31 protein-coding genes and 1 riboswitch (2 of these 32 running past the window's edge) are annotated in these 57671 nt (G+C 76.4%); of the genes, 13 read left to right on the plus strand and 18 right to left on the minus strand.

The features are described from left to right. Window positions 1–349: the 5' end (the start) of a thiamine pyrophosphate-requiring protein gene (locus tag HCN08_RS20575; protein ID WP_322974582.1), read on the minus strand. The gene continues 1475 nt to the left of window position 1, outside the view; the window shows 349 of its 1824 coding nt (coding positions 1–349); the start codon lies at window positions 347–349; its stop codon lies off the left edge, out of view. 56 nt (window positions 350–405) lie between these two features. Beyond that, the gene (locus HCN08_RS20580; protein WP_167984646.1) at window positions 406–3510 is read right to left on the minus strand and encodes an FAD-binding and (Fe-S)-binding domain-containing protein; all 3105 of its coding nucleotides are present in this window, start codon (window positions 3508–3510) and stop codon (window positions 406–408) included. A 189-nt stretch (window positions 3511–3699) separates the two neighbouring features. Here HCN08_RS20580 and HCN08_RS20585 point away from each other — a divergent pair, with 189 nt between their 5' ends. Then, window positions 3700–4656, plus strand: coding sequence for a TIGR03557 family F420-dependent LLM class oxidoreductase (locus HCN08_RS20585; RefSeq protein WP_167984647.1), 957 nt, complete (start codon window positions 3700–3702; stop codon window positions 4654–4656). Window positions 4657–4702: 46 nt separating this feature from the next. Here HCN08_RS20585 and HCN08_RS20590 read toward each other — a convergent pair whose 3' ends face one another. Both HCN08_RS20590 and HCN08_RS20595 read right to left on the minus strand, forming a co-directional pair. Then, the gene (locus HCN08_RS20590) at window positions 4703–5713 is read right to left on the minus strand and encodes an SDR family oxidoreductase (protein ID WP_167984732.1); all 1011 of its coding nucleotides are present in this window, start codon (window positions 5711–5713) and stop codon (window positions 4703–4705) included. A gap of 80 nt (window positions 5714–5793) precedes the next feature. Continuing rightward, on the minus strand, window positions 5794–6285 hold the full coding sequence (locus tag HCN08_RS20595) for a DUF5709 domain-containing protein (protein WP_167984648.1): 492 nt from the start codon (window positions 6283–6285) through the stop codon (window positions 5794–5796). A 186-nt stretch (window positions 6286–6471) separates the two neighbouring features. Between HCN08_RS20595 and HCN08_RS20600 the strand changes: the two genes are divergently transcribed. The 5 genes from HCN08_RS20600 to HCN08_RS20620 all read left to right on the plus strand — a co-directional run bounded on the left by HCN08_RS20600 (window position 6472) and on the right by HCN08_RS20620 (window position 10807). Then, window positions 6472–7941, plus strand: coding sequence for an aminotransferase class I/II-fold pyridoxal phosphate-dependent enzyme (locus HCN08_RS20600; RefSeq protein WP_167984649.1), 1470 nt, complete (start codon window positions 6472–6474; stop codon window positions 7939–7941). A gap of 69 nt (window positions 7942–8010) precedes the next feature. Further along, entirely contained in the window at window positions 8011–8631 is a 621-nt protein-coding gene (locus HCN08_RS20605; protein WP_167984650.1) for a flavodoxin family protein, read from the plus strand. Between the two features lie 74 nt (window positions 8632–8705). Next, entirely contained in the window at window positions 8706–9434 is a 729-nt protein-coding gene (locus HCN08_RS20610) for a HemK2/MTQ2 family protein methyltransferase (protein ID WP_206319031.1), read from the plus strand. Next, the gene (locus tag HCN08_RS36635) at window positions 9418–9705 is read left to right on the plus strand and encodes a CDGSH iron-sulfur domain-containing protein (RefSeq protein ID WP_167984651.1); all 288 of its coding nucleotides are present in this window, start codon (window positions 9418–9420) and stop codon (window positions 9703–9705) included. Before HCN08_RS20610 ends, HCN08_RS36635 begins: the two co-directional genes overlap by 17 nt. A 70-nt stretch (window positions 9706–9775) precedes the next feature. Next, complete coding sequence (locus HCN08_RS20620) at window positions 9776–10807, plus strand: iron-containing redox enzyme family protein (RefSeq protein WP_167984652.1); 1032 nt, start codon at window positions 9776–9778, stop codon at window positions 10805–10807. Between the two features lie 24 nt (window positions 10808–10831). Here the strand turns inward: HCN08_RS20620 and HCN08_RS20625 are convergent, their stop codons facing one another. Further along, entirely contained in the window at window positions 10832–12139 is a 1308-nt protein-coding gene (locus HCN08_RS20625) for a lysine N(6)-hydroxylase/L-ornithine N(5)-oxygenase family protein (protein ID WP_206319033.1), read from the minus strand. 99 nt (window positions 12140–12238) lie between these two features. Here HCN08_RS20625 and HCN08_RS20630 point away from each other — a divergent pair, with 99 nt between their 5' ends. Then, window positions 12239–13192, plus strand: a complete 954-nt coding sequence (locus HCN08_RS20630; protein WP_167984654.1) for a methionyl-tRNA formyltransferase — start codon at window positions 12239–12241, stop codon at window positions 13190–13192. Between the two features lie 33 nt (window positions 13193–13225). Here the strand turns inward: HCN08_RS20630 and HCN08_RS20635 are convergent, their stop codons facing one another. From HCN08_RS20635 to HCN08_RS20645, 3 genes are all read right to left on the minus strand, one after another. After that, complete coding sequence (locus HCN08_RS20635) at window positions 13226–14104, minus strand: ABC transporter ATP-binding protein (RefSeq protein ID WP_167984655.1); 879 nt, start codon at window positions 14102–14104, stop codon at window positions 13226–13228. Between the two features lie 4 nt (window positions 14105–14108). Further along, window positions 14109–15104 carry a FecCD family ABC transporter permease gene (locus HCN08_RS20640; protein WP_240970287.1) on the minus strand — a complete coding sequence of 332 codons (996 nt, stop codon included), beginning with the start codon at window positions 15102–15104 and terminating at the stop codon, window positions 14109–14111. Window positions 15105–15194: 90 nt separating this feature from the next. Beyond that, entirely contained in the window at window positions 15195–16190 is a 996-nt protein-coding gene (locus tag HCN08_RS20645) for a FecCD family ABC transporter permease (RefSeq protein WP_167984734.1), read from the minus strand. A gap of 307 nt (window positions 16191–16497) precedes the next feature. On the opposite strand from HCN08_RS20645, the gene HCN08_RS20650 reads away from it, so the two are divergent. Next, window positions 16498–38934 (plus strand): non-ribosomal peptide synthase/polyketide synthase, encoded by a 22437-nt coding sequence (locus HCN08_RS20650; protein WP_322974583.1) that lies wholly within the window; start codon window positions 16498–16500, stop codon window positions 38932–38934. Window positions 38935–38998: 64 nt separating this feature from the next. Next, on the plus strand, window positions 38999–39208 hold the full coding sequence (locus tag HCN08_RS20655; protein WP_167984657.1) for an MbtH family protein: 210 nt from the start codon (window positions 38999–39001) through the stop codon (window positions 39206–39208). Between the two features lie 75 nt (window positions 39209–39283). Here the strand turns inward: HCN08_RS20655 and HCN08_RS20660 are convergent, their stop codons facing one another. Genes HCN08_RS20660 through HCN08_RS20690 form a run of 7 tightly spaced genes read right to left on the minus strand, consistent with a single transcriptional unit; the run spans window position 39284 to window position 50297 of the window. Beyond that, window positions 39284–40387, minus strand: coding sequence for an iron-siderophore ABC transporter substrate-binding protein (locus tag HCN08_RS20660; protein ID WP_167984658.1), 1104 nt, complete (start codon window positions 40385–40387; stop codon window positions 39284–39286). 43 nt (window positions 40388–40430) lie between these two features. Continuing rightward, the gene (locus HCN08_RS20665; protein ID WP_167984659.1) at window positions 40431–42335 is read right to left on the minus strand and encodes an ABC transporter ATP-binding protein; all 1905 of its coding nucleotides are present in this window, start codon (window positions 42333–42335) and stop codon (window positions 40431–40433) included. Continuing rightward, on the minus strand, window positions 42332–44044 hold the full coding sequence (locus HCN08_RS20670) for an ABC transporter ATP-binding protein (RefSeq protein ID WP_322974584.1): 1713 nt from the start codon (window positions 44042–44044) through the stop codon (window positions 42332–42334). The genes HCN08_RS20665 and HCN08_RS20670 overlap by 4 nt, the downstream gene beginning before the upstream one ends. A 40-nt stretch (window positions 44045–44084) precedes the next feature. Continuing rightward, a complete protein-coding gene (locus tag HCN08_RS20675; RefSeq protein ID WP_167984660.1) occupies window positions 44085–45332 on the minus strand; it encodes a type III PLP-dependent enzyme in 1248 nt (415 codons plus the stop codon). Beyond that, complete coding sequence (locus HCN08_RS20680) at window positions 45326–47095, minus strand: IucA/IucC family protein (RefSeq protein WP_167984661.1); 1770 nt, start codon at window positions 47093–47095, stop codon at window positions 45326–45328. The genes HCN08_RS20675 and HCN08_RS20680 overlap by 7 nt, the downstream gene beginning before the upstream one ends. Next, window positions 47095–49086 carry an IucA/IucC family protein gene (locus tag HCN08_RS20685; RefSeq protein ID WP_322974586.1) on the minus strand — a complete coding sequence of 664 codons (1992 nt, stop codon included), beginning with the start codon at window positions 49084–49086 and terminating at the stop codon, window positions 47095–47097. Before HCN08_RS20685 ends, HCN08_RS20680 begins: the two co-directional genes overlap by 1 nt. Beyond that, window positions 49083–50297 carry an ATP-grasp domain-containing protein gene (locus tag HCN08_RS20690; protein ID WP_167984662.1) on the minus strand — a complete coding sequence of 405 codons (1215 nt, stop codon included), beginning with the start codon at window positions 50295–50297 and terminating at the stop codon, window positions 49083–49085. The genes HCN08_RS20685 and HCN08_RS20690 overlap by 4 nt, the downstream gene beginning before the upstream one ends. Before the next feature lie 182 nt (window positions 50298–50479). Between HCN08_RS20690 and HCN08_RS20695 the strand changes: the two genes are divergently transcribed. Next, a complete protein-coding gene (locus tag HCN08_RS20695) occupies window positions 50480–51358 on the plus strand; it encodes a (2Fe-2S)-binding protein (protein ID WP_322974587.1) in 879 nt (292 codons plus the stop codon). 29 nt (window positions 51359–51387) lie between these two features. On the opposite strand, the gene HCN08_RS20700 is transcribed toward HCN08_RS20695, so the two are convergent. Genes HCN08_RS20700 through HCN08_RS20710 form a run of 3 tightly spaced genes read right to left on the minus strand, consistent with a single transcriptional unit; the run spans window position 51388 to window position 55341 of the window. Next, window positions 51388–53466 carry an iron ABC transporter permease gene (locus tag HCN08_RS20700; RefSeq protein WP_167984664.1) on the minus strand — a complete coding sequence of 693 codons (2079 nt, stop codon included), beginning with the start codon at window positions 53464–53466 and terminating at the stop codon, window positions 51388–51390. A gap of 4 nt (window positions 53467–53470) precedes the next feature. Next, window positions 53471–54478 carry an ABC transporter substrate-binding protein gene (locus HCN08_RS20705; protein ID WP_167984665.1) on the minus strand — a complete coding sequence of 336 codons (1008 nt, stop codon included), beginning with the start codon at window positions 54476–54478 and terminating at the stop codon, window positions 53471–53473. After that, on the minus strand, window positions 54475–55341 hold the full coding sequence (locus HCN08_RS20710; RefSeq protein ID WP_167984666.1) for an ABC transporter ATP-binding protein: 867 nt from the start codon (window positions 55339–55341) through the stop codon (window positions 54475–54477). The genes HCN08_RS20705 and HCN08_RS20710 overlap by 4 nt, the downstream gene beginning before the upstream one ends. A 161-nt stretch (window positions 55342–55502) precedes the next feature. Between HCN08_RS20710 and HCN08_RS20715 the strand changes: the two genes are divergently transcribed. From HCN08_RS20715 to HCN08_RS20725, 3 genes are all read left to right on the plus strand, one after another. Beyond that, window positions 55503–56198 carry an AAA family ATPase gene (locus HCN08_RS20715; RefSeq protein ID WP_167984667.1) on the plus strand — a complete coding sequence of 232 codons (696 nt, stop codon included), beginning with the start codon at window positions 55503–55505 and terminating at the stop codon, window positions 56196–56198. Window positions 56199–56542: 344 nt separating this feature from the next. After that, window positions 56543–56953, plus strand: a complete 411-nt coding sequence (locus HCN08_RS20720) for an SH3 domain-containing protein (protein WP_167984668.1) — start codon at window positions 56543–56545, stop codon at window positions 56951–56953. A 176-nt stretch (window positions 56954–57129) separates the two neighbouring features. Then, the gene (locus tag HCN08_RS20725) at window positions 57130–57609 is read left to right on the plus strand and encodes an inorganic diphosphatase (RefSeq protein WP_167984669.1); all 480 of its coding nucleotides are present in this window, start codon (window positions 57130–57132) and stop codon (window positions 57607–57609) included. 24 nt (window positions 57610–57633) lie between these two features. Beyond that, window positions 57634–57671, plus strand: a riboswitch (Fluoride riboswitch) (it continues 47 nt past the right edge of the window).

Genomic DNA, 57671 nt, shown 5'->3' on the forward strand with positions numbered 1-57671 from the left:
CCACCTCCTGCTGGTAACTGCCGCCCATGGCGCTGCGGTTGGTCTGCCCGACGATGGCGACGACCGGCACGTGGTCGAGCTTGGCGTCGTACAGGCCGTTGAGCAGGTGGATCGCGCCGGGGCCCGAGGTCGCCGCGCACACCCCGACCTTGCCGGAGAACTTCGCGTAGCCGACCGCCTCGAAGGCGGCCATCTCCTCGTGCCGCGCCTGGACGAAGCGCGGCTTGTTGCCGGCCCGGCCCCACGCGGCGAGCAGGCCGTTGATGCCGTCGCCCGCGTAGCCGAAGACGTGGTCGACGTCCCATTCGCGCAGGCGGTTCAGTACGTAGTCGGACACCTTGATCGACACGGGCAGTTCCTCTCGTCGCGCCGTACGGGGGAGTGGGGGTGACGGACGGCCGCCGCTCAGCGCCGCAGCCGGCGCAGCAGGGCGTACAGCCCGCCCGCGGCCCCGGCGGCGGTCAGCGCCGCGCCGGCGGTGACCAGCCGGGCGGCGGCCGGGCTCGGCGGCCCGGGGCGGTCCACGGCCTTCTCCGGGCGGTCGGCGGGCGCCGGGCCGTCCAGCGCCATCGCCAGCGCCTCGGCCACATGCAGCGCCCGCCGGCCGGTGCCGCCCTGCTCGATCTGGGTGCGGCAGCTGAAGCCGTCGGCGAGCACGAGCGCGTCCGGCGCGGCCTCGCGCACCGCGGGCAGCACGCCCAGCTCGCCGATGGCCAAGGAGAGCTCCTGGTGGCCGCGTTCGAAGCCGAAGTTGCCGGCCAGGCCGCAGCAGCCCGCGTCCAGCACGTCGGCGTCCAGGCCCGCCCGCCGCATCAGCTCGCGGTCGGCGTCGAAGCCGGTGACGGCGTGCTGGTGGCAGTGGGTCTGCACGGTCGCCGCCCGGGTCAGCACCGGCGGCTTCCAGTGCGCGGGCGCCTTGTGCAGCAGCAGCTCGGAGAAGGTCAGGAACTGCCCGGCGAGCCGCCGCACGTCCTGGTCGTCGGGCATCAGCTCGGGCGCGTCGGCCCGGAAGACCGCCGAGCACGACGGCTCCAGGCCCACCACCGGAGTCCCGGCCTCGATCCACGGCCGCAGCACGTCCAGGGTGTGCCGCAGCGTCCGCTTCGCCACGTCCAGCTGCCCGGTGGAGATCCAGGTCAGCCCGCAGCACACGTTCCCCCCGGGCACCGCGACCCGGAAGCCGGCGTCCTCCAGCACCCGCACCGCGGACCTGGCCACCGACGGGTGGAAGTACGTGCTGAACGTGTCCGGCCACAGCACCACCGCCCGCGGGTCGCCCGGCTCCGGCTCGGGCGTGCCGCGCTCGCGCCACCACCGCAGGAACGACTGCCCGGCGAACAGCGGGGCGTCCCGGTCGGCGACCCCCGCCAGGCGCTTGCCGATCCCGGCCAGCCCCGGCGCCCGCAGGCCAGCGTTCACCACCCCCGGCGCGATCTGCGCTGCCCGGGCCCACACCGGCAGCCAGCCCAGCGCGTAGTGCGCGGCCGGCCGCAGCCGCCCCTCGTAGTGGTGCGACAGGAACTCCGCCTTGTACGTGGCCATGTCGACGCCCACCGGGCAGTCCGACTTGCAGCCCTTGCACGCCAGGCACAGGTCCAGGGCGTCCCTGACCTCCGTCGAGCGCCAGCCGCCGGTGACGGGGGAGTCCTCGTGGCCGCCGATCATCTCGAACAGCAGCCGGGCCCGGCCGCGCGTGGAGTGCTCCTCCTCGCCGGTCGCCCGGTAGGAGGGGCACATCACGCCGCCCTCGTGGCTGCGGCAGTTGCCGATGCCGACGCAGCGCAGCACGGCCTGGTTGAAGGAGTGGTCGTCGTCCGGGTAGCCGAAGCGGGCGTCGGAGTCGTCGCGCGGACGCCAGTCGGCGCCCAGCCGCAGATCGCGGTCCGCCGGGTGCGGGGCGACGACCTTGCCCGGGTTCATCCGGTCGGCCGGGTCGAGCAGCGCCTTCAGCTCGCCGAAGGCGCCCACCAGCCGGTCGCCGTACATGGTGCGCAGCAGCTCGCCGCGGGCCTGCCCGTCGCCGTGCTCGCCCGACAGCGAACCGCCGTAGGAGACGACGAGGTCGGCCGCGGCCCGCAGGAAGTCGTGGAAGCGCGCCACGCCCTCGGCGGTACGCAGCCCGAACGGGATCCGGGTGTGGACGCAGCCCTGCCCGAAGTGCCCGTAGAGCGACGGGTGGTCGTAGCCGAACCGCGCGAAGAGCTTCTTGAGCTCGCGCAGGTAGTCGCCGAGCCGGTCCGGCGGGACGGCGGAGTCCTCCCAGCCCTCCCATGTCTCGCGCTCGTCCGGCGGGCGGGCGGTGACACCCAGGCCCGCCTCGCGGGCCTTGAGCATGCGCTGCTCGCGCGCGGTGTCGTCCGACAGCGCCACCGCCGGGTCGTCGCGGTCGCGGCCCAGGGCCCGCAGCAGCTCCTCGGCCTGCCGGTCGGCCGCGGGCCGGTCGTCGCCGGTGAACTGCAGCAGCAGCCAGCTGCCGCCCTCGGGGAAGGCCCGCAGCGACTCCAGATGGCTGCCCTCCTCCCGCATCAGCTGCGCCATGCGGTCGTCCAGCCCCTCCAGCTGGGACGGGCTGCTGTGCTCCAGGATCCGCGGTACGTCGTCGGCGGCGGCGCATATGTCGGGGTAGCCGAGGATCAGCATCGCGTCGGCGGCCGGCACCGGCACCAGCTCCAGCTCGGCGCGCAGCACCGTCACCAGCGTGCCCTCGCTGCCGACCAGGCCGCGGGCGACATGGAAGCCGTTCTCCGGCAGCAGGTCGTCCAGGTTGTAGCCGGACACCCGGCGGGGGATCTTCGGGTAGCCGCGGCGGATGTCGGCCAGATAGCGGTCGCCGATCGCCCGCAGCCCGGTGTACAGCTCGGCCCGCCGGTCGCCCTGCGCGGTGATCGCCTCGTACTCCTGCGGCGAGGTCCGGCCCACCCAGCAGCGCAGCCCGTCGTAGGTCAGGATCTCCAGCCGCCGCACGTTGTCGACGGTCTTGCCGTACGCCTGCGCCGAGGCGCCGCAGGAGTTGTTGCCGATCATGCCGCCGATGGTGCAGTGCGTGTGGGTGGACGGTTTGGGGCCGAACTTCAGCCCGCAGGCGGCCAGTTGGCGGTTCAGCTCGTCCAGCACGATGCCGGGCTCGACGACGCAGGTACGGGCCTCGCGGTCGACGGAGACCAGGCCGTCGCAGTATTTCGTCCAGTCGATCACGACCGCGGTGTTGGTGCACTGCCCGGCCAGGCTCGTGCCGCCGCCGCGGGAGAGCACCGGCGCGCCGAACCGGGCGCACACCGCCACCGCCGCCGCGCCCGCCTCGACGCCGTACGGGACGACGACGCCGATCGGGACCTGCCGGTAGTTGGAGCCGTCCGTGGCGTACGCGCCGCGGCTCCCCGGGTCGAAGCGCACCTCCCCCTCGACCTCGGCGCGCAGCGCCTCCTCCAGCGCCGCGACGTCCAACGCTGCGACGTCCGGCGCACCGGCGTCCGGCGCGGAAGAGGAGGTGAACCGCTCGACAGTGCTCATGCCTGGCCTTCCCGGTTGCGTGGCCCCGCTCCCCGCATCGGGTGCCCGGTCCCCGCCGCCCTATGCCCGCACCCGTGCCCGCCGCGGACGGCCCCGCACCGCCGCCCCGCACCGCCACCGGCCGGGCGCGGGCCACGCATGGGCCCGGCCGGGCCGGGCACCCGCAGGGGAGCACCGAGGGAGGCGCATATGACGCGGTACGGCTATTTCCTGTCCTGCGAGGAGTTCACCCCGCGCGAGCTGCTGGAGCAGGCGCGCATGGCCGAGCAGGCGGGCTTCACGGCACTGGCGGTCTCCGACCACTACCACCCGTGGAACGACCGGCAGGGCCAGAGCGGCTTCGTGTGGGCGGTGATCGGCGCGCTGTCCCAGGTCACCTCGCTGCCGGTGACGACGCTGGTGACCTGCCCCACCGTGCGGATGCACCCCGCGGTCAACGCGCAGGCCGCCGCCACCTCCGCGACCCTCCTCGACGGCGGCTTCCGCTTCGGCATCGGCACCGGCGAGGCCCTCAACGAGCACGTCGTCGGCGGCGCCTGGCCCGACGCACCCGCGCGTATGCAGATGCTGGGGGAGGCCGTCCAGGTCATCCGCAAGCTCTTCACCGGCGAGCGCGTCACCCACCGCGGCCCGCACTACACCGTGGAGAACGCCCGCCTCTACACCCTGCCCGACCAGCCGCCGCCGCTGTACGTGTCCGGTTTCGGACCGCTGTCGGCGGCGCTCGCCGGGCGGATCGGCGACGGCTTCGTGACGATGCAGCCCGACGCCGACCTCGTCGGCAGCTTCCGGCGCGGCGGCGGGGGCGACAAGCCCGTCGTCGGCGGCCTGAAGGTGTGCTGGGACACCGACCGCGACCGCGCGATCGACACCGTGCACCGGCTGTGGCCCAATGAGCAGCTGCCCGGCGAGCTGGCCCAGGTGCTGCCCACCCCCGAGCACATCGAGCAGGCCGCCACCCTGGTCACCCGGGAGATGACCGAGGCCGCCGGCACCTTCGGCGACGACCCGCAGGAGCATGTGAAGGCGATCCGCGCGTACGAGGAGGCGGACTTCGACGAGGTGTACGTCGCCCAGATCGGCCCGGACCAGCGGCAGTTCTTCGACGCCTACCGCACCCAGGTGCTGCCCGCGCTCCAGGGCTGAGCCCCCCCGCGGCCTGCCCGCGCGCCGCCCGCGACCGGCCTGTGCCCTATGACCTGCGCCGTCCCGCGACGGCCACGGCCACCGCGAGGCCCGCGGCGGCCGTGGCCGCGACCACCGCGCCGGTGTGCCGGGCCAGCCGGGTCTGCGGCGAGCGCGGGTGCGACCGGTCGTCGAAGGCGCCGTGCGCCCCGAAGTCCTCGCCGCCGGCGCGGTCCAGCGGCTGCCACAGGTTGTGCGGCCGGCCCGCCGCGGTCGGCTCGGCGGTCTGCTGCGCGTCGTACCCGGTACGTGCCAGGTAGCGGTCCAGCAGCCCGGCCGCGACCCGGTTGCCCAGGATCGTCGCCACCGTGGACGCGCCGACGTAGAACTGCTTGCGCCCCGGGTGCGCCGCCGCGTACACCACGGCACGCGCGGCCACCTCGGGCTGGTAGATCGGCGGCACCGGCTGCGGGTGCCGCGGCAGCCGGGTCAGCACCCACGAGAACTGCGGGGTGTTGACCGCCGGCATCTGCACCACCGTCACACGCACGCCGCTCCCGCGGTGCATCAGCTCGGTGCGCACCGACGAGGTGAAGCCGTTGACGGCGTGCTTGGCCCCGCAGTAGGCCGACTGGAGCGGGATGGACCGCTCCCCGAGCGCGGAGCCGACCTGCACCACCGTGCCCCGGTCGCGCGGGATCATCCGGGCCAGCGCCTCCCGCGTGCCGTTGACGTAGCCCAGGTACGCCACATCGGTGACCCGCTGGAACTCCTCCGGCGCGATGTCGGTGAACTGCGCGAAGACGGAGGTGAAGGCGACGTTCACCCACACCTCCAACGGCCCGAACTCCCGCTCCACCGCGTCGGCGGCGGCCGTGACCGCGCGGTGGTCGCTGACGTCGGTGGGCACCACCAGCGCCTCGCCGCCGAGCTCGCGCACCTCGCGCGCGGCGGCCTCAAGACCGGCGCGGCCCCGGGCGAGCAGCCCGATCCGCGCCCCGCGGCGGGCGAACTCCCGCGCCGTCGCCCGCCCGATGCCGCCGCTGGCACCGGTGACCACCACCGTCCGCCCCGCCATGTCCCGCGCCCGCGACCCCACCGGCTCCACCTCTCGTCCGTCCCGCGCGCCCGGCGCGCCGCCGCCCCGCCCGCGCCCGCTCATTCCCGGTCCGCACCGCCCGCCGGGCCCTCCGGGTCGTCCGTCACATGCACCGCCGCCTCCTCGGCGCCGGCCGCCGCGCCGTCCACCCCGACGTCCTCGGCGACGCCCGCGTCCCGGATCGGCCGGTCCGTGCCCTGGTCGGGTGCGACCAGCCGGCCGGCGCGCTCGTCGCCCGCCTCCGGGTCGAGCGGCTCGCCTTGCGTGTCGGAGGAGTCGCCGATGCCGTCGCCGCCCTCCGGCGCCACGTCCGGGACCTCGCGGGCCAGCCGGTCGTCGAGCCGCTCGCCCTCGCGCTGCTCCTCGGCGGTGGTGCCGGCGTCGTCCACGGCGTACGGCCGCTCGGGGGGCGAGTAGCCCTTGTCGAGCGTGGCGTCGTAGTCGTCCTCGCCGAGCGCGTCCTCCATGTCCAGCGGGGCGGCGTCCGCCTGCTCCTCGTCCTCGTCGCCCTCGGGCTGGTAGACCTCGTCGCCCATCGTCTCGTCACTCATGGCCACGCATTCCCTCCTGTGCCAGAAAGCGGTGTGGCCTGCGGCTGCCCGCTCCGGGCCCGCACATGCATCGCCCGCGCACCCGCCCGCGCCCGGCCGCCATCGCCCGCCCCCGCACCCGCCCGGGTGCCCGCCATCCGGGGAACGCCGGGCGTAGCGCGCCGCCGCCGGGGGCATCCGCCCGCTATGGACCACTCCCAGGCACCCGTACTCGACGCGCTCGCCGCCTACCACGCCGACGGGCAGCTGCCGTTCACCCCGCCCGGGCACAAGCAGGGCCGCGGCGCCGACCCCCGGGTGCGCGAGGTGCTGGGCGAGGCGGTCTTCGCCGCCGACATGCTCGCCGTCGCCGGGCTCGACGACCGGCTCTCGCGCGGCCGGGTGCTGGAGCGCGCCCAGGAGCTGATGGCCGACGCGGTCGGCGCCGAGCACACCTTCTTCTCCACCTGCGGCAGCTCGCTGTCGGTCAAGGCCGCGATGCTGTCGGTCGCCGGGCCGCACGAGAAGCTGCTGGTGGGGCGGGACGCCCACAAGTCGGTGATCGCCGGGCTGATCCTCGCCGGCATCCGCCCCATCTGGGTGGACCCGCAGTGGGACCCCGAGCGGCACCTGGCCCACCCGCCGAGCCCCGGCGCGTTCGCCGCCCGGCTCGCCGAGCACCCCGACGCGCGCGGCGCCCTGGTCACCAGCCCGACCCCGTACGGCACCTGCGCCGACCTCGCGGCCGTCGCCGAGGTGTGCCACGCGCGCGACCTGCCCTGCATCGTCGACGAGGCGTGGGGCGCCCATCTGCCCTTCCACCCCGACCTGCCGGCCTGGGCCATGGACGCCGGCGCGGACGTGTGCGTGACGTCGGTGCACAAGATGGGCTCGGGCCTGGAGCAGGGCTCGGTCTTCCACCTCCAGGGCGGCCGGGTCACCGCCGAGATCCTGGCCTCCCGCGCCGACCTGCTCGGCAGCACCAGCCCCTCGGTGCTGCTCTACGCCGGGATGGACGGCTGGCGGCGGCAGATAGCCCAGCACGGCCGGGAACTCTTCGACCGCGCCCTCGCGCTCGCCCACCGCACCAGGGCCGCGATCGACGGCATCGACGGGATGCACGTCAACGGCCGCGACGACTTCTGCGGGCCCGGCCGCGCCGCCGACATGGACCCGCTCCAGGTCTTCGTCGACCTCACCGGGCTCGGCGTCAGCGGCTACGCCGCCGCCGACCGGCTGCGCGAGCACCACCGCGTCAACCTGCATGTCGCCGACCACCGGCGGATCAGCGCCCAGCTCACCCACGCCGACGACGAGGACACCACCGGGCGGCTGGTCGCGGCGCTGCGCGACCTCGCCGGCCACGCGGCCGACCTGCGGCCGGCGGCCCGGGTCGCCGTGCCCGACCCCGAGGAGCTGCGGCTGGAGCAGGTCGTGCTGCCGCGGGACGCGTTCTTCGGCCGGATCGAGCAGGTGCCCTGCAAGGACGCCGTGGGCCGGATCGCCGCGGAGATGCTCACCCCCTACCCGCCGGGCATCCCGGCCGCGCTGCCCGGCGAGCGGCTGAACGCCGCCGTCGTGGACTACCTGCGCTCGGGCGTCGAGGCCGGCATGTCGGTGCCGGACGCCTCCGACACCTCGGTGCGGACCGTCCGGGTCCTGGTCGAGGGGGACTGACCTGCGGCTTCGGGTCCGCACCCGGTGACCGGCAGGTTTCGTCCGCGGTATCGGGGTTACCCGCGCAGTATGAGCGACGAGGACGAATTGCGGGCTCTTGCCCTGGTATGCACACTGAAGCCGAGCCCCGCCCGCTCCAGCTCGCAGCTGCTGGCCGAGCAGGTGCTCCAGGCGCTGGGCGAGCACCGTGTCACCGGCGAGGTGGTCCGCATCGCCGACCACGACGTCAAGCCCGGCGTGGTGACCGACGCCGGCGACGGCGACGCCTGGCCGCGGATCCGGGCCAGGATGCTCGCCGCCGACATCCTGATCCTGTCCACCCCGATCTGGCTGGGCCACCCGTGCAGCGTCGCCCAGCGCGTCCTGGAACGCCTGGACGCCGAACTGTCCGAGACCGACGACCAGGGCCGGATGGCGACGTCCGGGAAGGTCGCCGCGGTCGCCGTCGTCGGCAACGAGGACGGCGCCCACAAGGTCAGCGCCGACCTCTACCAGGGCCTCAACGACGTCGGCTTCTCGCTGGCGCCGGGCGCCGTCGCCTACTGGGTCGGCGAGGCCATGCACGGCACCGACTACCAGGACCTGGACGCCACCCCCGACCCCGTCGCGACCGCGACGGCCACCCTCGCGGCCAACACCGCGCACCTGGCGCGGGTGCTGCGCGGCGCCCCCTACCCCCCGAGCGGCTGACCACCCGCCGCCGGGCCGGGCCGGACCCGGCGCCGCCGCAGACCCCGCCGCCCGAACCGAGAGGAGCCGCCGTGCTGCGAGGAGCCCCGCCGCGAACCGGCACCGCCGAGTCCGCGCCGCTCGCGCCGCCGCCCCCGCTGGACCGGGTGTGGCGCCTGCCGGGCGTCTACCGGCCGCAGGCCGACACCGCGCTGCTCGCCGCCGCGCTGTGCCGCGAGGTCGTGCCCGGCAGCGACGTGCTCGACGTCGGCACCGGCAGCGGGGCGCTCGCCCTGTACGCGGCCCGGCTCGGCGGCCGGGTCGAGGCCGTGGACGTCTCCTGGCGGGCGCTGGCCGCCGCGCGCCTCAACGCGCTGCGCGCCGGCCACCGCATCGAGGTGCACCGGCGCGACATCTGCCGCCCCGGCGGCCCCGCGGCCGGCCGGGCGTACGACCTGGTGCTGAGCAACCCGCCCTACGTCCCCGCGCCGCCCGCCGGGCGGGCCGGGACGGCGCACCGCGCGGCCCGCGCCTGGGACGCCGGGATCGACGGCCGGCAGGTCGTGGACTCGCTGTGCGCCGCCTCCGCGGAACTGCTGCGCCCCCGGGGCGTGCTGCTGATGGTGCACTCCGGGCTGTGCGGCCCGCAGCGCACCGTGGACCTGCTGACCGGCCTCGGCCTGTCCGCCGGGGTCCACGCCCGCGCCCGGGTGCCGCTCGGCCCGGTGCTGCGCTCCCGGCTGCCCTGGCTGCGGGGCCGCGGCCTGATGGCGCCGGGCGACGACCAGGAGGAGCTGGTGGTGATCCGTGCAGAACGCCCATGAAACCGAGGCCGCCGAGGCCACCGAGGACGCCGCCGGGCCGCGGGCGCAGCCGCCGCGCCGGGTCACTGTCGAGCCCGGCGGGCCCGTCGTCGTGCAGGGGCCGGTCGAGGTCGTCGCGGAGGACGGCACCGTGTCCGTCTCGCGGCGCTTCGCCGTCGCGATCTGCACCTGCCGGCGCAGCGCCACGTACCCCTGGTGCGACACCAGCCACCGCGCCCGTGAACGGCCGGCCGGGCACGGCGGCCCGCAGGAGAAGGACGGCACCAGGTGAGAATTCCCGGGCGGACGGCCCACGCACGGACACCCGCGCCCCACCGGGGCCGGAGGAAGGACGGCACGCGGTGACCGCGACGACCCGGCAACCCGGCAGCCACCCGCACCCCGCGCCGGACCCCGCGGGCCCCGCCCTCCCGGCGCCCCGCGGGCCGCTCTCCCGCGGCGTCCTGCACGCCCTGCGCACCGCCCGCGACGCCGATCCCGCCCTGCGGCAGCACGCGGCCGGCGCGGAACCGTACGGCGACGACCTCCAGCTCGCCCTCTACGTCCTGTACGAGCTGCACTACCGCGGCTTCGCGGGCGTCGCCGACGACCGCGAGTGGGACCCCGGGCTGCTGGCCGTCCGCGCCGCGCTGGAGGACCGCTTCCTGACCGCCCTGCGCCGCGACGTACCCGGCCCGCGCCGCCCCGCCGAGGTCTTCGCCGAACTGCTCGTGGAGCCCGCGGACCACTCGGCCTCGGTCGCCCACCACCTGCAACGGCACGGCGACCTGGAGCAGTTCCGCCAGTACGCCGCACTGCGCTCGCTCTACCACCTCAAGGAGGCCGATCCGCACGCCTGGGTGCTGCCGCGGCTGCACGGCCAGGCGAAGGCGGCGATGGCCGCGATCGAGTACGACGAGTTCGGCGCCGGCCGCGCCGACCAGGTGCACGCCCGGCTCTTCGCCGACCTGATGGCCGACCTCGGCCTGGACACCGCCTACGGCCGCTACCTGGACCGGTCGCCGGCCGAGATGCTGGCCGTGGTCAACCTGATGTCGCTGCTGGGCCTGCACCGCGCCCTGCGCGGCGCCCTCGTCGGCCACTTCGCATGGGTCGAGGTCACCTCCTCGCCCGGCTCCCGCCGGCTCGCGACGGGCCTGCGCAAGGCGGGCGCGGGGCCCGCGGCGCAGCGCTTCTACGACGAGCACGTGGAGGCCGACGCCGTCCACGAGCAGGTCGTACGCCACCAGGTCGTCGACGGCCTGCTGTCCGCCGAGCCCGCCCTGGCCCCGGACGTCGCCTTCGGCGCGGACGCCACGACCTTCCTGGAGGACCGGCTGTCGGCCCGGCTGCTGGACGCCTGGCGGGCCGGACGCTCGGCGCTGCGCTGCTGAGCGGCCGGCCCCGCTGCCGGGCCGTCAGGCCGCCGCCCGGCCGGCCAGCACCGACCGGTGGATCTCCTCGGCCCTGACCGCGACCGTCGACAGCAGCGTGCTGGTCAGCCCGTGGGTGTGCTCGGTGCCGCCCTGGAGGTAGATGCCCGCGGTCACCTCCGGGACCGTCTCGACCCGGTGGTCGCGGCCGACCCGGATCGCGTCCCCGTCGGTGCGCAGGCACAGCTTCGCGGCCTCGCCGAGCAGCGCCGACAGGTCGCGGGGCCGGTAGCCGGTGGCGAGCACCAGCACATCGGCCGCCAGCACCTGCCGCTCGCCGGTGGGCAGGAACTCCACGGTGACGTCGAGGCTGCCGCCCGCGCCCTGCTCGACCGCCCGGATGCGGGAGACGTTCAGGAACCGCAGCCGTTCGCGGCCGGCCACCTTCTGCCGGTAGGCGGTGGCGTACAGCGACTCGATGAGGTCCATGTCGACCACCGAGTAGTTGGTGGAGCGGTGGTAGTCCAGCAGCGACTGCTTGACCTCGGACGGCGCGGAGAAGTACACGTCCACCGCCTCGGGGTCGAAGATGCGGTTGGCGAACGGGCTGTCGTCGGCCGGGGTGTAGCCGTACTTGGTGAAGACCGAGCACACCTCGGCGTCGGGGAAGGTGCGGTGCAGGTAGTCCACCGCCTCCGCCGCGCTCTGCCCGGCGCCGAGCACCACGACCCGCCGCACGGGCGCGCCCTCGGCGGCGAGCGCGGCGGCACGGGGGATCAGCTCGCTGTTGTGCCACACGCGTTCGGCCGGTTCCAGGCCCGGCGGTATGTGCGGCTCCAGGCCCGCGGCCACGCTGATGTTGCGGGCCCGGTGGGTGACGGTCCCTCCGGGGCCGCCGGCCCGCCGGCTCGTGACGTCGAAGCAGCTCACCCGCCCGTCCTCGCCGCGCACCGGGACCACCCCGGTCACCTCGCAGCCGTACGACACCAGGTGCCCGACCCGTGCGGCGGCCCACTCGAAATACTCGTGGAACTCCATCCGCAGCGGGAAGAGCGTCTTCTGGTTCAGGAAGTCGATCAGCCTGCCGCGTTCCCGCAGGAAGCACAGGAAGCTGTAGTCGCTGGTGGGGTTGCGCAGCGTGACGAGGTCCTTGAGAAAGGACACCTGCATCGTCGCGTCGTCGATCAGCATCCCCCGGTGCCAGCCGAAGCCCGGCTGGCGCTCCAGGAAGAGCGCGTCGAGACGGCGGTCTGCCGCGAGCCCCGCGTTGTACTCCTCAACTGCTATGGACAGAGCGAGATTTGACGGGCCGAAGCCGACTCCGAGGATGTCGTGGACGACGTCGGAACCCATGTGCGGTGACTTCACTTCAGTATCGCCTCCCTCAGGCAGGGTCATGCTAGATAAGGTAAGCCTTACCTAGCAATGGAGCCGTTGGAGGGAAGGACTGTCATGAGGGTCGTCATGCTCGGTTACCAGACCTGGGGTCACCGCACGCTGCAGGCGCTGCTGGACTCCGAGCACGAGGTGGTCCTCGTCCTCACCCACCCCAGGAGCGAGCACGCCTACGAGCGGATCTGGGACGACAACGTCGCCGAGCTCGCCACCAAGCACGGTGTCCCGGTCCTGCTGCGCAACCGCCCCGACGACGCCGAGGTGCTGGCCGCCGTGAAGGAGGCGCAGCCGGACATCATCGTGGCCAACAACTGGCGCACCTGGCTGCCGCCCGAGCTGTACGACCTCCCGCCGCACGGCACCCTGAACATCCACGACTCGCTGCTGCCCGCCTACGCCGGCTTCTCCCCGATCATCTGGGCGCTGATCAACGGCGAGGAGCGCGTCGGGGTGACCTCGCACCGGATGACCGAGCGCCTGGACGCCGGCGACATCCTCGTCCAGCGCTCGGTGCCGGTCGGGCCGCACGACACCGCCACCGACCTCTTCCACCGCACCGTGGACCTCATCGCGCCGCTGGTCCACGAGTCGCTGGACCTGATCGCCTCGGGCCGCGACGCCGGGCAGTGGATACCGCAGGACCCGGCCCGTGCCAGCTTCTTCCACAAGCGGGCCGCCGAGGACAGCCGTATCGACTGGACCTGGCCCGCCGAGCGCCTGGAGCGCCTGGTGCGCGCCCAGTCCGACCCCTACCCGAACGCGTACGCCTTCCACCGCGGGGAGCGGCTGCGGATCGTCTCGGCCGCGGTCTCCGAGGGCCGCTACGGCGGCACGCCGGGCCGGATCTTCATCCGCGAGGGCGACGGCGTGGTGGTCGTGGCGGGCGCGCAGGCGTACTCCGGGCGCGGCAAGGGGCTGCTGGTGCGCCGGGTGCGCACCGAGGACGGCGCCGAGCACGCGGCGGCCGACTACTTCCGCACCATGGGCGGGTATCTGACGTCCCGTCCGTGACATCGCGGGGGTCCCGGGCCCGCGGACGCGCCGTCAGCCGGCGTCGGCGGGCCCGCCGGTGTCGCCGTGGTGCCGGCCCAGCGGGATGACCAGCGGGGTGCCGCTGACCGGGTCGGGGACGACCCGGCAGCGCAGGCCGAAGACGTCCTCGACGGTGGCCTCGGTGACCACCTCGGCCGGCGGGCCCTCGGCGACGATCCGGCCGGCCTTCATCGCCACGACGTGGTCGGCGTACCGGCACGCCTGGTTGAGGTCGTGCAGCACCATCACCACCGTGCGGCCCTCGCGCCGGTTGAGGTCGGTGATCAGGTCCAGCACGTCGATCTGGTGGGCGAGGTCGAGATACGTCGTCGGCTCGTCCAGCAGCAGCACCGGGGTGCCCTGCGCGACGGCCATCGCGATCCACGCGCGCTGCCGCTGGCCGCCGGACAGCTCGTCCACCGGCCGGTCCACCAGCTCGGTCATGCTGGTGGCCGCGAGCGCCGCCCGCACCGCCTCCTCGTCGGCCGCCGACCACTGCCGCCACCACGTCTGGTGCGGGGCCCGGCCGCGGCCCACCAGGTCGCCGACCGTCAGCCCCTCGGGCGCCACCGGCGTCTGCGGCAGGATGCCGAGCTTGCGGGCCAGCTCGCGGGTGGGCAGCGAGCGCAGCGCGGCGCCGTCCAGCTCGACCGCGCCGCCGCGCGGGGCGAGCAGCCGGGCCAGGGCGCGCAGCAGCGTCGACTTGCCGCACGCGTTGGCGCCGACCACGGCGGTGATCCGGCCGGTCGGCACCGCGAGGTCCAGGTCCGCCACCACCGTGCGGCCGTCGTAGGCCAGCTGGAGCCCCCGGGCCTCCAGCCGCGGCCCGGTCGGCGGTTTGTGCGGCGCGCCGGCGGCGGGGCGGGGGACGCGGGAGTCGGTGGTCGACATGGGATCAGCCTCCAGAGCCCGCGCGGTTGGCGCGGATGAGCAGCCACAGCAGGACCGGCGCGCCCAGGGCGCCGGTGACGATCCCGACCGGCAGTTCGGTGCCCGGGATCGCCTCGCGTGCCACGAGGTCGGAGCCGAGGACGACGAACGCGCCGGTGAGACCGGAGACGAGCGGCGGCGGCGCCGAGGTGCCGGCCAGCCGCTGGGCGATCTGCGGGGACGCCAGCGCCACGAAGGCCACCGGCCCCGCCGCCGCCGTGCCGAAGGCGACCAGCCCCACCGCCGCCAGCAGCAGGGCGAGCCGCACCGGCTGGACCGGGGTGCCGAGCCCGGCGGCCACGTCGTCGCCGAGCTGGAGCGTGCGCATCCAGCGGCCCATCGCCAGCGTGACCGGCAGCAGCACCGCGAGCGCGACGGCGAGGGAGTCCACCTGGCCCCAGGTGCGGCCGTTGAGGTTGCCGACGAGCCAGCCCATCGCCTCCTGCGCCTCGAAGCGGTTGCCGCGGGCGACGAGGAAGTCGGTGGCGCTGGTGCAGATCCACGACACGCCGATGCCCACCAGGATGATGCGGTAGCCGGTGGCCCCACCCTTCCACGCCAGCGCGTAGACCAGCAGCGCGGTCGCGAGCGCCCCGAGCAGGCCCAGCGTCGACAGGCCGAGGCCCCCCGTCCAGCCGAGGACCAGCGCCGCGACCACCGCCGTCCCGGCGCCCTCGGTGAGCCCGATCATGTCGGGGCTGGCCAGCGGGTTGCGGGTCATGGTCTGGAAGACCGCGCCGGAGACGCCGAAGGCGACGCCGACCAGCAGCCCGGTCAGGGCGCGCGGCAGCCGCAGGTCCCGCACGACTGCCAGGGTGCCCGGGTCGCCCGTGCCGGCCAGGGCCTTGACGACATCGGGGAGCGACACCGGGTAGTCGCCGAGGGCCAGGCCCCAGCAGAACAGCCCGAAGGCGCCGACGGCCACCAGCACACCGGTCAGCACCAGGCGCGGGCGCAGCATCCCGGAGACCGGCGGCACGGCCAGCCGGTAGGGCCGGTCGCGCAGCACCGCGGCACGCCGGAGGCCGGGGGAGGGGGAAAGGGCCACGGGTCACACCTCCGCGAGCTTGCGGCGGCGGACCAGGACGATGAAGAACGGCCCGCCGAGGAAGGCCACCAGCACGCCCGCCTGGATCTCGGTGGGGCGCTCCACCATCCGCCCCAGGATGTCGGCGGACAGCAGCAGCACGGGCGCGAGCGCCGCCGACAGCGGCAGCAGCCAGCGGTGGTCAGGTCCGATCCCGGCGTATCCGGCGAGCACCCGGGCCATGTGCGGGACGACCAGGCCAAGGAAGACCACCGGGCCGATGACGGCGACCGACGCGCCGGTCAGCAGCATGACCGCGGTGACGCCCTGGAGCCGGATGAGCCCGGGCCGCCGCCCCAGCGAGGCGGCCACGTCGTCGCCGAGGGCCAGGCTGTTGAGCATCGGCGCGCAGGTCAGTGCCAGCACGGCGCCGACGGCGAGGAAGGGCGCGACCCGCAGCAGGTCGCCGCCGTCCACGTCGGCCAGCGTGCCGGCCGACCAGAAGCGGTAGCGGTCCAGCGCGTCCTGGTCGGTGAGCACCACGGCGCTGGTCAGCGACGACAGCAGCGAGGTGACGCCCACTCCGGCCAGCGCCAGCTTGACCGGGGTCGCCCCGGACCGGCCGAGCCGCCCGAGCAGGAAGACCAGGACGCTGGCGACCAGGGCCCCGCCGAAGGCGAACCACACATAGCCGTAGAGCGAGGCGACCCCGAAGACCGCCACCGCCAGCACGATCGCGAAGGACGCCCCGGCGCTGACCCCGAGGATGCCGGGATCGGCCAGCGGGTTGCGGGTGAGCGCCTGCATCAGCGCGCCGGACAGGCCCAGCGCCGCCCCCGTGGCCAGGCCGGTGAGCGTGCGCGGCACCCGTACCGACCAGATGACGTTGTCCACCAGGTGGCTCGGCGGACGGCCGAGGACGGAGCGGACGACCTGGTCCAGCGGGATGCTGAGCGCGCCCAGGGCCACGGACAGCAGGGACAGCAGGACGAGGAGGGCGACGACCCCGGTCACCAGCACCGTGGTGCGAAGCCTCTTCCCGGGGGCCACTTGAGCCGCTTGAGCCACGTGCCGGTCTCCCTGCGCGGACGGGCGGGCCGCGCGGGCGGCCCGGACAACAGGTTAGGTGAGCTTAACCTCACTTCCCGGCTCCTGGTGCGGCGCACCCCGTGAGGCCCTTTCAACTAAGGTAACCCTTACCTTAGTATGCGAGCGGTTCTGCGGCTGCGCGGAGCCGTCACCCCACCGCCAACGGGAGGCACGGGCAGCTGTGTCGGGCAACGAGCGTTCTTCCGCACCCTCTTCCGCCCCCTCACCGGCCGCGCCTGTGACGGAGCCGGCCGCGACCGCCGAGGACTACTGGCGGGAGCGGTTCGCCGCACCGGCTCCCGAGGCCCCGCTGCCGCTCGACCACCCGTACCCCGCCCGCCCGTCGGACACGCCACCGCTCGCCGTCCGGACCGCCCCGCCGGCCGCGGACGCCGACGACACCACGCTGCTCGCCGCCTTCGTCGCCCTGCTGCACCGCTACGGCGGCAGCGGCGCCGCACCCGAGGTGACGGTCGCTCACGACGGCCTGCCGCTGCGCGTCGCCGTGGACGGCGGCACACCCTTCGACCGGCTGCGCCGGCAGGTGGCCGAGGCCCGCGCGCAGGCCGCCGCCCACCGGCTGCCGGCCGCCGGCCTGCTGCGGCTGCTCGCCCCCGCGCCCACCCGCGGCGGCGGCCTGCTGTGCAGCACCGGCTTCGGCGCCGCCCCCTGGGACGGCGGCGGCCCGCTGGACCTCGCCCTGTCCGCCGCCGACGGGCACCTGCGGGCCGACTACCGCGCCGACCTGCTCGACCCCGGCACCGTCGACCGCGTCCTCGGCCACTACCGCACCCTCCTCGCCGACGCCCTCGCCCGCCCCGCCACCCCCGTCGCCGACCTGGAACTGCTCGGCGACGACGAGCGGCGGCGCGTCCTGGCCGACTGGAACGACACCGCGCACGACGTGCCCGCGCGCACCTGGCCGCAGATGTTCGCCGACCAGGTCGCCGCCCGCCCGCACGAGGTGGCCCTCGTCCACGGCGACGAGTGCCTGACCTACGCCGAACTGTCCGCCCGCGCCGCCCGGTTGGCGCACGCCCTGGTCGCCCGCGGCGCCGGGCCCGAGACCGTCGTGGCGCTCGCCGTGCCCCGCTCGGCCGACATGATCGTCACCCAGGTGGCCGTCCTGCTGGCCGGCGCCGCGTACCTGCCCGTCGACACCGACTACCCGGCCGACCGCATCGCGTACATGCTCGCCGACGCGGCCCCCGTGTGCCTGGTCACCACCGCGCAGACCGCCCCCGACCTGCCCCCGGGCACCGAAACGCTGGTCCTCGACGACCCCGCGACCCGGGCCGCACTCGCCGCCCTGCCCGACCGCCCGCCCGGCACCGCCCGCGCCCTGACCACCGCGCACGCCGCGTACGTCATCTACACCTCCGGCTCCACCGGCCGCCCCAAGGGCACCGTCCTCACCCACGCCGGCGTCGCCAAGCTCGTCGCGACCCAGCGCGCACGCTTCGGCGTCGGACCGCACAGCAGGGTCCTGCAGTTCGCCTCGCCCAGCTTCGACGTGGCCTTCTGGGACCTGTGCCTCGGCCTGCTCTCCGGCGGCCGGCTCGTCGTCGTGCCCGCCGACCGCCGCTTCCCCGGCGCGCCGCTGGCCGACTACGCCCGCGAGCACGGCGTCACCTTCATGATCCTGCCGCCCGCGCTGCTCGCCGCCCTGCCCGACGACGTCCACCTGCCGCCCACCGCGACCCTGCTGGCCGGCACCGAACGCGTCTCGCCCGAGCTCGTCGGCAGGTACGCGCGCGGCCGGATGATGTTCAACGCCTACGGCCCCACCGAGGCCACCACCAACTCCACCCTCGGCCTGTGCGACCCCGGCACCCCGCCCGGCAGCATCGTCCCCATCGGCGTCCCCGACCCCGGGACCCGGGCGTACGTCCTCGACGAGCGGCTGCGGCCGGTGCCGGCCGGCGTCGTCGGCGAGCTGTACCTGGCCGGCGCCGGCCTGGCCCGCGGCTACCTCGGCCGCCCCGCCCTGACCGCCGAGCGCTTCACCGCCGACCCCTTCGGGGCACCCGGCAGCCGGCTCTACCGCACCGGCGACCTCGTGCGCTGGAAGGCCGACGGGCGGCTGGAGTTCCACGGCCGCGCCGACAGCCAGGTCAAGATCCGCGGCTTCCGCATCGAACCCGGCGAGATCGAGTCCGTACTGCGCTCCCACCCGGCCGTCGACCAGGCCGCGGTCGTCGTCCGCGAGGACCGCCCCGGCGAGCGGCGGCTCGCCGCGTACGTCGTGCCCGCCCTCGACGGCGAGGCCGCCCCCGAGAACGGCGTGGCCGGCTGGAAGGACCTGCACGACCAGCTCTACGCCGCCGCCGGCGCCGAGGACTTCGAGGAGAACCTCGCCGGCTGGAACAGCATGTACGACGGGCTGCCCATCCCGCTGCCCGACATGCGCGAATGGCGCGAGGCCACCCTCGACCGGATCCGCGCCCTGCGGCCCCGCCGCGTCCTGGAGATCGGCGCCGGCAGCGGCCTGCTGCTCAACCGCCTCGCACCGGACTGCGACGCCTACTGGGGCACCGACCTGTCCGCGCAGGCGGTACGCGCCCTGTCCGCGCACGTCGCCGCCGACCCCGCGCTCGCAGCCCGCGTCACCCTGCTGGAGCGGCCCGCGCACGACCTCACGGGCCTGCCCGAGGGCTACTTCGACACGATCGTCGTCAACTCCGTCGTCCAGTACTTCCCCGGCGCCGACTACCTCACCGGCGTCCTGCGCGGCGCCGCCGCCCTGCTGGCACCGGGCGGCGCCCTCTTCGTCGGCGACGTCCGCAACCTGCGGCTGCTGCGCACCCTGAGCGCCGCGATCGAGACGGCCCGCACCCGGGACGAGGGCCCCGAGCCCGCCGCCGGCAAGGACGCGCTGCGCGCCGCCGTGGACCAGGCCGTCGCCTGGGAGGGCGAACTCCTCCTCGACCCCGACTACTTCACCACCCTCGACGGCCTGACCGCCGACATCCGCGTCAAGCGCGGCAGCCACCACAACGAACTGACCCGCTACCGCTACGACGTCGTCCTGCGCCCGGGCACGAGCCCCGCCGCACCCGGCGCCGCACCCGAGACCGAGCCCGAGACCGGGCCGGAGCCCGAGACCGAGACCGAGACCGGGCCGGAGCCCGAGACCGAGACCGCCTGGGCCGACCTCGGCTCGCTCGCCGCGCTGGAGGCACTGCTCGGCGCCGGGCCGCGCCGGCTGCGGGTGACCGGCATCCCCAACGCCCGGCTCGCCCCCGACCTCGCCGCGCTCGCCGCCCTCGGCGACGCCAGCACCACCGCCGCCGGGCCCTACGGCATCGACCCCGAGGCCCTGCACGAGGCCGCCGCCCGGCACGGCCACCAGGCCGCCCTCACCTGGAACGGCGACGCCGACGACGGCAGCCTCGACGCGGTCCTCGCCCCCGCCGGCGACCCGCCGGCCGGCCCCGCCTACCGCCCCGGCGGCGGCCACCCGCCGGCCAACCGCCCGGCGCCGTTCCGCAACACCGGCGCCCTGATGGCGGCGCTGCGCACGCACGCCGCCGCGCACCTGCCCGACTACATGGTCCCGGCCGCCTTCGTGCCCCTGCACCGGCTGCCCGTCACCCCCAGCGGCAAGCTCGACGCCGCCGCGCTGCCCGTACCGGCCCGCGGGGCGGGCAGCACCGGCCGGCCGCCCGGTACCGCACGCGAGCGGCTGCTGTGCGAGCTGTACGCCCGCGCCCTCGGCGTGCCCTCGGTCGGCGCCGACGACGACTTCTTCGCCCTCGGCGGCGACAGCATCCTCGCCGTGCGCTTCCTCGTCCTCGCCCGCCGCGCCGGGCTGGAGCTGACCTCGCGGGACGTCTTCCGGCACCGCACCGCCGCCGAACTCGCCGCCGTCGCCCGGGCCGCCGGCGAGGACACCGCCGGCACCGCGCCCTGGCCCGTGCCCACCGCCGAGGAGGTCGCCGCGCTCGCTGGCGCCGAACCCGCCCTCACCGTCGAGGAGGCGCTGCCGCTCGGCCCGCTCCAGGAGGGCTTCTTCTTCCACGCCCTGGTCGACGGCGCCGAGCACGACGCGTACGTCGTCCAGCAGGTCGTCGAGCTGTCCGGCCCGGTCGACGGCGCCCTGCTGCGCCGGGCCGCCGGGCGACTGCTGGAGCGGCACGCGCCGCTGCGCGCCTGCTTCCGCCAGGCGCCCGGCGGCCGGCCCGTCCAGCTCATCGCGGCCGGCCTCCGGCTGCCCTGGCACGAGGTCGACCTCGCCGCGCAGGACGGCGCCGTCCGCGACACGCTCGCCGCCGCCGTCGCCGACGACGAGCGCTCCCGGCCCTTCGACCTCGCCCGCCCGCCGCTGCTGCGCTGCGCGCTCATCCGGCTCGGCGAGGACCGCAGCCGGCTCGTGCTGACCTTCCACCACATCGTCGCCGACGGCTGGTCCCTGCCCGTCCTGCACCGCGAACTGCTCGCCCTGTACGGCGACAACCCGCCGCCGCTGCCGCCCGTCGCCCCCTACCGCCGCTACCTGCGGCGGATCGCCGGCGCCGACCGGGACGCCGCCCGCGCCGCCTGGCGCACCGCGCTCGCCGGCGTGGACGGGCCGACCCGGCTGGTGGAGTCGCCCGCGACGCCAGGACCGGTCGCACCGGCGCAGATCCGCGTCGAGCTGCCCGCGCGGACGACCGCGCTGCTCGCCGCCCGGGCACGGGAGCGCGGCATCACCCTCGGCACCGTCGTCCAGGGCGCCTGGGGCCTGCTGCTCGGCCGGATGACGGGCCGCCAGGACGTGCTGTTCGGCACCACCGTCGCCGGCCGGGACGCCGCCGTCGAGGGCGTCGAGTCGATGATCGGACTGTTCATCAACACCCTGCCCACCCGGCTGCGCTGGGCACCCGGCGACACCCTCGGCGCCCTGCTGGACCGGCTCCAGCGCGAGCAGGGCGACCTGCTCGACCACCAGCACCTCGGCCTCGCCGAGATCCAGCGGACCGCGGGCCACGCCGGCACCGGCGAGCTCTTCGACACCCTGGTGGTGTTCGAGAACTACCCCGGCGGCTCCGGACCCGCCGGCGTCACCGACCCCACCGGCACCGTCGCCGTCACCGGCCACGCCTTCCACGACGCCGTCCACTACCCGGTGGCGCTCATCGTCACCCCCGGCCGCCGCCTCGACCTGCGGCTGAAGCACCACACCCGGCGGATCGGCGCCGCGGCCGTCCAGGCGCTCGCCGACCGGCTCACCCTCGTCCTGGAGGCGCTGGCCGAACGGCCCGCCGCCCGGGTCGCCGACCTCGACCTGCTCACCGCCGCAGAACGGGCCGCCGTCCACCCGGCGGGGGAGTCCCGCACGGTGCCGGAGACCACGCTGGCCGCCGCCTTCGCCGCGCAGGCCGCGCGCACCCCGGACGCCACCGCCGTGGTCGCCGAGGGCGCGGCCCTCACGTACGCCGAACTCGACGCCCGCGCCGAGGAGCTGGCCGTACGGCTGCGGGCGCGGGGCGCGGGCCGGGAGCGGTTCGTGGCCGTCGCCGTACCGCGGTCGGCGGAGCTGATGGTGGCGCTGCTGGCCGTGCTGCGCACCGGGGCCGGCTATCTGCCGCTGGACCTGGACTACCCCGCCGACCGGCTGGCGTACATGCTCGCCGACTCCGGCGCGACCACCGTCGTCACGACCGCGCGGGCCGCGGGCCGGCTGCCGTCCGCCGCGGGCCTGGACGTCGTGGCCGTCGACGCACCGGAGCCCGCGCCCGTCACGGCAGCCGCACCGGTGACCCCCGCCCGGCCCGGCGACCCCGCCTACCTCATCTACACCTCCGGCTCCACCGGCCGCCCCAAGGGCGTCGTCGTCACCCACCGCGCCATCGCCAACCGGCTCGCGTGGATGCAGGGCGCCTACGAACTCGCGCCCGGCGACCGGGTGCTGCAGAAGACGCCGGCCGGATTCGACGTGAGCGTCTGGGAGTTCTTCTGGGCGCTGCGCGAGGGCGCGACCGTCGTCCTGGCCGCGCCCGACGGCCACCGCGACCCCGGCTACCTCGCCCGGCTGGTCCGGGCCGAGCGCGTCACCGCGATGCACTTCGTGCCGTCCATGCTGGCCGCGTTCCTCGCCTCCGACGAGGTCACCGCCGACCCGTCCTGGGCCGCGAGCCTGCGCCATGTGTTCAGCAGCGGCGAGGCCCTGCCCGGCGACGCGGCCCGCCGCTGGCACGAGCTGACCGGCGTGCCGCTGCACAACCTCTACGGCCCCACCGAGGCCGCCGTCGACGTCACCCACCACACCTACGACGGCCGGCCCGGCGCCACCGTGCCCATCGGCCGGCCCGTGCGGAACACCTCCCTGCGCATCCTCGACGCCTGCCTGCGCCCCGTCCCCGACGGCGTCCCCGGCGAGCTGTACCTGACCGGCGTCCAGCTCGCCCGCGGCTACCACCGCCGCCCGGCGCTGACCGCCGACCGCTTCGTCGCCGACCCGTACGCCACCGCGCCCGGCGCGCGGATGTACCGCACCGGCGACCTCGTCCGCCGCCGCCCGGACGGCACGGTGGACTACCTCGGCCGCACCGACCGGCAGGTCAAGCTGCGCGGCAACCGCATCGAGCCCGGCGAGATCGAGGCCGCCCTCACCCGGCTGCCCGGCGTCGCCCGCGCCGCGGTGCTGGTCCGCGAGGGCCGGCTGGTCGCCTACGTGGTCCCGGCGCCGGGAGCCCCCGCGCACGGCCGCCAGGACGCCGCAGGGGACACCACCGCGCCGCCCGCCGGCCCCGCCGCCCCGGGGATCGACGCCGCCGCCCTGCGTACCGCGCTGGCCGGCGCGCTGCCCGCGCCGCTGGTCCCCGAGGCGTACGTCGTCCTCGACGCCCTCCCGCTCACCCCCAACGGCAAGCTCGACCACGCCGCCCTGCCCGCCCCCGAGACCGCGCACGCGCCCCGCCGCGAGCCCTCGGGCCCGCTGGAGCGGCAGCTCACCGGCATCTTCGCCGCCGTCCTCGGCACCGACGACATCGGACCCGACGACGACTTCTTCGCCCTCGGCGGCGACAGCATCAGCTCCATCGGCGTCGCCAGCCGGGCCCGCGCCGCCGGACTCGACCTCGACCCGCGCGCGGTCTTCACCCACCGCACCCCCGCCGCCCTGGCCGCCCACGCCGGCACCGCCCGCGCCCCGCAGCCCGGGCCGGCCGGCGAGACCGGCACCGGCCTCACCCTCGGCGACGCCGCGCACGCCCGGATCCGCGCGCTCGCCGCACCGGCCGCCGTCACCGAGGTGTGGCCGCTGGCGCCGCTCCAGGAGGGCCTGTTCTTCCACTCCGCCTACGACGCCCACGACCCCGCCGGCCAGGGCGCCGCCCTCGACGTCTACACCGTCCACGAGACCTTCGACGTCACCGCCGGCCTGGACACCGCCCGGCTGCGCGCCGCCGTCGCCACCCTGCTGGCCCGCAACCCCGGCCTGCGCGCCGGCTTCACCAGCGACGGCCTCGACCAGCCCGTGCAGTTCATCACCGAGGCCCCGGCCGTCCCGCTGGACGAGGTGGACCTGTCCCACCTGCCGCCCGCCGAGCAGGACGCGCGGGTGGCCGAGCTGACCCGCGCCGAGCGCGAGCGCCGCTTCGACCTGTCCGCGCCGCCGCTCTTCCGGCTGCTGCTGATGCGGCTCGGCGCCGCCCGCGGCGACCGGCTCGTCATCGGCCGCCACCTGATCCTGTGGGACGGCTGGTCGGCCTGGCTGTTCCTCGACGAGCTCTTCGCCCTCTACGCCTCGGCCGGCGACCCCGCGGCGCTGCCCGAGCCCGGCAGCTACCGCGACTACCTGGCCTGGCTCGCCCGGCAGGACGACACCGCCGCCACCGACGCCTGGCGTACCGCCCTGGCCGGCCTGGACGAGCCCACCCTGCTCGCCCCCGGCGCCGCCGACGGCCTGGCACCGGTCATCCCCGACCAGCTCGACACCCTGCTGGCCGCCGACCTCGGCGACCGGCTGCGGGACGCCGGCCGCGCCCACGGCCTGACCCTCAACACCCTGCTCAGCGCCGCCTGGGCGCTCACGCTGTCCGCCACCACCGGCCGCACCGATGTCGTCTTCGGCACCACCGTCGCCGGCCGGCCCAGCGACGTCCCCGACGTCGAGCACATCATCGGGCTGTTCCTCAACACCGTGCCCACCCGCGTCGTCCTCGACCCGGCAGAACCCGTCCTCGCCCTGCTGCACCGCGTCCAGGACACCCGCCTGGACCTCATGCCGTACGAGCACCTGAGCCTCGGCGTGCTCCAGGCCGACAGCGGCCACCGCCGGCTGTTCGACACCCTCTTCGTGCTGCGCAACAACGACACCGAGGAACGCCTCGCCGCGCTCCACGAGCGGTACGGCGCGACCGCCGTCGCCAACGTCGACGCCACCCACTACCCGGCCAACCTCGTCGTCACCCCCGGCCGGCGGATCACCGTCACCCTCACCCACCGCCCCGACCTCGTCCCGGCCGGCCGCGCCCGGGCCCTGCTCGACCGCTTCACCCTGCTCCTGGACCGCCTCACCGCCGACCTGACCGCCCCGGTCGGCTCCCTCGACCCGCTGCTGCCCGCCGAGCACGCCGCGCTGCGCGAGCAGTGGGCCGGCAGCCGGGTGCCCGCCCCGCGGGACACCGTCGCCGACCTGCTCGCCGCCCAGGCCGCCCGCACCCCGCACACCCGCGCCCTGGTCTGCGGCGACCGCACCATGACGTACGCCGAACTCGACGCGGCCGTGGACCGGCTGGCCCACCTGCTGGCCGCCCGGGGCGCCGGCCCCGAGCAGGTCGTCGCCCTCGGGCTGCCGCGCTCCCCGGAGACCGTCGTCGCCCTCTTCGCCGTGCTGCGCACCGGCGCCGCCTACCTGCCGCTGGAGCTGGACCACCCCGCCGACCGGCTGTCCCTGATGCTCGCCGACGCCCACCCGCTGCTGCTGCTCACCACCACCGCCGTATCCGCGACCCTGGACCCGGCCACCCCCCGCCTGCTGCTCGACGACCCGGCCACCGCCGCGGAACTCGCCGCGCAGCCCGCCGTCCCGCTCGGCCGCCGCTTCAGCCTCGAACACCCCGCGTACGTCATCTACACCTCCGGCTCCACCGGCCGCCCCAAGGGCGTCGTCACCCCCTACCGCGGCCTGACGAACATGCAGCTCAACCACCGCAAGGAGGTCTTCGGCCCGGCCGTCGCCGCGGCCGGCGGGCGCCGGCTGCGCATCGCGCACACCGTGTCCTTCGCCTTCGACATGTCGTGGGAAGAACTGCTGTGGCTCGTCGAGGGCCACGAAGTGCACGTGTGCGACGAGCAGCTGCGCCGGGACGCCGACGCGCTCGTCGCCTACTGCGACCGGCACCTGATCGACGTCGTCAACGTCACGCCCACCTACGCCCGGCTGCTGATCGAGCAGGGCCTGCTCGACGGCCACGTGCCGCCGCTGGTGCTGCTCGGCGGCGAGGCCGTACCGGACACCGTGTGGGCCGCCCTGCGCGACACCGAGGGCACCTACGGCTACAACCTCTACGGGCCCACCGAATACACCATCAACACCCTCGGCGGCGGCACCTTCGACAGCGCCACCCCCACCGTCGGCCGCCCCATCCGCGGCACCCGCGCGTACATCCTGGACGCCTGGCTGCGCCCGGTCCCCGAGGGCGTGCCCGGCGAGCTGTACATCGCCGGCGTGGGCCTGGCCCGCGGCTACCTGGACCGGCCGGGACTCACCGCCGAGCGCTTCGTCGCCGACCCCTTCGGCGCGCCCGGCGAGCGCGCCTACCGCACCGGCGACCTGGTGCGCCGCCGGGCCGACGGCACCATCGACTTCCTCGGCCGCACCGACGACCAGGTCAAGATCCGCGGCCACCGCGTCGAGCCCGGCGAGATCGAGACCGCGCTCAGCCGCCACCCGCTGGTCGCCCAGGCCGCCGTCGTCGTCCGCGGCGACCGCCTGGTCGGCTACGTCGTGCCCGCCCGCGGCGACACCGCGCGGCGCGCCGCCGCCGAGGCCGAGCAGGTCGGCGAATGGCAGGAGATCTACTCCGACGAGTACGAGGAGATCGGCACCGCCCTGTTCACCGAGACCTACGACGGCTGGGACAGCTCCTACGACGGCGCGCCCATCCCCTTCGACCAGATGCACGAATGGCGCGAGGCCACCCTCGCCCGCATCCGCGCGCTGCGGCCCCGCCGCATCCTGGAGATCGGCGTCGGCTCCGGCCTGCTGCTGTCCGGGCTCGCCCCCGGCGCCGAGTCCTACTGGGCACTGGACTTCGCCGCCCCCGTCATCCGCAAGCTCCGCGAGGAACTGCGCCGCGACCCGGAACTGGCCGCCAAGGTCGAACTGCGCTGCCGCCCCGCCGAGGACCTGTCGGGCCTGCCCACCGGCTGGTTCGACACGATCGTGGTCAACTCCGTCGTCCAGTACTTCCCGAGCGTCGACCACCTCACCACCGTGCTGCGCGGCGCCCTGGACCTGCTCGCCCCCGGCGGCGCCCTCTACGTCGGCGACGTCCGCAACCTGCGCCTGGCCCGCACCTTCCACACCGAGATCCAGCAGGCCCGCGGCACCGCCCCCGCCGACCTGGACCAGGCGGTGGACCGGGCGCTGCTGCTGGAGAAGGAACTCCTGGTCGACCCCGACTACTTCGCCACCCTCGGCCACGGCGTGGACCTGCGCACCAAGCGCGCCCGGCACCACAACGAACTGACCCGGCACCGCTACGACGTCGTCCTCTACGCCGGCGAACCCGACCTGCGCCTCGACGACATCCCGGCGGTCGACTGGGACGCCCTCCCCGGCGGCGCGGACCGTACGGCCGAGGCGGTCGCCCCGCTGCTGGCCGGCCTCGCCGCGGGCGCGGCCCTGCGCCTGACCGGCGTCCCCGACGGGCGTACGCGGCCCGGCGGCATCGACCCCGAGGCGCTGCGCGACCTCGCCGCCGGCGCCGGCCTGCACACCCTCACGACCTGGTCGGCCCGCACCGGCAGCTACGACGCCGTCTTCCTCCCGGCCGAACCCCGGCTCACCGGCGGCCTGTTCCGCCCCGGCGGCGGCACACCCCCGTACGCCAACGACCCCACCGTCGCCCGCGAGGCGAGCGCCCTGGTGCGCAGGCTGCGCACCGACCTCGGCCGCGAACTGCCCGACTACATGGTCCCGGCCGCCTTCGTCACCGTCGACGCCCTGCCCATGAACGCCAACGGCAAGCTCGACCTGCGCGCCCTGCCCGACGCCGAGCCCGCCGTCGCCCTCGGCGGCGGACGCGGGCCGCGCACCCCCCGCGAGGAGGTGCTGTGCCGGCTGTTCGCCGAGGTGCTGGGGCTGCCCGCGACCGGCGCCGAGGACGACTTCTTCGACCTCGGCGGCCACTCGCTGCTCGCCACCCGGCTCATCAGCCGCGCCCGCACCGAACTCGGCGCCGAACTCGCCATCCGCGACCTGTTCGAGGCGCCCACCCCGGCACGGCTCGCGCTGCGCGCCGACAACGGCAAGCCCGCCAGGCCCCGGCTCACCGCCGCAGCCGAGCGGCCCGCGACCGTACCGCTGTCGGCCGCGCAGAAGCGGCTGTGGCTGGTGGAGAATCTCAACCCCGGACAGGAGCCCGGCGGCGGGGGAGCGGCGTACAACTTCCCGCTGGTCGTCCGGCTGCGCGGCCCGCTCGACCTTGCCGCGCTGCGCGCCGCGCTCGCCGACCTGACGGCACGCCACGAGTCCCTGCGCACCCTCGTCGCCGAGCACGACGGCGAACCCCGCCAGCACATCCTCCCGGCCGAGCAGGCGCGGCCCGAGGTCACCGTCACCGACTGCGCCGAGCCGGACCTGCCGCACCTTGTCGAGGCCGTCCAGCGCCGGCCCTTCGACCTCGCCCGCGAACTGCCGCTGCGCGCCACGGTCTTCCGCGTCGCCGCCGACGACCACGTCATCGCCCTGGTGCTGCACCACATCACCACCGACGAGTGGTCCGACCGCCCCTTCCTCGCCGACCTCGACACCGCCTACGCCGCCCGCGCCGCCGGGCAGGCACCCCGGTTCGCACCCCTGCCGGTGCAGTACGCCGACTACACCCTGTGGCAGCAGCAGCTGCTCGCCCAGGTCGGCGAGCGGCAACTCGCCCACTGGACCCGCGCGCTGCGCGGCGCGCCGCACGAGCTGGCGCTGCCGCTGGACCGGCCGCGCCCGGCCGACCCCACCGGGCGCGGCGCCGTCGTGCGCCGCGAGGTGCCGCCGGAGACCGGCCGCGCCCTGCGCGAGCTGACCGCCGCGACCGGCACCAGCATGTTCATGCTGCTCCAGGCCGCCACCGCCGCGCTGCTGCACCGCCTCGGCGCCGGCGACGACATCCCCCTCGGCGCGCCCATCGCCGGCCGCACCGACAGCGGCCTGGACGACCTGGTCGGCTTCTTCGTCAACACCCTGGTCCTCCGCACCGACCTGTCCGCCCCCGACGACGGGACCGAGCTGACCTTCCGCGCGCTGCTCGCCCGGGTACGGGAGTTCTCGCTCGCCGCGTTCGAGCACCAGGACATCCCCTTCGAGCGGGTCGTCGAGGCCGTCGCCCCGCCCCGGGTGGCCGGCCGCAACCCGCTCTTCCAGGTCATGCTCGGCTACCACCACCGCCCCGGCGGCGACCCCGGCACCGTCCTGGGCCTGCCCGCGCAGTGGTACGACATGGACACCGGCACCGCCAAGTTCGACCTCGACTTCACCTTCGTCGACGCGTCCGACACCAGCGGGCGCATCACGCTGCTGCTCGAATACGCCACCGACCTCGCCGACCCGCCGACCGCGGCGCTGCTCGCCGAACGGCTCGTGCTGCTGCTGGACCGGGCCGCCCGCACCCCGGACGCGCCGCTCGCGGCCCTGGACGTGCTGACCGACCAGGAGCGGGAGCGGTCCACCGGCGCCTGGAACGCCACCGAGCACCCCGTCGAGACCCGCTCCGTCCCCGAGATCCTGGCCGACACCGCCCGCCGCCACCCCCGCCGCACCGCCCTGGTCACCGGCCCCGACCACGCCCGGCGCCGCACCACCTTCGCCGAACTGCACGCCTGCGCCCTGGAGCTGGCGGCGCTGCTGCGCTCCCGCGGCGCCGGGCCCGGCACAGTCGTCGGCCTCGCGCTGCCCCGCGACGCGATGGTGCCGGCGCTCTTCGGCGTCCTGGCGTCCGGCGCGGCCTACCTGCCGCTGGACCCGGCGCTGCCGCCGGGCCGGCTGGAGTTCATGCTCGGCGACGCGGCACCGGTCTGCGTGCTCACCACCAGCACGCTCGCCGCCCGGCTGCCCGCCACCCCGGGCGTGCCCCGGCTGCTGCTCGACGCGCCCCGCCCGGCCGCCGCCGCGGCCCCGCCCGGCCCCGCGCCGCATCCGCAGCAGGCCGCGTACACGATCTACACCTCCGGCTCCACCGGCCGCCCCAAGGGCGTCACCGGCACGCACCGGGGCCTGAGCAACCTCTACGGCTCCCACCTGCGCGACCTGATCGGGCCCGCCGTCCGCGACACCGGACAGCCGGTGCTACGCGCCCTGCACGCCGCGTCCTTCAGCTTCGACGGCTCGTGGGAGCCGCTGCTGTGGCTGCTGGCCGGGCACGAACTGCACGTCGTGGACGAGCCCACGCTGCTCGACCCGGCCGCGCTGCTCGGCCGCATCGCCGGCTCCGGGCTCGACTTCGTCGACCTGACGCCCACCTACCTGCGCGAGCTGCTGCACCACGGCTTCCTCGACCCGGCCGGGCACGTCCCGGCGGTCCTCGCGGTCGGCGGCGAGGCCACCCCGCCGGCCCTGTGGCAGCGGCTCACCGCGCTGCCGGGCACGGCCGTGCACGACCTGTACGGGCCCACCGAATGCGCGGTCGACGCGTACGGCTGGCACCACGCGCCCGGCGGCGCCGACTGGGCGGCGCCCCTGGACAACATCCGCGCCCACGTCCTCGACGAGCGGCTGCGCCCCTGCCCCACCGGCGTACCCGGCGAGCTCTACCTCGCCGGCGAGGGCCTGGCTCGCGGCTACCTGGGCCGCCCGGCCCTGACCGCCGAGCGCTTCACCGCCGACCCGTACGCCCCCGCGCCCGGCGGCCGGATGTACCGCACCGGCGACCTCGTCCGCCGCCGCCCCGACGGCACGCTCGCCTTCCTGGGCCGGGCGGACGGCCAGGTCAAGCTGCGCGGCTTCCGCATCGAGACCGGCGAGATCGAGTCGGTGCTCACCACCCACCCGGCGGTGTCCGCGGCAGCCGTCCTCGTCCGCGAGGACCACACGGGCGAGCCACACCTGGTCGCATACGTCGTCCCCCGCGCCGAGGGCACCCCGCACACGCCGGAGGGCACGCCCGGCGCGGATGGCGCGAGTGCTCCCCGCGGCGCGGGCGGTACGGACACGGCGGACGGCACGCCCGCCTCGGACGGTGCGGGCGCCCACGACGGTGCGGGCGGTACGGACGCCGCTGGGCGCGTACCCGGCTCGGTCGGTGCGGGCGGTACTCATGCCGCCGGCAGCGTGCCCGGCGCGCATGGTGCGCGCCTCGCGGTCGACCCCGCCGGCCTGCGGGCGCATGTTGCCGCGGCGTTGCCGGACCACATGGTGCCCGCCGCCTTCGTCGTCCTCGACCGGCTGCCGCGCACCGTCAACGGCAAGCTCGACACCGCCGCCCTGCCCGATCCCCAGCCCGGGACGCCGGCGGCGGGAGGCGGTGGGCGGGGGCCGCGCAGTGAGTGGGAGGCCGTGGTGTGCGCGCAGTTCGCCGCCGTGCTCGGGGTCGAGCGGGTCGGGCCCGACGACGACTTCTTCGCGCTCGGCGGTCACTCGCTCGCCGCGATGCGGCTGGTCAGCCGGGTCCGGGGCGCCCTGGGCGCGGGCGCCGCGGCCGAGGTGACGATGCGGGCCGTCTTCGACGCCCCGACGCCGGCCCGGCTCGCCGCCCGGTTGGGCGCGGGCCGCGCAGCCGCCCGGCCCGCGCTCGCACCCGGGCGCCCGCGCCCCGAGCGGCTGCCGCTGTCGTCCGCCCAGCGGCGGCTGTGGCTGCTGCACCAGGTGGAGGGCCCCAGCCCCGCCTACACCCTCCCCTCGCTGTGGCGGCTCACCGGCACACCGGACACCGCCGCGCTCGAAGCCGCCCTGAACGACGTCGTCGCCCGGCACGCCCCGCTGCGTACCGTCTTCCCCGCGGTGGACGGCGTCCCCTACCAGCACGTCCTCGACCCGGAGCAGGCCCGCGTCCCCCTGGCCACCGCCGCGTACGACACCCTCGCTGCCGAGACCGCCCGCCCCTTCGACCTCGGGCGGGACCTGCCGCTGCGGGCGTTCCTCGCCGAGGACCGCGACCGGCCCGGCGAGCACCTGCTGCTCCTGCTGCTGCACCACATCGCCACCGACGAGTGGTCCGACCGGCCGCTGTTCGCCGACCTGTCCACCGCCTACGCCGCCCGCACGAACGGGGCCGCCCCCGACTGGGCGCCGCTGCCGGCGAGTTACGCCGACTACACCCTCTGGCAGCGCGACCTGCTCGCGCAGGACGGCGCCGGCCTGCTCGGGTACTGGACCGGCGCCCTCGCCGGGCTCCCCGCCGAGCTGGCGCTGCCCACCGACCGGCCGCGCCCGGCCGAGTCCAGCGGGCGCGGCGGCACCACCGGCTTCACCGTGCCGCCGACGCTGGAACGCGCGCTGCGGGCCGTCGCCCGTGACCACGGCGTCAGCATGTTCATGCTGCTCCAGGCCGCCACCGCCGCGCTGCTGCACCGCCTCGGCGCCGGCGACGACATCCCGCTCGGCGCCCCGGTGTCGGGCCGCACCGACGAAGCCCTCGAAGACCTCGTCGGATTCTTCGTCAACTCCCTCGTGCTGCGCACCGACCTGTCCGGCGACCCCACCTTCGCCGACCTGCTCGCCCGGGTCCGGGAGACCGACCTGGCCGCGTACGAGCACCAGGACCTGCCCTTCGAGCAGCTGGTCGAAGCCCTCAACCCCGAGCGCTCGCTCGCCCGGCACCCGCTCTTCCAGGTCATGGTCGTCCACCTCGCCGGGCCCGGCGAAGGCCCCGCCCTGCCGGGCCTGACCGCCCGCCGCGAGAGCCTCGGCCAGGACAGCGCCAAGTTCGACCTCAGCTTCGACTTCGTCGAGCAGGGCGACGGCGAGGGCATCCAGGGCTGGATCGAATACAGCGCCGACCTCTTCGACGCGCCCACCGCCGACCTGCTCGCCCGCCGTATGGAAGCCGTGCTGGAGCAGATCGCCGCCGACCCCGCCCGGCCGGTCGGCACCCTGGACATCCTGCGCGACGACGAACGCGCCCGCGTCCTGACCACCTGGAACGCCACCGCCCACCCGGTCCCCGCCACCACCCTGCCGGAGCTCTTCCGCGCCCAGGCGGCCCGCAGTCCCGAGGCCGTCGCCGTCACCTTCGAGGGCAGCTCGCTCACGTACGCCGAACTCGACCGGCGGGTCGAGGCGCTGGCCCGCGCCCTGGCCGCACAGGGCGCGCGGGCCGAGGCCACCGTCGCCGTCGCCCTGCCGCGCTCCCTCGCCCTGGTCGTCGCGCTGCTCGCCGTGCACCGCGCGGGCGCCGGCTACCTGCCGCTGGACACCGACCACCCCGCCGAACGCCTCGCGTACATGCTCGCCGACGCCCGCCCGGTGTGCCTGGTCACCGCCGGGGACGCCACCCTGCCGGACGCCGGCCTGCCCCGGCTCACGGTGGACGCCGGCGGCGCCCCCGACCCGGCCGCCCCGGCGGCCGGCCTGCCCGCCGGGTACGACCCGCGCCACCCGGCGTACGTCATCTACACCTCCGGCTCCACCGGCCGCCCCAAGGGCGTCACCGTGCCGCACGAGGGCATCGCCAACCGGCTGCTGTGGATGCAGGACACCTACCGCATCGGCGCCGGCGACCGCGTCCTGCAGAAGACCCCGGCCGGTTTCGACGTGTCGGTGTGGGAGTTCTTCTGGCCGCTGATCACCGGCGCCGCCCTCGTCCTGGCCCGCCCCGGCGGACACCGCGACCCCGCGTACCTCGCCGCCCTCATCCGCGAGGAAGGCGTGACCACCGCCCACTTCGTGCCCTCGATGCTGCGCGCCTTCCTCGACGAGCCCACCGCCGCCGGATGCACCGGCCTGCGCCAGGTGATGTGCAGCGGCGAGGCACTGCCCGCCCCGCTCGCCGCCCGCTTCCACCGCGTCCTGCCCGGCCCCGGCCTGCACAACCTGTACGGCCCCACCGAGGCGTCCGTCGACGTCACCGCCCACCAGGTGCCCGCCGACCCGGCCGCCGTGCCGATCGGCCGCCCGGTGTGGAACACCCGCGCCTACGTCCTGGACGCCGCCCTGCGCCCGGTCCCGCCGGGCGTGCCCGGCGAGCTGTACCTGTCCGGCGTCCAGCTCGCCCGCGGCTACCTGCGCCGCCCCGCCCTGACCGCCGAGCGCTTCACCGCCGACCCGTACGCCCCCGCGCCCGGAGCGCGGATGTACCGCACCGGGGACCTCGCCCGCTGGACGCCGGACGGGGAGCTGGAATACCTCGGCAGGACCGACGACCAGGTCAAGCTGCGCGGCTTCCGCGTCGAGCCCGGCGAGATCGAGGCCGTGCTCGCCGCGCACCCCGCCGTCGGGCACGCCGCCGTCCTGGTCCGCGACGACCGGCTCGTGGGATACGTCGTCCCGGCCGCCGGCGCCGGCGCCGACCCCGCCGCGCTGCGGGCGCACACCGCCCGCTCGCTGCCCGGCCACATGGTCCCGGCCGCCGTCGTCGTCCTCGACGCGCTGCCGCTCACCCCCAACGGCAAGCTGGACCGCCGCGCCCTGCCCGCCCCGGACTTCGCCGCCGAGGTCACCGCCACCGCGCCGCGCACCCCGCTGGAGGAGACGCTGTGCGCCCTCGTCGCGGACGTCCTGGGCCTGGAACGCGTCGGGGTGGAGGACGACTTCTTCGCCCTCGGCGGCGACAGCATCGTCGCCATGCAGCTGGTCGCCCGGGCCCGCGCCGCCGGGCTCGCGCTCAGCCCGCGGGACGTCTTCCGGCACAAGTCGGCCGCCGGGCTCGCCGCGGTCACCCGCGCCCTCGACGGCACACCGGACGCCGACCCGGACGCCGGCCTCCTCGCCCTCACCGACGCCGAACGCGCCGAGCTGGCGGCGCTCCCCGCCGGCACGGACGTCCTGCCCGTCTCCCCGCTCCAGGCCGGGCTGCTCTTCCACGCCGCCCTCGACTCCGCCGACGACGGCCCCGACGTCTACACCGTCCAGGTCTGCTACGACCTCGAAGGACCGCTCGACGCCGGCCGGCTGCGGGCCGCCGCGCAGGACCTGCTCGACGCCCACGAGAACCTCCGCAGCGGCTTCCGGCACCTGGCCTCCGGCCGCCCCGTCGCCCTCGTGCCCCGCACCGCCGCGCTGCCCTGGCGGCAGCTCGATCTCACCGGCCGGGACGACGCCGAGGACACCTGGGCGCGGCTGCTGCGCCAGGAGCGGCGCCGCTTCGACCCGCAGCGCCCGCCGCTGCTGCGGCTGCTGCTCGCCGCCGTGGGCCCGGGCCGGCACCGCCTGGTGCTCTCCCACCAGCACCTGCTGCTCGACGGCTGGTCCCTGCCGCTGCTCACCGCCGAGCTGTGGGCGCGCTACGAGGGCCGCACCCCGGCCGCGCCCGCGCCCTACCGCGCCCACCTGCGCCGGCTCGCCGCCCTGGACGGCGCCGCCTCCGCCGCCGCGTGGGCCGGCGCGCTCGCCGGGCTCGCCGAGCCCACCCGGCTCGCGCCCGCCGACCCCGACCGGGCCGCCGCCGTCCCGCACACCCGCACCGTGGAGCTGGACCCCGCGGCGACCGCCGACCTGGCGGGATTCGCCCGGCGCCGCGGCGTCACCCTCAACACGCTCGTCCAGGCCGCCTGGGGCGTGCTGCTCGGCCGCCTCACCGGCCGCGACGACGTCGTCTTCGGCGCCACCGTGGCCGGCCGGCCGGCCGAGCTGCCCGGGGCCGAGTCGATGATCGGGCTGTTCATCAACACCGTGCCTGTACGCGTCACGATCGACCCGACCGAGAGCACGGCCGCGCTGCTGGCGCGGCTCCAGGACGAGCAGTCCCGGCTCATCGCCCACCAGCACCTCGGCCTCGCCGACATCCAGCGCGCCGCCGGACTCGGCGAGCTCTTCGACACCCTCGTCGTCTTCGAGTCCTACCCGGTCGCCGAGGACACCGAAGCCGGGACCGGCGACGCGCCCACCGTGACCGTACGCGACCACGAGGACTCCACCCACTACCCGTTCACCTGGGCGGTGGAACCGGGCGAACGGCTGCGGCTGACCGCGGAGTTCCGCCCCGACCTGTTCGAGGCCGCGACCGTCCGGCGGATCACCGCCGCCCTGGCGCACCTGCTCACCTCGATGGCCGCCCACCCCGACCGCCCGGTCGGCCGGCTCGACCTGCTCGCCCCGGCGGACCTGCGCACCGTCCTGGAGACCGGGAACGACACCGCGCCGCCCGGCACCGCAGGGCCGCACACCGTGCCGGCCCTCTTCGCCGCCCAGGCCGCCGCCGCGCCCGGCGCGACCGCCGTCACCGACGGCCGTACCACCTGGAGCTTCGCCGCACTCGACGCCCGCACCGACCGGCTGGCCCGGATCCTCGCCGGGCACGGCGCCGCCCCCGAGCGGATCATCGCGCTCGCCCTGCCCCGCACCGCCGACCACATCGCCGCGATCCTCGCCGTGATGAAGTCCGGCGCCGCCTACCTGCCGCTCGACCCCGACCTGCCGCCGGCCCGGCTGACCGCCATGCTCGCCGACGCCCGCCCGCTGCTGGTGCTCGCCACCCGGGAGACCGCCGCCCACCTGCCGCCCGGCGCCCCGGTGCTGCTGCTGGACGCGCCGGACGCCGGGCTCCCGCAGGCCGACCCCGTCGCCCCCGGCCCCGGCCACCCCGCCTACGTCATCTACACCTCCGGCTCCACCGGCCGCCCCAAGGGCGTCGTCGTCACCCAGGGCGGCCTCGCCAACCTCTTCCACAGCCACCGCGCCGACCTGCACGAGACGGCCCGCCGGATCGCCGGACGGCGGCATCTGCGGGTCGGCCACGCCTGGTCGTTCTCCTTCGACGCCTCCTGGCAGCCCCAGCTGTGGCTGCTCGACGGGCACGCCCTGCACATCGCCGACGACGAGACCCGCCGCGACCCCGAGCTGCTGGCCGCCTTCGTCCGCGACCAGGGCATCGACTTCATCGAGGTCACCCCGTCCCTGCTGTCCCGGATGGCCGACAGCGGCCTGATCGGGCCGGCCGGCGACTGCCCGCTGGCGGTCGTGGGCTTCGGCGGCGAGGCCGTGCCCGAACCCCTGTGGGCGCGGCTCGCCGCGCTGCCCCGCACCGAGGCATTCAACCTCTACGGCCCCACCGAGGCCACCGTCGACGCGCTCGTCGGGCACGTACGCGGCAGCGCCCGCCCGGTCGTCGGGCGCCCCGTCCACCGCTCCCGCGCCTACGTCCTGGACACCGCCCTGCGCCCGGTCCCGCCCGGCGTCACCGGCGAGCTGTACCTGGCGGGCCCGGGCCTGGCCCGCGGCTACCTGGGCCGCCCCGACCTCACCGCCGAGCGCTTCGTCGCCGACCCGTACGCCACCACGCCGGGAGCGCGGATGTACCGCACCGGCGACCTGGCCCGGCGGACCGAGGAGGGCCTGCTGGAATTCGCCGGCCGCGCCGACGACCAGGTCAAGATCCGCGGCTACCGCGTCGAGCTCGCCGAGATCGAGGCCGCGCTGGACACCCACCCGGCGGTCGCCCGCAGTGTCGTCGTCGCCCGCGAGCACCGGCCGGGCCTGCGGCAGCTCGTCGCCTACGCCGTCGTCGCCCCGCCCGACCGGCAGGCGGCCGGCCCCGCCGAGCTGCGCGCCCACGCCGCCGCCACGCTGCCCGACTACATGGTCCCGGCCGCCGTCGTCGTCCTCGACCGGCTGCCGCTGCTGTCCAACGGCAAGCTCGACCGGGCCGCCCTGCCCGCGCCCGACTTCACCGCCGCAGGCGGCGGTCGGGCCCCGGCCGACGACACCGAGCGGGCCCTGCGCGACCTGTTCGCCGACGCGCTCGGCCTGCCCGCCGACGCCCTCGGCGCCGACGACGACTTCTTCGCCTTCGGCGGCGACAGCATCGTCGCGATGCAGCTCGTCGCCCGCGCCCGGGCGGCCGGCTGGAAGGTGACGCCCCGCCAGGTCTTCCAGCACCGCACGGTCGCCGCGCTGGCCGCCGTCGCCCGGCCGCTGGCCGCGGCGGAGCGGCACGCCGTCCACGACGACGGCACCGGGCCCGTTCCGCTCACCCCGATCATGCGCGCCCTGCTGGAACGCGGCGGGCCGCTGGCCGCCTACCACCAGGCCGCGCTCGTCCGCACCCCCGCGGGGCTCACCGAGCCCGGGCTGCTCGCCGTGCTGGCCGCGCTCGCCGCCCGGCACGACATGCTGCGCGCCCGGCTTGTCCGCACGCCCGAACCGGCCCTGCTGGTGCCCCCTGCCGAGGAGGCCGCCGCCACCGGCCGGCTCACCCGGGTGGACGTCGCCGGCATCGTCGCGGACGAGGCCGCGCTGCGCGGCGCCATCGCCCGGCACGCGGAGACCGCCCGCGCCGGCCTCGACCCGGAGGCCGGGGCGATGGTGCGGGCGGTGTGGTTCGACGCCGGGCCGCAGCAGGCAGGACGGCTGCTGCTGCTCGTGCACCACCTGGTGGTCGACGGTGTCTCCTGGCGCGTCCTGCTGCCGGACCTGGCCGCCGCCTGGGCCGCCGTCCGGGCCGGGCGCACGCCCGAACTGCCGCCGGTGGAGATGTCGTTCGCCCGCTGGTCGCGGCTGCTCGGCGCCCGCGCCACCGACCCGGCCACCGAGGACGAGCTGCCGTGGTGGACCGCGACCCTCGCCGAAGGCGCCGGCCTGCCGCTGCCCGGACGCCTCGACCCGGCCGCCGACACCGTCGCCACCACCGGCTACCTGTCCGTCACGCTGCCCGCCGACGTGACAGGGCCGCTGCTGAGCGCCGCCCCCGCCGCCTTCGGGGCCGGCGTCAACGACGTCCTGCTCACCGCGTTCGCCCTCGCCGTCGGCGACTGGCGGGCCCGCACCCTGGGCGCCGCGGCGGCCGGCGGCCCGGTCCTGGCCGACCTGGAGGGCCACGGCCGCGACGAGGACCTGGCCGGCGGCGCCGACCTGTCCCGTACGGTCGGCTGGTTCACCGGCGTCGTGCCGGTACGGCTCGACCCCGGCCCCGCCGCGCGGGACGCGCTCGACGGCGGACCGGCGCTGGACGAGGCGCTGGACCGGATCCGCGGGCACCTCGCCGCGCTGCCCGCCGCCGGCACCGGCCACGGGCTGCTGCGCCACCTCAACCCCGCGACCGGCCCGCGGCTGGCCGCACTGGGCGAGCCGCAGATCGAGTTCAACTACATGGGCCGCTTCGACCACGCCGAGGCCGCCGACTGGTCCTACGCGGCCGAGGAGGACGCCGCCGACCTCGACGCCGACCCCGGCATGCCGATGTCGCACGCCCTGACCCTCAACGCCCTCACCCAGGACCGCCCGGACGGCCCGGAGCTCGCCGCCCACTGGGCGTACGCGACCCGGCTGCTGACCGAGGAGCAGGTCCGCGACCTCGCCGCCACCTGGTTCCGGGCGCTGGAGGCGGTGGTACGGCGGGCCGCCGTACGCCGGCCCGCCGACCGCGACCGGCCGCCGGCCCCGTGACCCGCCCGACCCCGAGACCGCCCGACCGCGTACCCACCCGACACCGGACCGCAAAGGACCCCGCATGAGCAACCCGTTCGAGAACCCCGACGGCGTCTACCGCGTGCTCGTCAACGACGAGGGCCAGTACAGCCTGTGGCCCGACTTCGCCGACGTGCCGGCCGGCTGGACGGTCGTCCACGGACCCGCGGGCCGGCAGGAGTGCCTGGACCACATCGAGACCCACTGGACGGACATGCGGCCCAAGAGCCTCGTCGAGGCCGACGGGTCCTGACCGCGGCACACGACACAGGGGGGCGGGCCCGGTTGCGGGCCCGCCCCCCTGCCGTGCGCCGTCCGGCGGCCGGCCCTACGACGCGGGCACCTTCGTGGCCGGGTCGCCGTCGACCGCCGCGGCCAGCTGCGGCACCAGGTGGTCCAGGACGTAGGGGATGCTCAGCACCGTCGACAGCGACACCGCGTTGCCGTAGTCGCCGGTCTCCTTGATGAAGACCTCCCGGCCCTGCTTGACCACGTTCAGGTCGCCGTAGACCTTGTCGGCGTGCAGCTTGTCCACCGCCGAGGTCAGGTCCGGCACGATCCACACCGCGACGCCCTGGTCGAGCAGGTCCATCCGCTCCTTGCTGATGTTGGCGCCGAACTGGTCGCCGATCACCTTGTCCAGGTCCTTCGGCAGCGTGAGGCCCAGGTCCGACAGCAGCCGCGAGCGCGGGTCCTGGCTGCCGTAGACGAACGTCCCCTCGTACGGCGTCGCCATGACCGCGGTGGCCTTCGCGAAGGCGGGGTTTGCCTGCTTGGCGGCGGTGAACTTCGCCGTCACGCCGGCCACCAGCTTCTGCGCCTCGTCCGTCTTGCCCAGCGCCCTGCCGATCTCCACCGTCTGCTGCTGCCACGGCACGCCGAAGTCGTTGTACTCCTTGGGCTGCGCGACGACCGGGGCGAACTTCGACAGGCTGTCGTACTGCGCCTTCGTCAGCCCGGAGTAGACGGCGAGGATCAGGTCGGGCCGCAGCGCGGCGATCTTCTCCACCTGCGGGCCGGTGCCGGGGTCCTTCAGTACGGTCGGCGCGGGCGCGCCGCCCAGCTTGTCCTGCGCCCACGGGCCGATCGCGCCCTTGTAGCCGCCCAGCCACTCCGTGGTGCCGACCGGCACCGTGCCGAGCGCGAGCACCGCGTCCTGGTCGGTGAGCCCGACGGTCACGATGCGCTTGGGCGCGGACGTGATCGTCGTGCTGCCGTACTTGTGGGCGATCGTGACGGGGAAGGCGCCGGCGGTCGCCGGCGAGGACGCGTCGGCGCCGATGGAAGCCGGCGGCGCCTTGGACGCGTCGTCGTCGGAGCCGGAGGAGCCGCAGGCGACGGCCGTCGTGGTGAGCAGGAGCGCGGAGACCAGCAGCCCGGTCACCCGGGCAAGCCGGGACAGCGGGCGGGAGGCTCTGGCGGTGCGGGGCATCGGGAGATCCTTCTGTGCGGGCGGTGGGCAGAGCGGAAAGAGGTCAGTCGCGGGCGGGTTCGCGGGGAGCGGGTGAGGGGGCGGGCGAGGGTGCGGGTGCGGGGGAGGGGTCCGGTGAGCGGCTGCCCGACCAGGCGTGCCACAGGGCGGCGTAGGCGCCGCCGGCGGCCAGGAGCCGGTCGTGCGTGCCGTCCTCGAGGACCCGGCCGTCGCTCAGCACGACGACGCGGTCCGCGGCGGCGGCCTGGCTGAGCCGGTGGGCGACGACCAGCGCGGTACGGCCGTGCAGCGCGCGCTCGGCCGCCTCGTCCAGCACCCGGGCGCCGGAGCTGCCCGCCTCCGCGGTCGCCTCGTCGAGCACGACGACCGGCGGGTCGGCCAGCAGCAGCCGGGCCAGGGCCAGTTGCTGGGCCCGGTCGGGGGTCAGGGCCCGGCCGCCGCTGCCGACGACGGTGTCCAGGCCCTCCGGCAGGGCCTCCGCCCAGCCGAGCGCGCCCACCGCCGCGAGCGCGTCCCGCAGGTCCTGCTCGCTCGCGTCCGGGCGGGCCAGCCGCAGGTCGTCGGCGAGAGGCCCGGCGAAGACATGGACCTCCTGCGTGACGAGCCCGACCGCGCCGCCGGACTCCTTCGGCGGGGCGCCGCCGACCGCGACCCGGCCGGCCGCCGGCTGGTGCAGCCCGGCGACCAGCTTGGCCAGCGTCGTCTTGCCCGCCCCGGTCGTGCCGACCAGCGCGACCCGCTCCCCGGGCCGTACATGCAGGTCGACGCCGTGCAGCACCGGCCGGCCGGGCACGTACGCGTGCGACACCCCGGACAGCGTCACGGACGCCTCGCCCAGGGCGCGGGCCGCGCCCTGCGCGGGGAGCGGCGGGGCGGGCTCGTCGACCACGCCGACCAGCCGGGCCAGGCCCGCGGTCGCCGACTGGGCGTCGTCCAGCAGCACCAGCGCGGTGTTGACGGGCCCGAACAGGCCGAGGAAGTACAGCGCGGCGGCCGTCGCGGTGCCGACCGAGGCGGCGCCGGAGCGCACCAGCAGGAAGCCGGTGACCAGCACGGAGGCGAGCCCGGCGTACTCGGCGATGTGCAGCCGGCCGTAGAAGCGCAGCACCAGCCGCACCCCGCGCATCGTCAGCTCCACCGCCGCCCGCGAGCTCGCGGTGACCCGGCGGGTGTGCCCGTCCTGCAGCCGGTACGCCCGGACGGTGCGCGCCCCGCCGATGGTGTCCAGCAACTGCTGCTGCTGCGCGCCGGTCGCGATCCGCTCGCGCGCGTACAGCGGTACGGCGTTGGTCATGTACCAGCGGGCGGTGTGCGCCTGCACGGGCACGGCGACCAGCGCGGCGAGCAGGAACCGCCAGTCCAGCAGGGCGAGGGCGCCCAGCGTCAGCACGATCGACAGCCCGGACCGGGTCAGCTCCGGCAGCGCCCCGCGCACGGCGTCGGCCACCCGCGAGACGTCCCGGGTCACCCGCGCGCTCAGATCCCCCGAGCCGGCCTGCTCCAGCCGCTCCAGCGGCAGCGCCAGCGCCCGCTCCACGAACAGCTCCCGCAGCCGCGCGAGCACGGTCTCCCCGAGCCGCGACAGCAGCGACAGCCCCACGGCGGTCATGAGCCCCTGCACGGCCGCGACGCCGGCCAGCCCGACCACCGGCCAGGTCAGCGCGTCGGGCGAGCGGTGCGCGGTGACGACGTCGACGATGTGCCCGAGCAGCGGCTGGGTGAGCAGCCCGACGCCGGTCGCGAGCACCATCGTCGCGAACCCGGCGACCACGAGCCCCCGGTGTGGCCGCACCAGCTGCCGTACGACGGCCCGGGTACGGGCGGGCGTGGCGGTGGGCAGCAGCGCGCGGTCGGCGTCGGGAGCGGCGTCAGGAGCGGTGTCGGGAGCCGTGTGGGGAGTGCCGCCGCCCTGGGGCGGCGGGCCGGCCGGGGTGTCGTACGGCGTCATGCGAGCACCGCCGAGCGGTAGGCCGGGCTGGTGCGGACGAGGTCGGCGTGGGTGCCCTCGGCGGCGACGCGGCCGGCGTCCAGGAGGACGACGCGGTCGGTGACGGCGAGCAGCGCCGGGCTGTTGGTCACCACCAGCGTCGTGCGGCCCCGGCGGAAGTCGCGCAGGCCCGCGGCGATCGCGGCCTCGGTGACCGCGTCCACCGCGGTCGTCGGGTCGTGCACGACCAGCACGGGCGGCCCGGCCCGCAGCGCGCGCGCCAGCAGGACCCGCTGCCGCTGCCCGCCGGACAGATACCGGCCGCCCTCGCCGACGCCGGTCGCCGCGCCGTGCGGCAGCGAGCGCACCACCTCGTCGGCGTGCGCGGCGGCCATGGCACGTACCGTCGGCGCGTCCGCCGCACCGCCCGCGGGCTCCTCCTCCCACGGAGCGACGTTCGCGGCCACCGAGCCGTCGAAGAGCGCCGCGTCGTGCGCGGCCACCAGCACCGCGCCGCGCAGCTGCGCCGGGTCCAGCCGGGGCAGCGGCACACCGTCCAGCTCCACCGAGCCGGACTCCGGGTCGCGTTCGCGGCCCAGGCAGCTGAGCAGGGCCTCGGCGCACGCCGGGTCGGTGACCGCAAGACCGGTGAGCCGCCCGGCGGGCACGTCGAGGTCGAGGCCCGCGAGGGCGTCCAGCCGCACATCGCGCAGCCGCAGCTCACCGCGTACCGGGGACGGCACCTGCTCGTCGCCGCCGGCCACCGCCGGCCCCGTGGCGAGCACCTGGGCGATCCGGCCGGCCGAGGCGCGGCCCTGCGCCAGCTCGGCGTTGACCCACGCGAAGGTCTCCAGCGGCCCCAGCAGGAACAGCGCGAGGCCCACCGCCGACACCAACTGGCCCAGGCTCAGCGACCCGTCCAGCGCCAGCCGGCCGCCGACCAGCGCGATGAGCGCGATGAAGCCGCCGGTCAGCGCCAGGACCAGCCCGGTCTGCCAGGACTGCGCCCGCGCCGCCCGCAGCGTCGCCGCGAGCGAGACCCGGCTGGCCCGGCGGTAGCGCTCGACGGCCGCCTGCTGCGCCCCCAGCCCCTTGAGCACCCGCAGCCCCGCCACCAGGTCGGCGGCGGCCCCCGCGGCCTGCGCCGCCCGGTCCTGCTCGGCCTCGCTGCGCCGCTCCAGCGGCTTGCCCAGCAGATGCCCCAGCCACAGCAGCACCGGCGTGCCGAGCAGCACGATCAGCCCCAGCGGCACGGACATCACCAGCAGCGCCACCGCGCTCACGGTGATGCCCGCAACGGCCCACGCGCCGCTCATCAGCGCCATGGCGACCGCGCCGACGCGCTTGGCGTCCTCCGTCGCCACATTGGCCAGCTCGCCGGGCAGCCGGCCCTCCTCGGCGCCGCCGCGCGCGTCGAGCACCCGGCGCAGCACCGCCAGCCGCAGCGTGTGCGCGCTCTCCTCGGCGGCGCGCTCACCGGCCTTCGCGCCCAGCCGGAAGCTCCACGACAGGCACACGTAGACGACGGCCAGGACCACCAGCCACACCGTCAGCCGCCCGCCGTCCCGGCCGGCCACCGCCTGGTCGACGACGACCCCGACGAGCACCGGGACCAGCGCTTCCCCCAGCTGGTGCACACAGCCGAGCGCGGCGCCGGCGGCGCAGCGCCGCGCCTGCCCGCGCACCGAGCGGACCAGCACGTCCCGCCCCGACAGTTCCCGTGCTCCCACCGGCCACCCTCCACGCGCGGACAACTTAGGGAAGGTTACCCTAAGTTCCGCGCCTGGTGAGCGGGGTCGCGGAACCGTCCGCGGGCAGGAAGTGCACGGCCGGGTGCGGGTGCATCAGGAAGTCGTGGTGCGAGATGTTCCACGCGTACGCGCCCGCCATCGCGAACGCCACCCGGTCCCCGGCGCGCACCCCCGCGACCGGCACACCGCGGGCCAGCACGTCCTTGGGCGTGCACAGCTGCCCCACGAACGTCACCGGCCCGGGACCGGCCGCCGGCCGGGGCCACGGATGCGGCCAGTCCGGCACCGGGAGCACCGCGCAGGGCTGGTCGTGCCCGCGCGTCGCCGGAGTGCGCAGATGGTGGGTGCCGCCGCGCAGCACCGCGAACCGCGCGCCGCGGCTGCCCTTGACGTCCAGCACCTGCGTCACGTACCAGCCGCAGTACGCGGTCAGCGCGCGGCCGGGCTCGATCCGCAGCCGCACCCCGGGCAGGCCGGCGGCGATCCGGGCCAGGGCCGTGCCGTAGCCGGCCCAGTCGAAGCGCGCCCCCGGGTCGCCGTAGTCGACCCGCATGCCGCCGCCGAGGTTCAGCTCCCGCAGCGCGAACCCGTGCCGCCGGGCGAGCGCCGCCGCGGCGCCGGCCACCGCCTCGGCGACGGCGGCCAGTTCGGGCGCGGCCAGACCGCTGGCCAGATGCGCGTGCAGCCCGGCCGGCTCCAGCTGCGGGTGCGCGCCGCCCGTGAGCAGCCGCACGGCGGCATCCGTGTCGCCGGCGTCCATGCCGAAGGGCGTGGGCCCGCCGCCCATGGCCAGCGCGCCGGACGCCAGCAGGCCCGCGGGCACGTCCGGGTCGAACCGCAGCAGCACCCGCACCGGCGCCGGCCGGCCCGCCGACAGGTGGGCCAGGACCCGCAGTTCGTGCAGGCTCTCGACATGGAAGCGGCCGACCCCGGCGTCGAGGGCCGCCGCGATCTCCGCGGGCGTCTTGCCGGGCCCGCCGAAGGCCAGCGGGCGCCCGGGCACCGCCGCGGCCACATGCGCGACCTCACCGCCCGAGGCCACCTCGAAGCCGTCGGCGAAAGGCGCCAGGGCCGCCAGCACCGGCGGCTCGGGGTTGGCCTTGGCGGCGTAGTACAGCTCGACCTCGGGCGGCAGCGCCGCGCGTACCGCCGCCATGTGCTCGGCGAGCCCGGCCAGGTCGTAGACGTAGGCCGGCAGCCCGTCGCCGGGAAGGGCCTCCAGCGCCGCCCGCACCCGCGGCTCCGGCACGGCGAGCGCGGTCACCACGCCGCACCTCCGGACCTGCGCGGACCGCCCGCGCACACCGCCGCCTGCGCCAGCGGCGAGGGCAGGCCGACGTACCCCGCCTGGCGGTCGGCCGTACGGCGCCAGCGGGTGAGCAGGTTGGCCTTCGCGGGCAGCGGCCCGCCCGCGAGCAGCGCGTCCAGCCGCGGATGGCCGCCGTGCCGGTCGCGGTGCGCGGCCACGGCCTGCCGCACGGCCGACCACAGCGCAGGCTCGGCGTCCGGCCTGAGATCGGCGAGCGCGGCCAGCATCTCGCCGATGTTGTTGACGAACAGGCAGTACGCCAGCCGCGCCCAGCCCTGCTCGTCGTCGTACGTCAGCGGCTCGGCGACCCGCGTCGGCAGCGCGGCGAGCGCGTCGGCGTGGTGGCCCGGCAGCAGCTTCGTGCCCTCCAGGTCGCGGAAGAGGACCCGGACGGGCAGCCCGTCGCCGTCCACGCACACCAGGACGTTCTGCAGATGCGGTTCGAGGACCACCCCGTGGTCGGCGTAGGCGGCCAGCACGGGCGGTACGAGCAGCCCGAGGTACGCCCGCCACCAGCGCAGGAGCTCCGCGGTCCCGGCGCCGCGCGGCAGCAGCCGGCCGATCTGCGCCGGGCCGGTCGGGTACTCGTCGGCGACGGCGGCGGCCAGCAGCGCCGTGGCGCCCGGCGGCGTCCGGCCGGCCAGGCCCTCCCGGACGATCACCCCGAAGCCCTCCAGCAGGTCGGTGTCCGGCGCCCCGCCGGGCCCCGGCAGGGCCACGCTGCGGAAGGCCGGCTCCCGCAGGATCGCATGCCCCGGGAAACGTACCGCCAGGTCCGCCGCCACCGGCGCGAGCAGCCGGGTCAGCGCGACGGCGCCCTCCAGCTCGTAGACGGCGTTCTTGCGCAGGCAGTTGGTGATCCGGACGTTGAGGCTGAACTTCAGGAAGCCGTCGCCCGCCGCCGTGCCGCCCGCGCCGCCGTAGAGGGTGCGGACCGACGCGGTCGCCGCGAACCGGGCCGCCGAGACGCCGAGGTCGCGGACGTCGCCGCGCTCCACCGCCGCGCGCAGCGCCGGGTGCCCGCGCAGCATCGCGTACTGCCACGGGTGCACGGGCAGCAGCCGGTACCCGGCGGGCGCCCGCCCGAGCGCGTCCAGCGGCGCGGTCGCCCCCGGCCCGGCCTGCTCCTCCACGACCAGCGCCTCACGCACCGCCAGCAGCCGTACGGGGAAGGCCGCGCCGCTCTCCGGCGCGTACGTCCCCCACGCCCCGGCGTCCACCGCGGCGTCCCGGGCCTTGGGGGCGGGGTGGAAGCGGTGGCCGAAGACCAGGGAGCGCTCCGAGGCCAGGTAGCGGCTGCGCGGGTCGCTGCCGCCGGCCGGCCGGGGCAGCGCCAGCGCGGCGGCGACGCCCTCGTGGCTGGCGGCGACCTGGCCGGGGAACTCGTCGTTGGCCACCCCGGTGAGCGCGCTCAGCGCGGCGCCGACGTGCCCGGCCAGCTCCGCCCAGCCGATCGGCGACCAGCCGCCCGCCTCGTGGCGCAGGACGGGACCGGTGAAGCGGTGCGCCCCCAGGGCCGAGGCGCGCCGTACCGCCACCCGCAGCCGCGTCCCGTCGTGCGGCAGTCTCAGGCCCAGGTGGCCGCCGCCGAGCGCGGCCCATCTGCCGGGCCCGGCGACCTCGCGCAGCAGGCAGTTGAGCAGGGTGTGGGACACCGCGTCGCCGGACGAGGGCAGGCCGTGGCTGCCGGCGGCGGCCGGAGGGACGTACGTCGTGGTCATCACGTCTCGCGCAGAAGGTAGTTGGGGCCGAAGGTGTAGAACTTGTTGATGTCGGAGGCGCCCGAGCGCTGCTTGCTGAGCAGCGTGCCCGCCGTCACCATCGCCTTGACCGGCAGCCGGTCGGCGTCGAGGACCGCGGCCCGCAGCGCCCGCGCCGGGCCGGGGGCGGTCGGCGCCAGCCGGTCCACCGCCTCGGCGAGGCGGTCGCGGACCAGGCCGAGCAGCACGGGCAGCGGGGCGCGGCCGGGCCCGGACAGGGCGTACGCCAGGGCGCCCGCGCACAGGTGCACGGTGATCGTCGTGAACAGCGCCAGCAGTGGCGCGTCGTCCTCGACGGTGATCCGCGGGTCGTCGAAGTCCGCCGGGCCCGGGGCGGCGGGCCCGAGGGTGGCGGCGAGGCGGCGCCGGTGGATGCGCAGCCCGTCGTCGTCCTTGAACAGCAGGCGGAGCCGGGTGGCGCCGCCGTGCTCGTCGAGGAGGAGGGAGACGTTCTGCTGGTGCGACTCCAGAGCGACGCCGTAGCCGAAGAGGGTCACCTGCCAGTCCAGGAGCAGCGTCCAGACGGCGTCGAGCAGCGCGACCGGGTCGCCGCCGAAGTGGCGGGCGGCGACGTGGTCGGCGACCGGGCGGCCGTCGGGCGCGGGGGCGGCGAGCGCCGCGAGCGGCAGGACGGCGCAGCCGTCGAGGCCGGCGGGATACCGGCGCACCAGCACGGCGAGCAGTTCGTGCCCGGCGTGCATCCAGCGCGTCTCGTCGCAGTGCAGCACCCGGCCCCGGAAGCGCGGCTCGCGGGCGGTGACGGCGGCGAGCAGCCGCTGTGCGGCGGCGCCGTCCACGAGGGTGCCCGGCTTGATGCTGCGCCGGTTCAGCCGGCCCAGCGTCGAGGTGGCCAGCGGCAGCTTCAGGTGGGTCCCGGGGTGGGCGCGGGGCGCGACGGTCCGGGTGGACAGGGTCGGCTCGACGGCCAGGTACGGCCGCTCGGCGAGGACGGCGCCGGCGCCCTGCCGTGCCTCCCGCTCCCGCAGCAGCGCGGGCAGCGGCCCGGCGGCGGTCGCGGGGTGGACGGGCAGCGCGACATGGCTGCCGTCCAGCCCGGGGTGCCCGAGGTCGGCGGGCGAGGGCCAGAAGGCGGCGAGCGGGCCCGGCCCGGGCGTCTCGACGGTGACCCGGTCGCGGGGCAGCAGCAGCCAGCGCAGCGCGAAGGAGGGCGCGAACTCCGGGGCGTAACGCTTCAGTTGATCCGCCGTCAGGCCGGGCCGGGCGGCGCCGGTCGGGTAGAGGGGGTGGCCCTGCCGCGCGGCGAGCGTGTCGAAGCCGAGGGAGCCGGCCAGGCCCTGCCAGCGCCCCGGCGCCGGGCCGTACCGCGTGACGAGCCGCGCCACCGTCTCCTCCCGCGTCGCCGCCTGGAGCCGCAGCGCGGCCAGCGCGGCACCGTATTCCCCGGCGAACGCCTCGAAGCCGGGCCGGTCCTCGGCGTCGGCGAACTCGCCGAGTGCGGCGAGCACGTCGGGGCCGTTCACCAGGTCCCGGCCGCGGACGCCGGCCGGCCGCGGCGGCAGGGGGAAGCCGGGGGCGCGCCCGCCGGTCCGGCCGCGCGCAGGGTCCCGGCCGGCAGGGGCGCCGGCCGCCGGGCGCGCCGGTTCGGCCCGCAGCAGGGGGAGCCGGGCGGCGTACGCGCACTGGAAACCGTCGTCCCGCACCGGCAGCAGCAGGTCCACCCGGCCGGGGGAGCACGAGATCCCGGCCGTATCCCGCGGGGCGGGACGCTCCACGGCACCGGGGGAGTGCGCCGCGGCCGGCACGGACACGGACGCGGCCGGCGTACGCGCGGGTGCCCGCAGGCGCAGCCAGCGGCCGTCCCGGCGGTCCTCGGGGATGCTGCGGGTGCGCAGCCCGCAGACATCCTCCCGGAGCAGTGTGCTCAGCACCCGCAGCAGCAGCGCGGCCTCGACCGGGTCGCCCGCCGCGCCCGGCGGCTCGGTCGCCGTCACGCGGTGATCTCCCACGTCCGGGCGGCCACGAAGGCGTCCACGACCCGGTCCACCGTCGCCTGGTCCCGGCCGGTCGCCCGGACGACGCCGAGCAGGTCGCGGTTGGTGTGGTGCACCGGCTGCCGGGTGCCGACCGCCCGCAGCGGCCGGTACGCCAGCCGTACGCCGTCCGTCTCGGCGTCCTCCGGGCCGGGCGCGGCGGTCAGCGTGCCCGCGGTACGGGCGTACGGGTAGGCCAGGACGCCGGCCCGGGCGGGCGCCGGCCACTCGTCCGGCGGTAACGGCTCGCCCAGGTGGACCCGCAGGATCCGCTCGAACAGCGGAACGCCCAGCAGCTCGGCCAGCAGCAGATCGCACTGGTCGCCGATCGCCCGGTAGTTGACCTCGACGACCCGCGCCCGGCCCCGCGAGACCACGAACTCCGTGTGGCACGCGCCGAAGCCGGCCCCGAGCACGTCGAGCTGCGCCAGCACCTCGGCGACCAGCGGCTCCGGCAGGTCCGGCTGCCACGTCAGCCGCTCCTCGATGAAGTACGGCGGCGCGGACAGCTGCGTACGGAAACCGCCGAGCACCCGGCGGGTGCGGCCGTCCCCGAGCGTCTCCAGCGTGTGCAGGGAGCCGTGCACGAACTCCTCCACGACCAGCGCCTCACCCGGACGGCGGGCCCGGATCTGCGCGCAGCGCGCGATCAGCTCCGCCCACTCCGCCACCAGCACCACATCCTCGCTGGCCACCCCCTCGCGGGGCTTGACCACGCAGGGAAAGGGCACGTCCGCCGCCGCCAGCACGGCCTGCGGGTCCTGCCCCGCGGGCACCTCGGCGGCGCGCACGGGGACGTACGCGGGCGCCGGCGCCGCGGCGAGCCGGCGGCGCATCTCCGCCTTGTCCTTGGTCCGCAGCGCCGCCCGCCAGTCCTTGCCGGGCAGCCCGAAGTAGTCCGCGGCCAGCGCCGTCTGGACCTGGAGGTGGTCGCTGTTGCTGAACACCGCGTCGGGCCGGCCGCGGGCCGAGACCAGCGACACCACCGCCCGGAAGTCCCGCACCGGGCACTCCGTGACCTCCACCCCGTCGTAGGCCCCGCCGGTGACGGCCAGATGCGCGGCCGGCTGGTCGGTGAGCACGGTGACGGCGAGCCCCAGCCGGCGGGCGGCGGGCAGGAAGCCCTCGGTGACGGAGTCCGTCGGATTGAGGGCCAGCAGGTACATCTGCACAGGTGGTCGGCTTCCGGGTGGCGGCATCGGGCGGCCCCGGCGGCGGGGCCCCATGGAGCGACGAGCCTAGGTTAGGTCCGCCTAAGTTCGCCAATCCGGTCACAAGCGAGTCGAGTTGACGACACGGCCTTGATCGTAGTGAGGTTAGCCTTACTTGTCTTGCTCGGAAAGTGGGAGCACCCGTGAGCGTGGCCCAGGTCTACCGGCGACTGGCCGAGGTCTGTCCCGACCTCGACCTCACCCTCGGCGCGCCCGGACCCGCCGACGGCCCCGGCTGGGTCGACGGCGCCCGGCTCGCCCACGACCCCGCGGCCCTGCGCGGCTGGCTGGAGGGCGAGGCCGCCCGCATCCAGGACGGCTGCGGCCGGCAGGTGCGGCCCGACGTGGTCGCCTCCCGGGCCCTCCACGGCTACCTCTGGTCGGCCTGCCTGCTGATCAGCGGACCGTGGTTCCTGGCCGGCCGCGTGCCGCGGCTGCGCCTGGAGGACGTGTGGCTCGGACCCGACGCGGCGCTGCGCGTCGCCGTCCCGGACTCCTACGCGTGCCTGCCCGGCGACCCGGAGGCCGGCGACCCGGAGGCCGGTTGGGCGGAGGCCGGTGAGGCGGCGGGCGGTGGGGCGGCGGCGCAGGTGCTCGCCGGCGCCGAAGCCCTGCGCGCGGACCTGCGGCGCGCCGTCGCCGACCACGCCGGCCCGCTGCTGGCCGCGCTGCGGCCGTACACGCGGCGCGGCGAGCGGGCCCTGTGGGGCATGGTCGGCGACGACCTGATCTCCGGCCTGTGGCACCTGGGCACCGCCCTGGGCGACGAGGCGCACGGCGCCGCGATGGCCACCCTGCTGCTGCCCGGCCCGAAACCGCCCTTCCCGGCCGGCGCGGACTTCCGCCCGCTGCCCGGCGGCGAGCAGGACGGCCGGCGCCTCACCCGCACCCGCGCCGGCTGCTGCCTCTACTACACGATCGACCCGCAGGACGTGTGCGGCACCTGCCCCCGGCTGCTCGCCGCGGCGCCGGCCGGCCCGCTCCCGGACCACCCGGCGCTCGCCGTCGTCCCCTGCGCCTGAACCGGCCCGGAGCGGGCCCCGGAGGGCGGCTACTTCCTCGTACGGACCAGCAGGTAGAGGAAGTACGGCGCCCCGATCACCGCCGTCATCAGCCCCGCGCCCAACTGGGCCGGCGCGATGACCGTACGGCCCACCAGATCGGCCGCGCACACCAGCGTCGCGCCCAGCAGCGTCGCGACGGGCACGACCCGCACGTGCCGGCGGCCCACCAGGGCGCGGGCGGCGTGCGGGGCGACCAGGCCCACGAAGCCGATCGTCCCCGCGGCGGCGACCGCGGTCGCGCTCAGCAGCACGCTCAGCGCCAGGAAGCCCAGCCGCGCGGACGCCGGCCGTATGCCGAGCAGCCGGGGCGTGTCGTCGTCGAGGCCCACCAGGTCGAGGTCCCGGCGCCGCGCCACGGCCACGACGACGCCCACGGCGAGCGCGCCGGCGACCGGCAGCGTGTCGGGCATCGTGCGGCCGTACGTGGAGCCCGACAGCCAGGTGAGCGCCTTCGTCGCGTTGAACGGATCGGTCAGCACGATCAGCAGGCTGATGACCGCCGTCGTCGCGGCCGAGGCGCCGACGCCGATCAGGACCAGCCGGGTCTGCCCGAAACCGCCGCGCGCGGCGAGCCCGAAGACCAGCGCGGCGGTGACCGCGGCCCCCGCGAAGGCCGCGCCCGCCACGCTCCACGACCCGGCGCCCGACACGGTCGTCACGAGCAGTACGGCGCCCAGGCCCGCCCCGCCGGACACCCCGAGGACACCCGGGTCGGCCAGCGGATTGCGGGTGACGGCCTGCACGAGCGTGCCGGCGAGCGCGAGCGCGGCGCCCGCGAGCAGCGCGGCCAGTACCCGCGGCACCCGGGTGTCCAGCACGAACGTCACGACCCGGTCGCCGCGCCCGCGCGCCCAGTTGACGACGTCGCCGAGCAGCAGCCCGGTGTCGCCGAGCAGCACCGCCGCGACGACCGTGCCGGCCAGCAGCACGACCAGCACCGCCAGCACCGTGACGAAGGCCGCCCGGCTGGGGATGCGCAGCCGGTCCGGCGCGGCGGACGCGCCCGACTCCCGGGCGCGCAGCGCCATGCCGACGAGGAAGACCGCGCCCACCGCGCTGGTCACGAACCCGGTGGGCACCGCAGCCGCCGACTGCGGACCGACCGTCAGGCGCAGTGCGACGTCGGAGCCCAGGACGAGCACCGCACCCGCGAGCCCCGCGACGGGGACCGCCGCCCGGGCCCGCAGCAGCCCGCGGAAGCGGTGGGCGAGCGGCCGTACGAGGGCCGGCGCGCACAGCCCCACGAAGCCGATCGGCCCGGCGAGCGTCACGGCCGCGCTCGACAGCAGCGCCGCGAGGGCGACGGCCGATACCCGGGTGCCCCACACCGGCACGCCGAGCCCGCGGGCGGCGTCGTCGCCGAGGGCCAGCGCGTCCATCCGGCGGGCGAGCAGCAGCAGCCCGGCGAGTCCGGCGACGGCGACCGGCGCCATCTGGACGACGCCGTGGAAGCCGTTCTGGGCGATGCTGCCCTGGCTCCACTGGTAGAGGCCGTTGGTCCGCTCGGGGAACAGCAGCAGCAGCGCGTCGGTGACCGAGCCGAGCCCGAGCGCCAGCGCGCTGCCGGCCAGCACCAGCCGTACCGTCCCGGCGCCGAGCCCGGACAGGCCCAGCACGACGGCCGCCGCGGCGAGCGCGCCGGCGAACGCGACGCCGGAGGAGGCAAGCAGCGGGACCGACACCCCGGTGACGGTGAGCACGCCGAGCGCCAGGTACGCGCCCGCGTTCACCGCGAGGGTGTCGGGCGCGGCGAGCACATTGCGGCTCACCGCCTGCATCGCCGCCCCCGCGGCGCCGAGGGCGACGCCGACCAGCAGGCCGGCGGTCATCCTCGGCAGCCGCGAGGCGACCACCACGGAGGCGTCGCCCTGGCCGGCGTTGCCGGTGAGCGCCTTCCAGACCTCGGCCGCGCCGACGTGCGAGGTGCCCAGGGTGATGTCGACGACGGCGAGCACCGCGAGGGCCAGTACGAGGGCGGCGAGCGCCGCCGCGGGCGCGCCCCGCGGCGGCGCGGCGGTGCCCGGGCCCGCGAGGGCCGGTTCGGTGACCGGCCGGGTGGCGGTCACCGCGCTACTTCGTGAGCGCGTCGACGACCGCGTCGACGTACGCCCCCATCGCCAGCGGGCCGCCGAACATCCAGATGCCGTCGGGGAGCCGGTGGACGTGGCCGGCCTTGACGAACGGCTGCGCCTTCCACACCGCGTTCTTGGCCAGGTTGTCGGCGAACGGGTCGCCGTCGACCTTGTTGGCGATGTACGCGAACTGCGTGTCGCCGAGCCCGGTGACGCCCTCGACGTCGGTGGTGGCCAGGCCGTAGTCCTTGTCGCCCTTGACCGTCCAGGCGTTCTTCAGGCCGAGCCGCTCGTTGACGGCGCCGACGAGGGAACCGCCGGTGTAGGCGCGGATCGAGACCTGGTTGGAGACGACGTACGCGTCCCCGAAGGCGTACGACGCCCCGGACTTGCCGGCGGCCTTCAGGGCGGCGCCGCCCGCGGCGAGCTTGGCGTCGAAGGCGGACTTCACGGCCGCCGCCTGCGCCGTCTTCCCGGTGGCCTGCGCGATCAGGTCGAGGTCCTTGGCCATCAGGCCGAGCTGGTCGGTGGCGTCGGCGGAGCGCACGACGAGGACCGGGGCGATCTTGCGCAGCTGCGTCACCGCGGAGGCGGGCAGGTCGGTGGTCGCCACGACGAGGTCGGGGGCCAGCGCGGCGATCGTGTCCATGCTGGGCTCGCCGCGCATGCCGATGTCCTTCGGGCTGCCGGTGAGCGGCGCCGCGGTGTCCCAGGCCCGGTAGCCCTTGACGTCGGCGACACCGGCCGGGGCGACGCCGAGCGCGACGAGGTCCTCGACGGCGTTCCACTCGGTGGCGACCACCGTCCGCGCCGGCCGGTCGAGGGTCACCTGCGTGCCGGTGGTGTCGGTGAGGGTGATCGGGCCGGCGGGCGCCGAGGGGGCCTGCGCCGCGGTGGTGCCCGCGGCGCTGCCGGCGGCGGAGTGGGTGGTGCCGCAGCCGGTGAGGGCGAGCGCCGCCGTGACGAGGGCGGTGGCCAGGGCCGCGGTGGCGGAGGAGCTTTTCATGACGAGCGGTGGAGCCCTTCGTTGCGGGTGTGGTGGCGGCCGACCGCGCGGGTGCGCAGCCGTCCGGTGGACGGGTCGGTGTCGACGTCGACGCGGATGCCGTAGACGTCCGACAGCCGCTCGGGCGTGAGCACGTCCCCCGGCGTGCCCTCCCGGACGATCCGGCCCTCGTGGAGCAGGGCGACCCGGTCGGCGACGGCCGCCGCCTGGTCGAGGTCGTGCAGCACGACGCCCACCGCGATGCCGTGGTCGTCGGCGAGGTCGCGGATGAGGTCGAGGAGCTCGATCTGGTAGCGCAGATCGAGGTACGTCGTGGGTTCGTCGAGCAGCAGCACACCGGTGTCCTGCGCGAGGCAGCTCGCGAGCCACACCCGCTGGAGCTGCCCGCCGGACAGGTGCTCGACCCCGCGCCCGGCGAACGGCGCCACCCCGGTGAGGGCGAGCGCCCGGTCCACCGCCTCGGCTCCGCCCGGATCCGGCCGCCCCCAGCGCCCCCGGTGCGGGTAGCGCCCGAACTCCACGACGTCCCGTACGGTGAGCCCGCTCGGCGTCGGCCGCCCCTGCGTCATGAGCGCGACCCGGCGGGCGAACTGACGTGCCGTGAGCGCGAACCCGTCCACGCCGCCGCCGGCCCCCGCCCCGAGCGTGAGGGTGCCGGCGCGCGGCTGCTGGAGCCGGGCGAGCGTGCGCAGCAGCGTCGACTTCCCGCTGCCGTTGGGCCCGACGAGCGCGGTCACCTCGGCGGCACGCAGCGAGATCGCGGCATCGCGCACGACCTCGACCCGGCCGTACGCCACGCTCACCCCGGCAGCCACCAGCCCGGCCACGACGGCCCCACCTGCGGCGTCTTGTTCAACGTTCACCCGGTTAGGTTAGCCTAACCTTGCTATTCCGGGACGCCCACCCCTCAGGCCGGGGGCCCCGGCAATGCGCCCAGGACGGCCGCTGCCGCCGGGGCGCGCGTCAAGTCCGGGCGGTGGACGGGTACTTGACCGGGAGATTGTCGATACTTTACATATCGGGGATGGCTTTCCCCGCCGGCCGCCATGACCCGGCCGCCGCTCCCGCCGACGGACCGCGGGTCGTACGGCCGCGCGGGGTGGTGGACTTGCGGTCCACGTCCGGCGGGGTGGAGGTGGAGTACGCCGAGGGCGCCGTCGTGGTGGTGACCGGGCTGCCGGGGGCCGGCAAGAGCACGTTGATGGCGCGGGCGGCCCGGGCCGCGGTCGTGGACTCGCAGGCCGTCAGGGAGAGGTGGGCCGCGCGGCTGCCGGCGTGGGTGCCGTACGGGTGGTACCGGCCGCTGGTGCGGGTCGAGCACTACGCGCGGCTGCGCGGCGCGCTGCGCCGGGCCGAGCCGCTGGTGGTGCACGACAGCGGCTCGCAAGCCTGGGTGCGGCGATGGCTCGCCCGCACCGGCCGGCGCCGCCGGCGGCCCCTGCACCTCGTCACGCTGGCGGTCACCGAGCGGGAGGCGGTCGCCGGGCAGCAGTCCCGGGGGCGCCTGGTCACGCCGTACGCCCTCGGCCGGCATGTGCGCTCCTTCCTGCTGCTGGAGCGGCAGTTGGCGGCCTCCGGGACCCCGCCGCCCGGCTACGCCTCGGCCGTGCTCCTCGACCGCCGGTGCGCCGCCCGCCTGCACGCGATCCGCTTCGGGGCGCCGCCCCCGCACCGGACCGACCCCGCCCCGGGCGCCCCGGCCACCCTGTCCACCACGTGAGCCTTCCCCTCCGCCGCCGAGGTGATTTTCCGGCATGGGAAATTCCCCCCCCGTGTGTTTTTTTGGTGCGAGGGGTCGACGTGAGGTGAATTCCACGTGGCCGTCGGGTGTCTCGGTGATTTACCGGGTGCCTGAATCGGTGAGTATCCGCAGCTCAAGCGGCAGATGACGTCAATCGTACGGGTAATGCGGAATCATCAGCTCAAGTGCACTCTCTGACAATGCGGCACGGCACTCGCGGTTAAATCCCTCGCCCCGGCCCCCCTCCTATTCTTCGGATGTCGCCCGGTGCACCGCGCCGGAGGCAAAAGCTGGAAAGCATCCGTAATCCCGGAGGGGGAACCATGAGGAAATCGGTAAGGAACCTGCTGCCCGTCGTCGCGGTGGGCGCCGCCCTGGCGGGGGCGGTCGTCGTTCCCGCCGCCGCCGCGCAGGCCGCTCCTGCGACGTCGGCCACCCCGGCGTTCGCCCACTGCGCCATCCGTGCGCCCTACGACCACGACACGTCGAAGTGGAGCGACGGCTACGCCCTGAGCGCCGCCCGCATCCGCTCCGGCTCCAGCGCCACCTGCGGTACCCGGGACATCGTCAGCCCCGGAGCGTCGGGCGACGAGCTCGACTACTACTGCTACACGACAGGGGACGACGGCTACACCTGGACCTACCTCAGGGACAACGCCACCGGCGTCGAAGGCTGGGTCCGGGACGACGCCCTCAACAACTACGGGGCCAACGTCACCTGCGAGTGGAGCTGACCCCGAGCCGGTGACGGCGGCGCCGCGCCGACCGGCACCGTAACCCCCTGCACGGGTACGCCCCGCACCCCGCGGCGCGTACCCGTGCGGGCCACCGGCGGCGCCGGGTCGGGCCTCCCGTACCAACCGGCGCAAATCGTGGGATACTGCTCACGCCGGCCCACAGGGAGGTCCCGATGGAGTTCGACGTGACCGTCGAGAGCCCGCAGGGGGCGCGGAACAAGTACGAGATGGACCGGGCCACCCGTCGCATCCGACTGGACCGCACGCTCTTCACGGCGACCCGCTACCCGGCCGACTACGGCTTCGTCGAGGGCACCCTGGCCCGGGACGGCGAGCCGCTGGACGCCCTCGTCATGGCCGGTGAGCCGACCTTCCCCGGCAGCACCGTCCGGTGCCGGGCCGTCGGGGTGCTCGTGATGAGCGACGAGAGCGGGCCCGACGAGAAGGTCCTGTGCGTGCCCGCGCACGATCCCCGGTACGCGCCGCTCCAGGACATCGGCGACGTGCCGCCGTTCTCGCTGCGGGAGATCGCCCACTTCTTCGAGGTCTACAAGGACCTGGAGCAGGGGAAATTCGTGCACGGCGCGCACTGGGACGGCCGCGCCGCGGCCTGCGCCGAGATCGCGGCGTCCCGGGCTCGCGCGGCGGCTTGACGGCGCGGGCGGGCGGGGGTTCACTCGAATTCCGGCGATGGACCCCGCCGGGGCCGGACGTG

This window comes from Actinacidiphila epipremni (genome assembly GCF_012034175.1).
Classification (GTDB): Bacteria; Actinomycetota; Actinomycetes; order Streptomycetales; family Streptomycetaceae; genus Actinacidiphila; species Actinacidiphila epipremni.

Excerpts from the sequence above, each read along its gene's own strand:
- HCN08_RS20625 (WP_206319033.1), bottom strand. The coding sequence starts at position 12,139 with ATGGGTTCCGACGTCGTCCACGACATCCTCGGAGTCGGCTTCGGCCCG.
- HCN08_RS20725 (WP_167984669.1), top strand. The coding sequence starts at position 57,130 with ATGGAGTTCGACGTGACCGTCGAGAGCCCGCAGGGGGCGCGGAACAAG.
- HCN08_RS20580 (WP_167984646.1), bottom strand. The coding sequence starts at position 3,510 with ATGAGCACTGTCGAGCGGTTCACCTCCTCTTCCGCGCCGGACGCCGGT.
- HCN08_RS20680 (WP_167984661.1), bottom strand. The coding sequence starts at position 47,095 with ATGACCACGACGTACGTCCCTCCGGCCGCCGCCGGCAGCCACGGCCTG.
- HCN08_RS20585 (WP_167984647.1), top strand. The coding sequence starts at position 3,700 with ATGACGCGGTACGGCTATTTCCTGTCCTGCGAGGAGTTCACCCCGCGC.
- HCN08_RS20705 (WP_167984665.1), bottom strand. The coding sequence starts at position 54,478 with ATGAAAAGCTCCTCCGCCACCGCGGCCCTGGCCACCGCCCTCGTCACG.
- HCN08_RS20655 (WP_167984657.1), top strand. The coding sequence starts at position 38,999 with ATGAGCAACCCGTTCGAGAACCCCGACGGCGTCTACCGCGTGCTCGTC.
- HCN08_RS20640 (WP_240970287.1), bottom strand. The coding sequence starts at position 15,104 with ATGCTGCGCCCGCGCCTGGTGCTGACCGGTGTGCTGGTGGCCGTCGGC.
- HCN08_RS20600 (WP_167984649.1), top strand. The coding sequence starts at position 6,472 with ATGGACCACTCCCAGGCACCCGTACTCGACGCGCTCGCCGCCTACCAC.
- HCN08_RS20635 (WP_167984655.1), bottom strand. The coding sequence starts at position 14,104 with ATGTCGACCACCGACTCCCGCGTCCCCCGCCCCGCCGCCGGCGCGCCG.
- HCN08_RS20595 (WP_167984648.1), bottom strand. The coding sequence starts at position 6,285 with ATGAGTGACGAGACGATGGGCGACGAGGTCTACCAGCCCGAGGGCGAC.
- HCN08_RS20590 (WP_167984732.1), bottom strand. The coding sequence starts at position 5,713 with ATGGCGGGGCGGACGGTGGTGGTCACCGGTGCCAGCGGCGGCATCGGG.
- HCN08_RS20715 (WP_167984667.1), top strand. The coding sequence starts at position 55,503 with ATGGCTTTCCCCGCCGGCCGCCATGACCCGGCCGCCGCTCCCGCCGAC.
- HCN08_RS20665 (WP_167984659.1), bottom strand. The coding sequence starts at position 42,335 with ATGACGCCGTACGACACCCCGGCCGGCCCGCCGCCCCAGGGCGGCGGC.
- HCN08_RS20630 (WP_167984654.1), top strand. The coding sequence starts at position 12,239 with ATGAGGGTCGTCATGCTCGGTTACCAGACCTGGGGTCACCGCACGCTG.
- HCN08_RS20660 (WP_167984658.1), bottom strand. The coding sequence starts at position 40,387 with ATGCCCCGCACCGCCAGAGCCTCCCGCCCGCTGTCCCGGCTTGCCCGG.
- HCN08_RS20720 (WP_167984668.1), top strand. The coding sequence starts at position 56,543 with ATGAGGAAATCGGTAAGGAACCTGCTGCCCGTCGTCGCGGTGGGCGCC.
- HCN08_RS20605 (WP_167984650.1), top strand. The coding sequence starts at position 8,011 with ATGAGCGACGAGGACGAATTGCGGGCTCTTGCCCTGGTATGCACACTG.